The sequence below is a fragment of the Leucobacter holotrichiae genome (genome assembly GCF_055791005.1).
On sequence record NZ_JBVUAC010000003.1, the window covers coordinates 113,725 to 169,444 of the forward strand.

Here is a 55,720-nt window from a genome sequence, read left to right on the forward strand (position 1 = left end):
GGATCGTCGGCGTAGTTGCCGGTCGCGTCGATCATGGTCTGCGACCAGCGCTGCAGATCCTGCTGCGTGGCGTTGTGCAGGCCGATGAGCTCGCGCAGGCTCTCGGCGGCGAAGGGCGCCGAGAAATCCCAGATCAGATCTGCTCCCGGCCCCTTCGTGATGAGCTCTTCGAGGTAGCGCTCGGCGTTGCGCTGGAACTTCGCCTTCCAGATGCGCTGCACCGCGCCGGGCCGGAGCGCGGGCTGCCAGGCCTTCCGCTCGATGTAGTGCTCGGGATCGTCCCGGCGCAGCATCGAGTGGCCCATCGCCCGGATCTGCAGCGACCCCTGCTCATCGGCCGAGAAGATCTGCTGATCGAGCTCGGTCTCGTGCACCGCCTCGTAGGACGTGATCAGGTAACGGCCGACCTGCGGCACCCAGTGCACGCCGCCCTCGGCGCGGAGCCGCTCGTAGATCGGGAAGGGATCGCGGTAGAGGTCGGGAATGGTGACCCAGTCGGCGACCGGAGCCTCGTTGCTCGTCATTGCACACCTCGTTGTTCTGAACTGCAGTATGTCTTCGAGTATGCGCGCGGTGAATAACGAAACAAAAACGGAATTATCTGCATTGATTATTCGGATACGTGTGAGAATTGCCGCATGCCCGCGAACTCCTCCGCCCCGCTGCCGTCGTTCACCCTGCGGCAGCTCGCGTACTTCGTCGCGGCCGCCGACGAGGGCACCATCACGGGCGCGGCGGAGACGCTCCGGGTCTCACCCTCGGCCATGTCCGACGCCATCACGGAACTCGAATCGGCGATGCGCGAGCGGCTCTGCGTGCGTCGGCGCGCCCACGGCCTCACGCTCACCCCGGCCGGCCGCCGACTCGTGCAGCACGCCAGACGGATGCTGGCAGAGGCCGAGGAGCTGCATCGCTCCGTGGGAGGCGAGGGGCGGCTCTCGGGCCCCGTCGTGCTCGGCTGCTACCCCACCCTCGCCCCCACGATCCTTCCCCCGCTGCTGCAGGACTTCGCCGCGCTCCACCCCGGCATCGAGCTTTCGATCCGGGAGTCCACGCAGGACCGTCTGGCCCACGATCTCGCATCCGGTCGCATCGACGTGGCGGTCGTCTACGACATGCTCGTGCCGGTCGACACCGAACGCGCCAGACTGTACGAACTGCAGGCCCACGCACTGCTCGCCGCCGGTCACCCGCTGGCCGCGCGCGAGACGGTGCAACTGGAGGATCTGGCCGGCGACGACCTCATCCTGCTCGACGCGCCCCCATCCAGCGAGCACACCCTTTCGGTGTTCGCCGAGCGGGGCCTCCGCCCCCGCATCAGGCACCGCACCGCGAGCTACGAGGTGGTGCGCACACTCGTCGCACGCGGCCTGGGCTACGGCGTCCTCGTCTCCCGCGTGGCGAATCCGAACAGCTACGAGGGGTTGCCGCTGGTGGCGAAGACGATCGTGCCGCAGGTGCGACCCGTGGCGGTCGACATGGTCTGGGCGGTCGACAGACCGGTGCCCGCGCGAACCCGAGCGCTGATCGAGTTCGCTCGAGGGGTCGATTGGCCGTCGTGAGAAGAGCTCCAGCGAGCACCCTGTCGCCCGTCGGGGCCTCCGGGCAAGTAACATGCTCGGCAAGCGCGCTTCTCAGAGCCTGCCCTCGATCACGATAGACGAAGGAGTCGAATCGATATGAGTACGTCCGCAGAATCGAGTCTCACACCGACAGGAACGATCGCCACAGAGACCGACAGACGACGCGTCGTCTTCGCCACCGTGGTCGGCACGACCGTCGAGTGGTACGACTTCTTCATCTACGCGCAGGGAGCCGCCCTCGTCTTCGCGGCGCTCTTCTTCGAGCCGGCCGGGGCGGGGATGGCGCAGATCCTGTCGTTCTTCACCGTCGGCATCAGCTTCCTGTTCCGTCCGCTCGGGGCGTTCCTCGCCGGTCACTTCGGCGACAAGTACGGCCGGCGCGTCGTACTCATGTGGACTCTCATCCTGATGGGTGCGGCGACCACGCTGGTCGGCCTGCTGCCGACATACGCGACCATCGGAGCAGCCGCTCCCGTGCTGCTGATCCTGCTGCGCGTGCTGCAGGGCGTCTCGGCCGGCGGCGAGTGGGGCGGCGCCGTGCTGATGGCCGTGGAGCACGCGCCGAAGACCAAGCGCGGTCTCTACGGCTGCTCCCCGCAGATCGGCGTGCCTCTCGGCATGCTGCTCGCGTCGGGTGTCATGGCGCTCGTCGCACTTCCCGGGCAGGAGTTCTTCCTCTCCTGGGGCTGGCGCATCCCCTTCCTGTTCAGCTTCGTGCTGATCCTGATCGGCTTCTACATCCGGCGCCGCGTCGAGGAGAGCCCGGTCTTCACCGAGATCGCCGAGCGCGCGGAGGCGACGAAGAACCCGGTCGGCAAGCTCTTCCGCCGCTACACCCCGCTCGTCATCCTGGCCGCCCTCATCTTCGCCGGCAACAATGCGGTCGGCTACATGTCGACGGGCGGGTACATCCAGCGCTACGCGACCGACCCCGAGGGTCCGCTCGGCATGGAGCCCGCGCCGGTGCTACTGGCGGTCACCGGCTCCGCCGCCACCTGGCTGATCTTCACCTGGGTCGGCGGGTGGCTCTGCGACAAGATCGGCCGCCGCACCACCTACATCATCGGCTGGGTCGCGCTGCTGATCGGGATCGCGGCGCTGTTCCCGCTCGTGAACACCGGCAGCATCGGCATGCTGTTCCTGGGGCTGGCGCTCCTGACACTGGGCCTCGGTCTCACCTACGGTCCCCAGGCCGCCCTGTACTCGGAACTGTTCCCCGCCTCGGTCCGCTTCTCCGGCGTGTCGATCTCGTACGCGATCGGGGCGATCGTGGGCGGGGCGTTCGCGCCCATGATCGCCACCGCGCTCGTCCAGGCGACCGGTACCACGGTGTCGGTGCAGATCTACCTGTCGACGATCGTGGTGCTCGCGCTCATCTCGACGCTGCTGGTGAAGGATCGCATGGGCATCCCCCTCGGGCCCGACAACGAGGAGGAGCAGGCCAGGATGCCGATCTACGGCACCAAGGGCTGACCGAGCCCGCACCCGATGTCGAGATCGACGCTTTCAGCGAGATTGACTGTTTCAGGGGCCCTGAAACAGTCAATCTCGCTGAAATAGTCGGTCTCGGGGCAGGCTCCCGCGTCGGCGCTACTCGCCGCGCTCGAGCTCCTCGGAGCGGCGCACGTTCGCGGCGAGCGCCCGGTCGAACAGATCGCCCCAATCGGCCTCCTGCAGCACCGCGACCGCCTGCTCGGTCGTGCCCTTCGGGCTCGTCACATTGCGTCGCAGCTGCTCGGGCTCCTCGTCGCTGCGCACCATCAGCTCGGCGGCGCCGGCGATCGTCTGCTGCACCAGCAGCCGCGCCTGCTCCGCGTCGAACCCCATCCGCCGAGCAGCGGCGGTCATGTGCTCGGCGTAGAGGAAGACATAGGCCGGCCCCGATCCCGAGACCGCGGCGACGTCGTTGATCTGGTCCTCGCGCACCACGAGCACCGAGCCGACCGTCTCGAACAGGCGCCGCACCGTGTCGACCGCCTGATCGCTCGCCGACGAGCCTCCCGCGATTCCCGTCACGCCCCGCCCGATGTGCGACGGCGTGTTCGGCATCGCCCGCACCACCGAGACGCCCTCGGGCAGTTCCGCCTCGATCGCGCTGCTCGGCACCCCGGCCGCGACGCTGACCACGATCGCGCCCGGCTCGAGCGCGTCGGCGATCTCGCGCGCGGCGTCCGAGATCATCCACGGCTTCACCGCGAGGATCACGAGGCCCGCGCCGCGCACTGCGCGGCGGTTCGCCTCGGGATCGCTCTCTCCCGCGAAGGCGACCACGTCTTCGGCGTCGTCGAATGCCGCGGCGCTCGCCGCCGATCGGGTCGTCACCGCGATCGGCAGTTCGATGCTCACGTCGGGCGCTCGCAGGCCGGTGAGGATCGCGCCCCCCATCGAGCCGACTCCGATCATGGCGGTGCGGGGCAGGGTTTCGTTCGTCGTCTCGCGCATGGTTCAAGTCTACGAGCGAGGCTGCGCGGGGAGACGCCCGCCGGTGGGTGTCTCTCCGCGCGGCCCCGGTCGCTCAGACCGTGATGACCTTCGGCGCGGCGACGGCCTTGAGTCCGTGCGCTCCGAACTCGAGCCCGTACCCCGAGGCCTTCACCCCGCCGAACGGCACCATCGGGTTGAGGGTGCCGTGCTGGTTGATCCACACCGTACCCGCCTCGATCCGCTCCGCAACCCTGCGGGCCTCGTCGGGGTCGCCCCAAACCGAGGCGCCGAGGCCCTGCTCGGAGGCGTTGGCCCGAGCGATCGCATCCTCGAGATCGGTGTAGCGGATGATCGGGATCACCGGACCGAACTGCTCCTCGTCGACCAGCGCCGCACCGTCTTCGATGTCGGTCACGATCGTGGTGCGGTAGAACTGCGCCCCGAGTTCGGCGGCTGGTTCGCCTCCGGTCACGATCCGCGCACCCCGGGCACGCGCGTCGTCGACCAGGCGCCCCACGATCTCGAACTGCTGCGGCGTCGTCAGCGGGCCGAGCAGGTTCCCCTCTTCCGTGCCCGGCCCCATGGGCACCGCATCCGCGATCTCCGCGAGCGCGGCGACCACGTCGTCATGCACCGAGTCGTGCACGTACAGGCGCTTGAGGGCCGCGCAGGTCTGACCCGTGTTGATGAAGATGCCCCAGAACAGGCCCTCTGCGATCGCCCGCGCATCCGCGCCGGGCAGCACGATCCCCGGATCGTTGCCTCCGAGTTCGAGCGTCAGCCTCGCGAGGTTGTCGGCCGAACTGCGCACGATCTCACGGCCGGTCTCGGTCGAGCCGGTGAACATGACCTTGTCGATCCCGGGATGGCTCGCGATGCGCGCCCCGACCTCGCGGTTGCCCGACACGACGGTCAGCACTCCGGCCGGCAGATGACGGTTCATGAGCTCCACCACCGCGAGCACGCTCAGCGGCGTGTAGCTGCTCGGCTTCACCACCACGGCGTTTCCCATCCGCAGCGACGGCGCGATCTGCCAGATCCCGATCAGCGCCGGCCAGTTCCACGGGCCGATCGCGGCGACGACGCCGAGCGGCACGTAGTGCAGCTCCGACCGTGTCCCCTCAGCCTCGAACAGCACTTCGGGCTCGATCGCGGTGTCGGCCGCGTTGCGCACCCACACCGCGCACCCGCCCGCTTCGAACCGCGCGCCTGCGCCGTTCAGCGGTTTGCCCTGCTCTCGCGCGATGATCTGGGCGAGTTCCTCGGCGTGAGCCTCGATCTCGTCGGCGGCGACGCGCAGCAGCCGCGAGCGCTCGTCATGGCCCAGCGCGGCCCACCCCGTCTGCGCCTCCCGCGCGGTCTCCACCGCAGCGTCGAGATCGGCGACCGTGTGCACGGGCGCATACCCGATCGTCTCCCCCGAAGCGGCGTCGGGTATCGCGCGCCCGACCGTCTCCGCCACCGTGATCGCGTTCAGCAATGCGTTGTCCGTCATTCTCTGCTCCTCTTCTCGCTCTGTCGGCGCACCGGTCAGCGGTCCTCGAACGACGCCACGCAGGCCGCCGTCGCATCGTCATAGGCGACATCGTCGTAGGTCTCGAGGCCGTCGATGTACTCATCGAGCACGCCCTCGGCGTCGTCGAGACCCTGCTCCGTGGCGAGGTCGATCCACATCTCCTTGCCCGTGTCGCCCAGTGCGTCCTTCCATGCCTGCGTGTCCTGCTCCTCCCACGCGTTCAGGGACTTCACCGTCGGCGCATCCTTCATCTGCTGGCACTGACCCGCCGCGACCTCGTTGAAGGCCGCGATGCCCGCGCCTGTGTTGAGCTCGTCGGTCACCTGATCGAACTGCTCACGGAGGTCGTCCGGCAGGGAGGCGTAGGCATCGGCGTTGACCCACATGCCGAAGGTCGAGTACTGGCCGACGCCGGGATCGGTCCAGTCGGGCAACAGCTCCATGAGTCCGTAGTTCACGGGGAAGTCGATGGCGCCGCCGATCATCGATACGACACCCCGTTCGACCGCCTCGTAGGTCTCGGGAGCGGTGACCGCGACGATGTTCCCGCCCGCATCGCCGACGGCCTGCTGGATGATCGGGCCCGAGACTCTCACCTGGGCTCCCTGGAACTGGGAGACGTTCGTGATCGGTTCATGCCCGCCGAGCAGGAAGCGCCCCACCGGCCACGTGGCGACGTGGTGCAGGCCGTTGCGCTCCATGATCGCCTTCGCCGGATCGTAGTCCCGGTGCAGGTCGTAGATCGACTGCATCGCCGCCTGAGCGTTCTGGCTGAGGAACGGGATGCTCACCATGCTCGTGGACGGGAAGTACTGCGGCGTGTAGTCGGGCACGGTCACGCCGATCTGGGCCCGGCCGTCGCGTACGCAGTCGGCGACTTCGGGCGCTTTGCACAGCGCCTCGGTGGCGGTCCGCTCGAAGTTGATGCGACCCTCCGTGACCTCCTCGACGCGGTCGAGGAACCAGTTCTGCACCGCCGCGTTGGGGGTGTCGGCCTGAGCGCCCGTCACGAGCGTCCAGGTGACGGTCTCCCCGCCGCCATCGCCGCCGTCGCCGCCCGGCGACGCGTTGTTGATGCCCGAGCAGCCGGCGAGCACGAGGCCCGCGACCGCGATGAGGCCGATCGATCCGGCGGCTCGGACGAGCCTCCTGGGGTGCTGTCGAGTGGAGAACATCATCGTCCTTTCGTGGGTGTTCCGCCGCGTGGGGCGGGGTTGGCTTCATTGTTCAGCGGCCCGGCCGCGCTGTCGTTGGCGAACGGCGCAGCCGGGTGAGGCGTTCGCGCAAGCCTGATCAGCCGGCCCCCTGCGCGACGAGCGAGGGCAGGAACAGGGTGATCGCGGGCACGAAGAAGAGGATCGCCGAGACTACGAGATCCATCAGCATGAGCGGCAGCACGCCCTTGAACACGGTCTCCGTGCGCACCCCGGTGGCACCGGATACGACGAAGCAGGTCATGCCCACCGGCGGGGTCACCATCCCGATCGCCGTCAGCTTCACGATCATGAGCCCGAGCCAGATCCCGTCGAACCCCAGTTCCATCGCGATCGGGTAGATGATCGGGATGGTGATGATGAGCACTGAGATCTCATCGAGCGCTGTGCCGAGCGGCAGCAGGAGGAGCAGGAGCAGGCCGATCGTGAGGAGCGGCGGCACGTCGAGCCCCGCCACCCAGTTCGTGACCGTGTCAGGCACGTGGGCCGCGATCAGGAAGGTCGAGAACACGCTCGAGCCCACCAGGATCATGAAGACCATCGACGTCGTCTGAGCCGTGTCGAGCAGGGCGCCCTTCACCTTGTCCCACACGACGCTCCAGCCCTCGCGCCGGAATTCCCAGAGCAGGATCACGAGCGCCACGAATGCCGCGATGGCGGCTGATTCGGTCGAGGTGAATATCCCGGAGAACATGCCGCCGAGGATGATCAAGAAGATCACGCCCAGACGCACGAGGCCTCGCCACGGCAGATCTCTCAGCGTGCGCCCGTAGACCTGTCGCACGGCCTCGGTGTCGGGGGTCCCCGGGGGCAGCTGGGAGATGCTCGCGGCCGGCTCGGCGGCTCCGGGTCGCGCTCCGCGCTGCGCCGCCGCATCCGCGTGCGCGACCGCGACAGCCTCGGTGAGCGTCGCCTCGGGGCGCACGATCTGCCGGTGCCCCACCACCAGGATGTACACGATGTAGCCGAGCGCGGAGAGCACGCCGGGAATGATGCCGGCCGCGAGGATCTGCGCGACCGATTCGCCCGTCATGATCGCGTACAGCACCAGGAATGTGCTGGGCGGGATGACGACGCCGAGCGTGCCCGCGATCGCGACGATGCCCGTCGCGAGCGCAGCCGGGTAGCCGTAGGCTCGCATCTGCCCGACCGACAGCTTCGACATGGTCGCGGCCGTGCCGATACTCGAACCGGAAACCGCCGAGAACCCCGCGCACGCCATCACCGTGGCGACGCCGAGACCCCCGGGGAAACGGCTGACCATGTGGTTGGCGACCGCGAACACGTGCTCCGCGATCCGCGCCCGCATGGCGAACATGCCCATGAGGATGAACATGGGGATGATGGTCAGCGAGAAGCTCGCCGTCGCGCTGAACGGTACCGAGCCGAGCACATTGGTGGTGTAGTCGGTGCCCTGCAGGATCCCGAGGCCCAGCGCCCCCGTCAGCGCGAGCGAGAGCGCGACCGGCATGCGCAGCATGAGCAGCACGAGCAGCAGGGCGACCACCGCGAGCACGATCATCGTGACGAGCATGACTGGCCTCCCATCAGCGGGAGGGTGCGGGTGCGATCCCTACGCATCGAGCACCACCTCCGTCTCTTCTCCGTAAGCGGTGCGCCCCCGGATCACGCGCACCAGGTTGACGATCGCGACGACCGTCCAGAACAGCACGCCGACGGCGATGATCCAGCGCAGGGGCCAGATCGGCCACTGCACGAGGCCGAACCGGGTCTCGCTCATGCTCGTGGACTGCGCGGCGCGCAGGAACAGGGCGGCGGTCGTCCAAGCGAGAATGCCCGTGTTGAGCACCCAGACGAGCATCGAGACGACGCGAGCCGGCACCGGCTTCAAACGATCGGTGACGACGGTGACAGCGACGTGACCGCCCTGAATCGAGGTCCATGCCAGACCGAGGAACACGGAGGCGACCAGCGCGGTCTCCGCGATCTCCATCATCCCCGGCAAGCTCGCCCGCGTGATGCTGCGCACGAGCACATCGATCACGGTCGCGAGCATGAGCACGACGAGCGCGCTCGCCGCGACGACGCCCAGCGCGGCGCTGCACCGCTGCAACAGGCGGTCGAAAGCCGATCCGCCGGGTTCCGCAGAGGTTCCCATACCGAGCCCTACCGATCCCGCCAGAACTCGAAGGCGCGGGTGTGGTCAACGTCGCCGAGCGCCTCGAGCGCCTCACCCATGGCGCCCGTCACCGCGTCGCAGACGGGAGCCTCGCGACCGGCGGCCCGCTGCACGCGCTGGGCGATCCGCACATCCTTCGTGAACAGCGGCAGGGCGAACCCGCTGGCAAAGCGGCCATCGACGACGTGCTCGGGCAGCACGTGGGTGGTCACGAAGCTCTGACCCGTGGACGCGTTGAACACGTCGACCATCACCGAGGGATCGAGGCCGAAACGGCTTCCCGCTATCAACGCCTCTGAGGAGGCCGTGAACGCCGCAGCGGCGACGAAGTTGTTGAGCGCCTTCATCGCGTGCCCGGTGCCCAGCCTGCCCGTTCGGAAGATGCGGGAGCTCATGGTCTCGATCACCGGGATCGCACGCTCGGCTGCGGCGTCGTCGTCGGCCCCGAGCATGATCGAGAGCGTGCCGTCGACCGCGCGCTCCCGCGCACCGGAGACCGGCGCGTCGACCATCGCATACCCCGCCCTCTCCAGCGCCTCGCCGGTCTCGACCGTCTCCGTCGGATCCGAGGAGCTCATATCGACGAACACGGTTCCGGGCCGAGCGGGAATCCTCGGCGCTCCGTCGTCATCGAGGAGCGCCCGGCGCACGATCGCGCTCGTCGGCAGCATCATCACGATGACCTCGCGATCGGAGAGGTCGGAGACGCTCGACACCGCCGTCGCACCGATGCGGGCGGCGAGCTTCCGCGCCCGATCCTGATCCACGTCGAAGAGGGCGAGGTCGAACGCGCCCGATGCCGAGATGTTGCTCGACATCGGATCCCCCATCGTGCCCAGGCCGATGAAGCCGACCCGCGTGATCTGATTGTTCATATCGTCGTTCCTTTCAGCTCTCATGCCCGCCGCCCGTCAGGGGCGGGCCGCCTCGCCGTCGAACTCCGGCACGATCCCCCGCTCGGCGAGGATCTCCTCGACCGCGCGCAGACCCTCGACCGCCGCGGGGATGCCGCAGTAGAGGATCGAGTGGATGACCACCTCGCGCAGTTCGAGCGGGGTGACCCCGTTCTCGAGCGCGCCTCGGGCGTGCACTCTGAGCTCGTGGGATTTGCCTTGCGCGATGAGCATCGCGAATGTGACCCGGCTGCGCTCCGCATACGTCAGCCCCTCTCGCTGCCAGATATCGCCGAAGCAGTACCGGGTGACGAAATCCTGGAGCTTGTCGTTGAGGTCCGTGGTGTGCTCGACCTGCCCCTCGGCCCCCTCCGGGCCGAACATCGTGCGCCGCTGGTTCAGACCGACCTCGTACAGCTCGTCTTGGATCACAATCCGCTCCTTTGAAGATTCCTCCGCGACCGCGTCGCCGCGTGCATCTCACAGTGTGGCGGAGCGACGGCGCCCTGAAGTTGTCCAACGCCGCACGCAAACTGGCAGTTCGCGCAGCCGCCGCAGGGTTGCCCCCGTCACGTATGGATGACTCGCCCGGATGCGCCTACTCTTAAGGCGGACGAGGATGTTCATCTGACAGGGAGGCAAGCCGATGTCGGCGCACGATCCGCAATACTCGATGGAGTCTCACGACTCGGTGGGCTTCGATGATTGGGTACGACTCGTCGGCAATCGGTTCGTTCCCCTCGCGCTCTCGACGAAGTCGCCGGAGACCTTCTCGGGCACGATCCGCACCCGCACGATCGGCGGGATCTGCATCACCGATATCGCAGCCTCTCCGCACAGCGTTCACCGCCTCTCGAACGCGATCCGCCGGGATAAGAACGACCACCTCAAGCTGAGCATGCAGCTCGAGGGGACGGGGCTCGTCATGCAGGACGGGCGCAGCGCTCACCTGAGCCCGGGGGACGCGGCGATCTACGACACCTCCCGCCCCTACACGCTGGAGTACGACGGTCCGATGCGCTCGCTCGTCATGCTCTTCCCCCACTCCATGCTCGGGCTGTCGGCGAGCATGGTGCACACGGTGACCGCGGCGCGACTGGCGGGCGACAGCGGGATCGGCAGGGTGATCTGCCCGTTCATGCAGCACATGGCCGAGAACCTCGATCACCTCGAGGGGGTGAACGGCTCGCGCATCATGCACAGCGCCTTCGAGCTGATCACAGCGCTCCTCTCCGCCGAGATCCAATCGAGAGCATCCGAAGACGAGCACGGAGTGGCCTTCGAATCGGTGCGCAGGTACATCGACGCGCACCTCACCGATCCCGGCCTCACCATCGATGCGATCGCCAAGAGTCACTTCATCTCCACCCGCCAGCTGCAGTACCTGTTCCAGGAAGAGGGCCTCACCGTCTCCGGCTACATCCGATCCCGGCGTCTCGAACGCTGCCGGATCGATCTCGAGGACTCCGCCCTGCGGGAACGCACAGTGCTGCAGATCGCGCAGGCCGCGGGCTTCATCGACCTCAGTCACTTCAGCAAGCTCTTCAAGTCGACCTACGGTCGCACGCCGCGCGAGCACCGACTCGCGCATCTCCGCGCAGTCCCGCTTCTATGACCCGATCCGGACGCCTCCCCCGTAGAATGTGGGCAAGCGACGAAGGGATCGAGATGACCGCGAGTAGCGAGCACCGGGCACACATCGAAGAGGCGCTGCTGGACGGCGCGAGGATCTCCCGGGTGATCAGCCTCGACCTCGGAGAGGTCGACGGCGAACTCATGGTCGCGGCGAAGGTGGACCTCGATCCCGATCTCACGATGCGCGAGGTCTCGTTCGTGCTGCACCAGGCCAAGCGCCGGGTGCAGGCCGCGGTCGCCGAGGTCGCCGTGATCTACCTCGAGCCCGACGTCTACCTCGACCCGAACGCGGCGACGCCGTCGACCAGCTCCATCGTCACGCTGTCGTACGACTGACCCGTCGGGCACCGAGAGTTCACCGGCGCGTCACGCGCCGAGCCCCAGGAGGACATCCGCGCTCCCTAGCGTGGTGTCGGATCGGCACCGCCCCGGGCGGTGCCGCGAGCGCCGGCCCGGCGATCCGCACCCACGTCACGAAAGGGAATCCACGTGAATTCTCGCGCACTCCTGCGCTCCGCAGCTCTGGTCACCACCGCCCTCCTGCTGGGCGGCACCCTCGCGGCCTGCTCCTCGAACGGCGACGGCGACGACACCGCTTCTGGGAGCGTCGTCGATGCCTCGACCGCCACCAGCGCCGCCGATCTCGGCGGCTTCGACGCGCTCGTCGAGGCCGCTCAAGCCGAGGGCGAGCTCAACGTGATCGCGCTGCCCGAGGACTGGGCCAACTACGGCGCGATCATCGCCGGCTTCGAGGAGGAGTACGGCATCGCGGTCAACTCCGCGTCGCCCGACGCGTCGAGCGCCGAGGAAATCCAGGCCGCCGAGAATCTCAAGGGCCAGGACACCGCCCCCGACGTCTTCGACCTCGGCGCGGCCGTCGCGCTCGAGAACACCGACAAGTTCGCGCCTTACAAGGTCGAGACCTGGGATGACATCCCCGACGAGAACAAGCACCCCGAAGGGCTCTGGGTGAACAACTACTCGGGCGTCATGTCGATCGGCTACGACAGCGACAAGCTGCCCGAGCCCACCTCGCTCGACGATCTGCTGAGCGACGACTACCGCGGTGCGGTCGCGCTGAACGGCGACCCGACGCAGGCCGGTGCGGCGTTCGCCGCGGTGGGCTGGATCGCGGCGCTGAACGGCGGCGGCGTCGACGACTTCGGCCCCGGCATCGACTTCGTGGGTCAGCTGCGCGGAGCGGGCAACTTCCTCACCCTCGACCCCACGCCCGCGACCATCGCGTCGGGCGAGACCCCGGCCGTGTTCGACTGGTCGTTCAACAACGTCGCCGCCGCGGCCGACAAGCCGAGCTGGAAGACCACGGTCATCCCCGGCGCCGCGTACGTCAGCTTCTACAACGAGGCCATCAATGCCGACGCCCCGCACCCGGCGGCCGCCCGCCTCTGGCAGGAGTGGATCTTCTCGGACGAGGCGCAGGCCCTGTTCCTCGAGGGGAACGCCGTGCCCGTGCGCGTCGACGCCCTGAAGGCCTCGGGCGCCGCCGATGAGGGTGTCATCGAGGCAGCGACGTTCGGAACGGAGGGCGACGACTGGATCTCGCCCGACCAGGCGCAGACCGAGGCCGCGAACGAGGTGCTCGCCGAGCGCTGGGCCGCGACGATCAAGTGACGGCTCGCGGCGCCTCGCGCCTCCCGGTCGAGCCGGGTCGCGCGGGGCGCCGCTCCGCTTCCCTCATGAAGTCGCGCATCCTCCCGGCACTCGGGCTCGCCCCGTTTGCGGCCTACGTGCTGCTGTTCCTCGCCGTGCCCACGCTGCTCGCCATCGGCAGCGGGTTCTTCGACGACGAGGGGTTCACCCTCGACAACCTGGGCGCGCTGCTCGCCCCCGCCACGCTCGAGGCGTTCGGCGCCAGCGTCTGGGTGAGCGCCCTCACCGCCGCCATCGGCGCGGTGGTGGGAGCGGTGCTCTGCTGGGCCCTCGCGGCTCTGCCCGAGACGGGGCCGCTGCGCCGGGTCGTCGACTCGGCCAGCTCCGTGCTGGCGCAGTTCGGCGGTGTCATGCTCGCCTTCGCGTTCATCGCGACCATCGGCATCCAAGGCATCGTCACGGTGGTGCTGCGCGAGCGGGGCGGGGTCGACATCTATTCGGGCGGCGTCTGGCTCTACGAGCTGCCCGGCCTCATCCTGCCCTATCTCTACTTCCAGGTGCCCCTCATGGTCATCACCTTCCTGCCCGCCGTCAGCGCGCTGCGGCCGGGCTGGGCAGAGGCGGTCGCCACGCTGGGCGGGTCGAGCGGCGCGTACTGGCTGCGGGTCGGCCTGCCGATGCTCGCGCCCGCGTTCCTCGGCTCGCTGCTGCTGCTGTTCGCCAACGCGTTCTCGTCGTACGCGACCGCGGCGGCGCTCATCAGCCAGGGCTCGCAGATCGTGCCGCTGCAGATCCGCGCCGCCCTCATCGGCGAGACCGGCGGCAGCAGCGCGAGCACGGCGGGCGCCCTCGCGCTCGGCATGATCGTCGTGATGACCGCGGTGATGCTCGTCTACGGGCGGCTCATGGCGCGCGCCGCGAGGTGGCAGCGATGAGCGCGCGAGTGACCGGGCGCCCCTCGCCCGTCGCCGCCCGCATCGTCGTCGCGGTCGTCGGCGGCCTCTTCCTGATCCCGCTGGTCGCCATGCTCGAGTTCACACTGCGGCAGACCGCCGGCGGCTACGGCCTCGAGCACTGGGCGGCGCTGTTCGATCCCGAGAACGCGCGCAGGTACCGCACGCTGTTCCAGGGCATCGGCAACTCCTTCGCGCTCGCGGCCATCGCACTCGCGATCGTGCTCGTGCTGTTCTTCCCCACGATCGTGCTGGTGCACCTGCGCTTCCCGCGCCTCGAGCGCGGGCTCGACCTGCTCACCGTGCTGCCGATCGCGATCCCCGCGATCGTGCTCGTGGTGGGCTTCGCACCCGTCTACCGGGTGATCGGGCAGCTGTTCGGGTCGGGGGCCTGGACGCTCGGACTCGCCTACGGCGTGCTCGTGCTGCCGTTCGCGTACCGCGCCATCGTGGCCGATCTGCAGGGCATGGACGCCCGCACCCGCGCCGAGGCCGCCCGGTCGCTCGGCGCGGGCTGGGGCACCGTGCTCGTGCGGGTCATCGCGCCGGGCGTGCGGCGAGGCCTGCTCGCCGCCTCGCTGCTTACCATCGCGATCGTGCTCGGCGAGTTCACCGTCTCGTCGCTGCTCAACCGCACGACCCTGCAGGTCGCGCTGCTGCAGGTGTCGAAGTCCGACCCGTTCGCGGCCGTCATCGTCTCGCTGCTCTCGCTCATCGGCGCCTTCGCCGTGCTGCTCGCGGTGAGCAGCACCGGATCGGCGAAGCGGCGAGGCGCGCGACGCGTCGGCGGCCCCGTCGCGGGCGCGCTCGCCGCACCCGGCGCCCCGGCCGCGCCCGCCCCCGTTTCCGCCACCGCCAAGGAGTCCTGACGTGTCCACCGATCCCTCGACCACCGGTTCCTCGGTCCGCCTGGAGCGGGTCGCCAAGTCCTACGGCTCCACCACGGTGCTGCACGGCGTCGACCTCGAGCTCGCCCCCGGAGAGCTGATCTGCCTGCTCGGCCCCTCGGGCTGCGGCAAGACGACCGCGCTGCGCTGCATCGCCGGGCTCGAGCCCGTCTCGGGCGGCCGCGTGCTCATCGGCGGCGACGACGTCACGGGGGTGCCAGTGAACCGCCGCGACATCGGCATGGTCTTCCAGCAGTACTCGCTCTTCCCCCACCTCACGGTGGCGCGCAACGTCGAGTTCGGCCTCGAGATGCGGCGCGTGCCGAGGGCCGAGCGGGCGGCGCGCAGCGCCGACATGCTCGACATCGTGGGCCTCTCGCACCTCGCCGAGCGCTTTCCGCACGAGCTGTCGGGCGGCCAGCAGCAGCGCGTGGCGCTCGCCCGCGCCCTCGTCACCCGGCCGCGAGCCCTGCTGCTCGACGAGCCGCTCTCGGCGCTCGACGCCAAGGTGCGCGTACGGCTGCGCGAGCAGATCCGGCTCATCCAGACCGAGCTCGGCATCACGACCGTGTTCGTCACCCACGATCAGGAGGAGGCGCTCGCCGTCTCGGACCGGGTCGCCGTGATGGAGGGCGGCCGGATCGCGCAGCTCGGCACGCCCGAAGAGCTCTACCGCCGCCCCGCGTCGCCCTTCGTGGCCGACTTCGTGGGGCTCTCGAACCGGGTCGACGGCCGACTCGAGGGCGATCGGGTAATCGTGCGCGGCGCCGAACTCCCCGTCGTGGCGCCGCCCGCGACCGGCGGCGCCGAGGTTCGGGTCTACGTGCGCCCGGAGCACGTGCGGCTCGGGGCCGGCTCCCAGCGGGGCGCGGGGCAGCTCGACGCAGTGGTGGTGTCGAGCGGATTCCTCGGGCCGATCCGACGCACCATCGTGCAGTTCGCAGACGGCGACACGCTCGCGGTGCAGCACAGCGCCGAGGCGGCCTACGGGGCGGGCGACCGCGTGCGGGTGTCGTTCGCCGCGGAGCCCGTGACGGTGGCGCCGCGGAGCTGATCGACGCGCCGCGCGCCCGCGGTGAGGGATCCGGCTCCGGTGCGGCCTCGGAACGCCGCGGTCGCACCGGAGTCGGAGCCCTCACCGACGCTGCTCGAAGAACTCTCGCAGCAGCGCGGTGCTCTGCTCGGCGCGCACCCCGGACACCACCTCGGGCACCGGGTGCGGCAGGCGGCCGTCGCGCAGCAGGTCGTAGACGCTGCCCGCGGCCCCGGCCTTCTCGTCCCACGCGCCGAACACGACCCGCGGCAGGCGCGCGGCGAGGATCGCCCCCGCGCACATCGCGCACGGCTCCAGGGTGACCACGAGCGTGCAGTCGTCGAGCACCCGGTCGCCGAGGGCCCGCGCCGCCTCGCGGATGGCGATGACCTCGGCGTGGCCCGTCGGATCCGGATCGCCCTCGCGCGCGTTGCGGCCCGTGCCGAGCAGCGAGCCCTGCGGCCCCAGCAGCACCGCGCCCACGGGGATCTCCCCCTCACCAGCGGCGCGGCGCGCCTCCGCGAGCGCGAGGTCCATCGCGGCGAGGTCGCCTGGCGATGGAGGGAAGGGGGGCACGGCAATAGGATAGGCGCATGCGAGTCTTCGTTGCGGATCATCCGCTGATCACCCACAAGCTGACGGTGCTGCGCGACGAGAACACGCCGCAGCCCACGTTCCGGCTGCTCATCGAGGAGCTCATGACGCTGCTCGCCTACGAGGCCACCCGCGAGGTGCGCGTCGAGCCGCACGGGATCGTCACGCCCGTCTCCCCCACCACCGGGGTGCGCCTCAGCGAGCCGCTGCCGCTCATCGTGCCGATCCTGCGGGCCGGTCTCGGCATGCTCGAGGGCATGGTGAAGCTCGTGCCCACCGCCGAGGTGGGTTTCCTCGGCATGGTGCGCGACGAGCAGACGCTCGAGCCCACCACCTACGCCGAGCGTCTGCCCGACTCGCTCGCGGGTCGCCAGTGCTTCGTGCTCGACCCCATGCTCGCGACCGGCGGGTCGCTCGCCGCGGCCATCGAGTTCCTGTTCGCGCGAGGCGCTGACGACGTCACCGCGATCTGCGTGCTCGGCACACCCGAGGGCGTCGAGGTGATCCGCAAGGCGGCCGGCGATCGCAAGGTGACGCTCGTGCTGGGCGCACTCGACGACGGGCTCACCGACGAGGCGTTCATCACGCCCGGCCTGGGCGACGCGGGCGACCGCCTGTACGGCACCGTCGACCGCTGACGCGGCCGATCCGCCGCTTGACACGGCCCGCAATGCTTTGCTTAACTGTGCGTTATGCATGAGACCATTCGCACCCAGTCCGCCTTCGAGGTGAACTTTGGGCAGACCGGCATGATGATGGCCGGTCACGGTGTCATGCGCTGTCGAATGTGCATGTGAACGACTTCTGAACCTCGTTCGCCCCGTCGAGTCTGCAGACTCGGCACCCGCGTGAATCGCTGAGCGCCGCCGATCCCGGATCCGCAGCTCGATTCGCACCCCGCGAGCACCGTGCCCTTCTCGCCCGGCTCGCAGCATCGCACCCGCGGCTCTGCCCGCACCCGCCGCAGTACCCGCCGAACTCAGGCACGCGGCACGACAGCTTCGAAGGACATCACCATGAACGCCACCACCGCACAGGCCCCCCGCTCCGCCCAGACCCTCCGCTCGGTCCGCCCCGACCTCGCCGCCGATCTGCCCGCGCAGGCGGCCCCCGAGCGCAACGTGCCCGAGGGCACCGAGGTGCGAGGCTTCGCCCTCTACGTCGGACTCGCCGACGACAAGATCGCCGACGGCGACCCCCGACTCGGCGAGATCGTCACCCGCATCAAGCAGCTCGTCGCCCAGCTGTCACCCGCTGCCGAGACATACGCTGCTGTGGCGCTCGCCCCCGAGGGCACCGGCGGCCGCGACGTCGACGTGGTGCGCCTCGCCCTCGGCGATCCCGCCGCGCACGCGCGCCAGAAGCAGCACGAGGCCGAAACCGAGGATCGCGTCGCCGGCGGCGTCGTGCTCGATCTCTCCCGCAAGCGCGTGCTGCTCGACAATGTTGCGGCGGCGCTCACGTTCCGGGAGTTCGAGCTGCTGCAGTACCTCGTACTGCGCGAGGGCCGCACCATCAGCCGCGAGGAGCTCATCACCGGCCTGTGGGGCGATGCGCCCGCCGACGAGGTGCCGAGCGAGCGCACCATCGACGTGCACGTGCGGCGCCTGCGCGTGAAACTCGCCCAGTACCAGGACATCGTGCGCACCGTGCGCGGCACGGGCTACCGCTTCGACCGGCACGCCGACGTCTCGATCCTGCACACCGCGGCCCCGAGCCCCGATGTATTCTGAGAGTCACCTGCGCACCGAGCAGATCGACGACGAGCGGATCGGTAAACCGAGACGTCCGTAGCTTCCGGCGGGTCCCGGCCTGCGGTAACGTCGTTTTCACACGAAGTTTCGAAGGAGACACCGATATGTCAACGCTTCCTCCCGAAGGCCAGGGCGAACGGCCGACCGGCGGCCAGCCCACCAGCATCCCGCCGACCGGCGCTCCGAACGAGCCGCCCGCAGCCCCCACGGCTCCTGAGAATCCTGATCCCCAGACTCCGCCCGCGCAGCCTCAGTACGACGCCCCGCAGCCCCCGCCTCAGTACGCTCCTCCGGTGGCCCCCGATTACCAGGCGCCTCCGCAGCAGCCGGGTTACCAGCCTCCGGCGGGCGGCCAGGTGCCTCCGGGGGGCTATCAGCAGGCCGGGTACCAGCAGCCCGTCGCCGATCCCGTGAGCAACATCACGCTGAACTACTGGCTGTCGGTGTTCTTCGTCTGGGTGCCCGCGCTGATCTTCTACCTCATCGAGAAGGACAAGGGCAATCCGCAGTCGTACGCCTTCCACCGCGACAACCTCAACTTCTCGCTGGTGCGGACGGGCCTCTACGTGATCATCGTCATCGCCGGTTTCATTCCCTACCTGAACCTGATCCTGGTGCCGCTCATCTGGATCGCCCAGATCGTCACCTTCATCTTCCACATCATCGCTGCGGCGAAGGCCCCCGAGGCGTACCGCCGCGGCGAGCAGCCCGGATTCATCTTCAACATCCCGTTCGTCAAGTAAGCGGTGACGCCCCGGAGGGCGGTTCGTCGGATTCGCCGGCTTCGGCCTTGCGAGCCCGACGGGCCGCCCTCCACATGTTCCAGCGCTCCCAGAATCGGGCGAGCACCTTCCGCAGCCACCCGAGCAGGCGGCGCGCCCAGTGGTACTCGGTGCCCAGGATCGTGAGCCCGATGAAGACGATGAGCCAGCCCGGACCGGGTAGGGGAACGAGGATCAGCCCGACGATCACCACGAGCACGCCCAGCACGGTGACGACGACCTTGTAGGTCGTGTTCAGCCAGGGGCGTCGACGGATCGCGGCGCGCCAGCGCTCCATGAAGCGTCCGAAGCGCTTGCTCAGTCGATGGACGCGCTCCGCATCGCCGGCGTAGGGGTCGGACATACGGAGAGAATACGGGTTCGGGCTGGCATTCGGCTTGAGAGGTCGCGTCTCGCACCTCCGAATCCGCCGCGAGTCGCCCCGAGTGACCCCGTCCACCAGCGGCGCGGCGGTACTGTCGGAGCATGAACTGCCCCAGTGACGGAACCACCCTGCTCATGAGCGAGCGCCAGGGCATCGAGATCGACTACTGCCCGCAGTGCCGGGGAGTCTGGCTCGACCGCGGTGAGCTCGACAAGATCCTCGAACGCGCACATGCCGAGGCTGACGCGATCCCATCATCGCAGGCACCGCCCTCGGTTGCCCCTCCCACGGAGGCGCCGCAGCAGCCGTCCTATCCGCAGCCTTCGCAGCCCCCGGCCTACCCGCAGGCCGCGCCCAGGTACGACGAGCCGCGGTACGAGGATCGCCGCCATGACGGCCCGCGCGATCCCTACTACGGCGACCGCGGCTACGACAACCGCGGCTACAACCGCCGCCGCGATCCCCGAGCGCGCAAGAAGAGGCCCTTCGACTTCCTCGACGATCTCTTCGACTGAGCGCGGGCTCGCGCCGCCGCCCAGGGAGGAGATCGCGTTTCGGGCGGGTGGGTTCCAGGGCGGATCCACCGCCTGAAACGCGATCTCCTCCCTGGGCGGCGGGCCCAGATGGGACTGCAAGGCCGGAGCAGGCAGGCAGGCAGGGCTAGCAGAGCAAGCAGGACTAGCAGGGCTAGCAGAGCAAGACTGCTACTCCCCGGCGAGCGCCCCCTGCGCGAGGCGGCGCACCACGCCGGTCAGGTGGTCGACGCCCGCCACGAGGTCCTCGTCGCGGGTGAACTCCTTGAGGTTGTGCGAGATGCCGTCGACGCTCGGCACGAAGAGCATCACGGTGGGCACCGTGTCCTTCATATTGGTGGAGTCGTGGCCGGCCACCGTCATCACCCGGTCGCTGGTGAGGCCCAGTTCCTCGGCGACCTCGCGGGCCAGCTCCAGGCCGTGCTCGGGGTAGGGGTTCTGATCCCAGCTGTGCTCGGCCACGATCTCGATCTCCACGCGATCCTCGCGCTTCACCCGCTCCACGGTCTCCATGACCCTCGCGTAGGCGGCGCTCAGCACCTCGCTGCTCGGCGAGCGCAGGTCGAACAGCAGCTGCACCTCGCTCGCCACCACGACGGGCGAGTTCGGGTAGACGTTGATCTCGCCGCAGGCCGTGTGCAGCGCTCCCGGTTCGAACTCGTCGACGAGCTCGCGCGCAGCGACGATGAGTCGCGCGGCGCCGAGCAGGGCGTCTCGACGGTCGGACATGAGCGTCGATCCGCTGTGCGCCTGCTCGCCCGTGATCTTGAACTCGAACTTGCGCGCTCCCCAGGTGGCGTTCACGAGGCCGATGGTCACGCCGTCCTCCTCCATGCTGCGCCCCTGCTGCACGTGGATCTCGGCGTACGACGCCACATCGGGCCCCTCGAATCCGCCGCGCTCGCCGATCGCGTCGAGCGCGTCCTTGACGGTAGTTCCACGAGGGTCAGGCGTCGCGAGCGCGTCCATGAGCGGCATCTTGCCCGTGAACACCGAGCTGCCCATCATGGAGGGCTTGAAGCGGGATCCCTCCTCGTTGAACCAGTTCACCACTGCGAGGTTGAAGCGCGCCTTCGAGGGGTGGGCCCGCAGCTCCTCGGCGACGCGGAAGCACGCGTGCGCCGCAGCCATGACGCCGTAGGCCCCGTCGAAGCGCCCGGCGGTCGGCTGCGAATCCATGTGCGAGCCGGTGAGCACGTAGGGCGCGCCGGGCACGAGCTCGAGCAGCCCGAACTGGTTGCCGATCGCGTCGCGCTGCACCGTGAAGCCGTGCGATTCGAGCAGCCTCGCGAACCACTTCCGCTGCTGCCCGTCGGCCTCGCTCGCGGCCTGCCGCTCGACGCCGTTCGTGCCCTCGACCGCGCCGAAGCGCGAGTGCACGGCCCAGTCGGCGAGAAACGCCTCCGCCTGCGGGGAGTTCTGCTCGGTCATGTTTCGTCCTCTCGGTGCGGGATGGGGATCAGGATCGCGAGTCGTAGCTGAGCTCGCCGCCGAGCACGGTGGCGACCACCTCGAGCTCGGCGATGCTCGGTGCGGTGAGCGGCGAGGCCGAGAACACGGTGAAGTCGGCGAGCTTGCCGCGCTCGAGCGTACCCTTGTCGGCTATCTGGCCGGTGGCGCGGGCGGCCCACTCGGTGTGGGTGCGCAGTGCCTCCTCGGGCGTCAGCGCCTCGGAGGCTCCGAGCACCGCACCGCCGTCGGTGCGGCGGTCGACGGCCGACTGCATGCCGCGGCGCAGGTTGTTGTCGGCGACGGGCAGGTCGGAGGATCCGGCGAGCAGAACCCCGGCGTCGACCACCGAGCGGCCGCGGTAGAGCCAGTCAGCGCGCTCGGGGCCGACGCGATCCGCCATCTGGTCGCCGATGGGGCCGATGAAGCCGGCCTGGGGCGTCACCGCGATCCGGAGCCTCCCGGCGCGCTCGAGCTGGTCGGAGCGCGCGATGCCGAAGTGCTCGATGCGGCACGGTGCGGCGAGGCGGCCGTAGCGATCCTGCGCCTCCTCGATGAGGTCGAGGGCGAGATCGATCGCCGCGTCTCCGATGGCGTGCATCGCGAGCGGCCAGCCGGCGCGGTAGGCGCCGAGCGCGCGCTCGCGGTAGGTCTCGGGTTCGTCGAGCAGGTAGCCGCGGCTGTGGTCGTGGCCGCAGAAATCCTCGGTGACGGCGGCCGTGGCGCCGAGCAGGGAGCCGTCGAGGAATACCTTGACGTGCCCGAATCGCACGGCGTCGTCGCCGAAGCCGTAGCGGATGCCCAGGTCGAGCCCGCGGCCGCGACCCTCGCCGTGGAAGTCGGCGGCGTGCCCCTCGAGGGGGCGCAGCGCGTCGATGGCGGGCATGAGCTGCGCTCGGGCGTGCAGGCGCCCCCGCTCGGCCGCGGCCTGGTAAGCGGCGACCTCGACGGGGCTGTGGCCGATCCATCCCCCGCCCACACCCGCCTCGGTGAAGCTCGTGATCCCCTCTGCGGCGTAGCGCGAGGTGGCCGCCTCGAGCGCCTCGACGAGCCGCTCGGTCGAGTAGGGCAGCAGCAGCGCCTGCACGAGCCCCTGTGCCGCCTCCTCGACGAGTCCGTTCGGCGTGCCGTCGGCGTCGCGCACCACGACCCCGCCGACGGGATTCTCGAAGCCGGGATCCATGGCGCCGACGAGCCGCAGCGTGGCGGTGTTGGTGATCGAGGCATGACCCGAGGTGTGGCGCAGGTAGAGCGGGCGCTCGCCCGTGATCTCGTCGAGTCTGGCGATGTCGGGGAAGGCGCCGCCGTGGTGCGCCTGGTTGAAGCCGGTGCCGTGCACCCAGGCGTCGGGATCACCGGCCGCGTCGAGGCGGACGACCTCGGCCTCGACCAGCGCGTAGAGCTCATCGAGGCCGCGGGCACGGCTGAGGTCGATCGAGGCGAGACCGAGCCCCCACCAGGCGGTGTGGCAGTGGGCGTCGATGAGACCGGGCGTGACGACGGCGTCACCGAAGTCGAGCGTGCGATCCACCTCGAGCCCGGCGATCTGCTCGTCGAAGCCGACGATGCGGCCGCCGATCACGCCGACGGTGCGCGCGGTGGGGCGTGCCGGATCCATCGTGAGGATCTCACCCGCGGTGAGGATCAGGTCGAGCTTCATGGTGCTGCTCCTTCTCGGTCGTGGTCGCGGATCGCTCAGGCGGCGATCTCGTCGGGGGCGGGCGGCATGACCTCGCTGCTGATGAGCACGTGGATCAGCGCCGGGCCGTCCACGGCGAGCGCCCGGTCGAGGGCGGGGGCGAACTCCTCGGTGGTCTCGACCCGCTCGCCGTGTCCGCCGAACGATTCCATCCACGCCTTGAAGTCGGGGTTCGCCATGCGGGTACCGGAAGGGCGGCCGGGGTAGTGCTTCTGCTGGTGCTGCACGATCGTGCCGTAGATGCCGTTGTCGACGACGATCACGAGCGGCTTCGACCCGTGCGCGAAGGCTGTGGCGACCTCCTGGCCGTTCATGAGGAAGTCGCCGTCGCCGCACACCGCGACCGCGCGCCGGTCGGGGAACGCGAGCGAGGCGGCGACGGCCGCCGGTACCGCGAGACCCATCGCGCCATTGCGGGCACCCACGAGGCTCGCCGGCGCAAGGTGCCGCACAAAGCGATGCGCCCAGATCGTAGCGTTGCCCGCACCGAAGGTGAGGATCGCCTCGCCCCGCAGGCGGTCGTCGAGTGCGGCGAACGCGACGCCGAGGTCGACACCGGCATCGGCGAGGGCTCCGGGCACCGAGGCGTCGGATCGATGCGTCGCGAAACGAGTCTGGGCGGCTGCGCGCTCCCCGCGCCAGGAGTCGTCGCGATCCCCGCGCGCCAGATCGGGATCGACGGCGGCGAGCGCGCTCACGAACGCCCGCGGTGTTGCGACGATCTGCTGATCGATCCGGCCCGCGTGAGCCTTGCCCTCGGCATCGGCGGTGACGAGCACGGTCTCGGCCTCGAATCCGAGCGTGTAGCCGTCGCTGAGCACGTCGGTTCGGGCGCAGCCGACGAACACGAGCAGGTCGGCCCGCGCGTACCCCGCGGCCACCGCGTCGGCCCGCCCATACCCGAGCCAGCCGGCCCACGCGCCGCTGTCGTGCGGCACCGCGTCGTACGCGCGCCAATCGGCGAACACGGGCACTCCCGCCGCCTCGGCGAAGGCCGCGAGCTCCGCCCCGCAGCCTGAATGCCAGCCGTCGCCGCCGACCACGATCGCGGGGCGCTCAGCACGCGCGATCCGCTCCACCAGCGCGGAGATCTCGTCCGAGTTCAGCGCGAGCACGGGCGCAGCGGTGGGGCCCGTCACGCAAGCATCGGTGACCTCGACCAGGAGATCCTCGGGCAGCCCGACGACGACGGGACCCGGCCGACCGGCGGCGGCGATCCGCATCGCCTCATCGGTCAGCTCGCCGGCACGGGCCGGGTCGTCGATCGTGATGACCCGCTTCGCGGTCGATCCGAACCATCCCGCGAGGTCGAACTCCTGGAACGACTCGCGCTCACGATCCGCCACGGGGATGAGCCCCACGAACAGCACGAGGGCCGTCGCATCCTGCCACGCAGTGTGGATCGAGATCATGGCGTTCGCCGCTCCGGGCCCGCGGGTGACCATCGCGATTCCCGGTCGGCCCGTGAGCCGACCCTCTGCGAGCGCCATGAAACCGGCGCCGCCCTCGTGCCGGCATACGACGGTCTCGATGGAGGAGTCGTGCAGCCCGTCGAGCACGTCGAGGTAGCTCTCGCCGGGCACGGCGTAGACGCGCTCCACGCCGTGCGCCTCGAGCGTGCGGACGATCAGGTGGCCGGCGGACTGTGACATGGGTCGATCCTTTCGGATGGATGCGGGGAGAAGGAGTGGAGGGACCGCGCCGGGAGCTTCGCGGCGCGACCCTCTAGTGCTTGAAACCGGGCAGGTTCACGCTCAGGCGCGGCGCGAGGGCACCGGCGACGGCGGTGAACAACGACAGGAAGGCGAGCATCGCGGCAGCGGGCCACCAGTGATCGCCGGCCGAGGCGACGAAGCCGGTCGCGAGCAGCGGGATGAAGCCCGAGAGCATGCCCGCGGCGTTCTGCGCGAGCCCCACGCCGGTGTAACGGGTCTTCGCGGGGAAGAGGCCCGTGAGCACCGTGCCCGAGGCGGCGTAGGGCAGCGAGAGCGCGGAGACGGCGAGCGTCATCGCGAGCACCACGAGCACGGCGTTGCCCGACGAGAGCATGAGGAAGGCGGGCACCGCGACGACGGCGGAGAGGATGCCGCCCCACAGGATCACGCGGCTCGCACCGTACTTCGCCCCCAGGATGCCGCCCCAGAGCAGTACGAAGATCTCGACCGCTGCCGCGACCATGCTGCCGAGCAGCATGAGGGAGGAGTCATAGCCCAATACGTTCACGCCGTACCAGACGCAGAAGGCGGTCACGAGGTAGAAGCCGCCCACGCCGAGCAGGGCCGCGGCCATACCCACGATGATCTGCTTCCAGCTGTCGCGGAAGGTGGTGAGCACCGGGCTCTTGACGACCTCCCCCGACTCCTCGAGCTGACGGAACACCGGAGACTCCTCCAGCTTCGACCGGATGTAGACCGCCACGAGCAGCAGCGGCAGCGCGATGAGGAACGGGATGCGCCAGCCCCAAGCGTCGAAGTTCTGCTGCGAGAAGAGTAGCGTCATGATGAAGAAGCCGCCCGACGACAGGATCGTGCCGATGGGCGAGCCGATCTGCGGGATCGCCGCGTAGCGGGCGCGGAGGTGCAGCGGCGCGTTCTCGACCACGATGGTCATGGCCCCCGACCACTCGCCGCCGACGAAGAGGCCCTGCAGCACACGCAGCAGCACAAGCAGCACCGGCGCGGCGATGCCGATCGCGGCGTAGGTCGGCAGCATGCCGATCAGGCCGGTCACGAGGCCGATGCCGACGATCGTGATCATGAGCACCTTGCGGCGACCGATGCGGTCGCCCATGCGACCGAAGATGATGCCGCCGATGGGGCGGGCCGCGAGGCCGACGCCGAAAGTGGCGAAGGATGCGAGCGCGGCCGCCGTCGCATTCTCGCTCGTGAAGTACTGGACGTTGAAGACCAGCGCCGCCGCGGCGCTGAAGAGGAAGAAGTCGTACCACTCGAGCGCGGTGCCGATCAGCGCACCGAGGGCGACCTTGTTCGCGTCTTTGACGCTCAGTTCTTGGGTGGCGTCGTATTCGATCGCCGCTGTGTTCGTTGTCTGGCTCATGCTCTCTCTCCGTCGAGGATGCGGATGTGGGTGCGGGGTGTGCCATCGCGGCTGCAGTGACACCGTTTCCCAGAATCCCAGGTATTTCGCCCTGTTGTCGGCACGTATCGCCACTGAAATCACGTTACGAATTATGCATATGCACATACCATACGTGTATGGCCCCGATCCATCCACTGAGCGACACCCCAGACCCCGGCGACCGAACGCGCTGGCTCGAACTGCTCGACCGGCTCGACCCGAAGGCGCTCACAGACACCTTCCTCTCGCTGGTCGCGGCCGTCCCGGGCTACGATCCAGCGCCGATCCCGGGCGCCGAGCTGCGACGCACCGCTCTCCTCTCCTTCCTCACCCTCATCGAGGGTCTGCGAGCGGGCGGCTTCGACGGCCCGATCGGCATCGCCACCGACGTCGGAGTCTCACGCGCACGGGCCGGGGTCCCCCTCCCCTCGCTCATGACCGCGATCCGGCACGACTTCACCGTGCTGTGGGAAGCGCTGACCCGCGTGGCCGAGACGGACGACGCCGAACTCATCGTGCGCCACACCGGCATCGTGCTGCGCACCGTGGACGAGTACGTAGGCCAGACCCAGCGGGCCTACGTCGCCGAGCGCGAGCGCATGCGCGAGGAGCAGGCCTCGGTGCGGCAGGGGCTCATCGCCTCGCTCTTCCAGGAGCCGCAGCCCGCGGAACGGCACATCCGCACCGTCGCGACGGAACTCGGCCTCCCCTACGGCGCCCCGCTCGTCGTCCTCGCCGCGGCCACCGACGACATCGCGCCGATGCGGGTGGCGGTCTCAGAGCTGGAGCGCGCCGGCACACGGGTGCACACCCATCACCTGGGCGACGCGCTCATCGCGTTCACCCGCCAGGTCGAGCTCCCCGGCTCGCGCATAGAGACGCTGGTGGAGCGCCTGCTCGAACTGCGCATCGGCGTGGTGGTGGCGGTCTCGGGGATCGCCGAACTGCGCCGGTCGGCCGCCACGGCCAGGGAGCTGGCCCACCTCTTCGAGCCGGGCGAGGAGGGGGCGATGACCTGGGGGCGCGGCTGGGCCAGACTCGCAGCGCGGAGCCTGCACGCCGCCGGCCGCCCCGTGCTCGCCGACGTGCAGAGCGCGCTCGCGCAGAGCGGAGCGGCGGAGCGCACGCGTCTCGAGGAGGCCGCCCGCAGCTACCTGCGCACGGGCAGCATCGGCGCCTCCGCGGCCGAGCTGTTCTGCCACCGCAACACCCTCGCGAATCGGCTGCGTCGCTTCGCGGAGCTGACGGGCGTGGATCCCACGATCCCTGAGCAGGCCGCGCGCCTCGTCGTCGGGTGGGCGTGAGGACAGTCCGTGCGGAGCTGCGCGCAGTTGCGCCTGACACGGCCCGCCCTCAGGGAGGAGATCGTGTTTCAGGCGGGTGGTTCTCCGGGGCCTGCACCCGCCTGAAACGTGATCTCCTCCCTGGGGGCGGGAGCAGGAGTGAGGGCGGGAGCAGGAGTGAGGGCGGGCGCAGGAATAGGCGCGGGAGCAGGAGTAGGGGCGGGCGCAGGAATGAGGAAGAAGCGCAGCGCTAGCGGATCCTGTCCGCCACGATGCTCCGCAGCGCCGCCATCGACAGCTCGATCGACTCGACGTCGATGCGCTCGTCGTTGCCGTGCACGCCCTCCCGGTAGCGCTCGTAGCTCCAGTCGGGGGCGAGCAGCCCGAAGCCGTAGGCGGGGATCCCGAGCTCGCGCAGCACCCGGGCATCCGATCCCCCCGCCGCCATGATCGGCACCGTCGGGGCGTCGGCGACCTCGGCGATCGCGCGCTTGATGGCCGCGAAGAGCGGGGTGTCGGATCGCGATCCCGTCGCCGCCCATCCCCGCAGGTGCCGGATCTCAACCTCATCCACGAGCGGACCCAGCACGGCGGCGAGCAGCTCGTCGACCTCTTCATCGGTGGTGCCCGGCAGGGTGCGGATGTCGAGGTCGATCGAGGCCGACCCGGGAATGACGTTGTGCACGGCCCCGGCGCGCACCACCGTCGGGGAGATCGTGATCCGCGAGACCGCGTGCGCGTACCCCGCGATGCCCCCGAGGTGCGGCAGCGCGGAATCGAGGCGCACCGGATCGCGCAGCCGCTCGGCGAGAACCGGATCCTCGATACGGGCGTCGACGAACGCGTTCCACAGCTCCCCGAGCTGCGCGGCGGGCATCACGTCCTGCAGCCGCTGCAGCACCTCCCCCATGCGGTAGGCGGCGCTCGTCGCACCATAGGGGATCGAGGCGTGCCCGGGTTTGCCCTGCACCACGAGGCGCCGACCGGCCGAGCCCTTCTCGGCCACCTCGATCGCGACGTGCTGCCCCATGCGCATACCGCCCGACTCGGAGATCGCCTCGGTGACGCGCACCGCCTCGGGGTGCTCGCGCACGAGCCAGTGCATGCCCAGCTCGCTGCCGGCCTCCTCGTCGGCGACGGCCATCAGCACCAGATCGCCGCGCGGAGGCACCGGGGCGAGCGCGACCTCGCGCAGCACGCACGCGAAGGCCGCGGTGAGGTAGAGCATGTCGACGGCGCCGCGCCCCCACACCTCGCCGTCGATGAGCTCGCCGCCGAACGGATTGCGGGTCCAGCCGTCGGGGTCCACCGGCACCACGTCGAGGTGGCCGAGCAGACCGAGCGCGGGAGCCTCGGGATCGGTGCCGTGCACGCGGGCCACGAGCGAGGCGCGACCGGGCGCGGACTCGAAGACGTGGGTCTCGACGCGGCCCAGGGCGATCGCCTCGGCGAGGAAGCGCTGCAGCACCCGTACGCTGCGGATCTCCTGGCCGGAGGAGGGCGTGCCGTCGTTGACGCACCCCTCCCGGATCAGCTCGCGCAGCAGCTCGATGGCCTCTTCGGCCCCGCCGTCGACCCGCTCCTCCGACACCGTCGCACCTCCGCTCGCGTCGAGGGTCCGGCCTCGACCCCTCCTAGCCTATCCCCGGGGTGCTGCGGGTTGATGCGGATCAGGAGTCCGGCCCGCCGCGAGCTCGACGGCGTCGAGGATCGCGGCGATGCCGGCACGGAAGACGGTCATGCCGTCCATCGCGAGCAGCGCATCGCGGTGCCGGTTCACGAGCGGGTACTCGGAGAGGTTGATGGATCCGAATGTGCTGATCCAGGGCTCTGATCCGTCGCGCGCCGCCTCGGGATTGCGCAGCACGTCGTGCGCGAGCGCGGCGCTCTGAGAGAGCGTGAAGCCCGAGACCGCCGCGTAGGCCTGCAGCAGAGCCTCGTCGCGCAGGCCGCTCTCCGCGAGCATCTCGAGCATGAACTCGACCGCGGAGGTGTCGCCCGGGCCGACGGGGTCGATCACCGCGCCCTCGGCGCCGATGGAGGGGTACTCGAGCGCGAGCTCGGCGGTGCGCATGAGGTGCGCCTCGAGCCGCTCGCGCCAGGTGCCCGAACTCTCCCGCCCGGTGTCGGTCGCCCAGCCGGTGATGCGGTCGAGCGCGGCGCGCGTGAGCTCGTCCTTGTTGCGGAAATGGCGGTACATCGCCGTCGCGTCGACGCCCAGTGCCTCTCCGAGGCGCTTGAAGGTGATCCTCGTGTGCGGCTCATCTCGCGCGAGCTGCAGCATCGCATCGACGATCGTGCGCTGATCGAGCCGCACGCGTCGCGCGCCGGCCTGCTCCGTCGCGGCCTCCACCATCTGAACTCCCGTCGTTCCGACTTCCTCACCCCAGTGTAGGCGTCGGCGACACTCCGTTCACACTTTGTCAATTAGATTGTCAATATAGTTGACATACCCATTGCGCACTGCCTAGTGTTGCACCACGGATCGATGGCGATACCCAGGAGGCACCGGTGACCGACACCCCGCACGCAGACATCGTTTTTGAGAACGGCTGGCTCTACACCGGCACGGAGGCCGCGCCCCGACGCGGAGGCCTCGCCGTCGCCGCCGGCCGGATCCTCAGCACCGACGCGGAGACGGTCGCCCAGCTCGCCGAGACCGCGGCCGAGCGCGTCGATCTCGACGGCCGCCTGCTCATCCCAGGTTTCCAAGACGCTCACGTGCACCCCGTCATGGCCGGCATGGAACTGCTGAGCTGCGACCTCTCGGCCTGCGAGACCGCCGAGGAGACGCTCGCCGCGATCACGGCCTACGCCGAGGCGCACCCCGAACTCGACTGGATCCTCGGCGCGGGCTGGTCGATGGACGCCTTCCCCGGCGGCACGCCCACCCGCCGGGCGCTCGACGCCGTCGTGCCCGATCGCCCCGTCTTCCTCGAGAACCGCGACCACCACGGCGCCTGGTTCAACACCCGCGCTGCCGAACTCGCCGGCATCCACGCCGGCACCGCCGATCCCGCAGACGGCCGCCTCGAGCGCGAGCCGGACGGCACCCCCGCGGGCACCGCGCACGAGGGCGCGATGGGCCTGTTCGACGCGGTGCGCCCGCGGGCCACGCAGGATCAGGCGTACGCGGGCCTCCTCGCCGCGCAGGATCACCTCGTCTCGTTCGGCATCACGGCCTGGCAGGACGCCGCCGTCGGGAAGTTCATGGGCAGCCCGGACACGGTGCAGACCTATCTGCGCGCCGCCCGGGAGGGCACTCTCAGAGTGCGCGTGCGCGGAGCGCAGTGGTGGAACCGCGAGGACGGCGACGCGCAGCTCGCACCGATCCTGGCCCACCGCGACTCCGTCGCCGCCGAGTGCGATGCGGATCGCCTCTCGCTCGCCTCGGTGAAGGTGATGGTCGACGGCGTGGCCGAGAACTTCACCGCGGCCATGCACGACTGCTACCACGACCACCACGGCAACGCCACGGAGAACCACGGCATCTCCTTCTTCGATCCCGCCGACATGGCACGCTTCGTCGCGGCCCTCGACCGCGAGGGCGTGCAGGTGCACTTCCACGCGCTCGGCGACCGCGCGGTCACGGACGCGCTCGACGCGCTCGAGCACGCGCTCACCGAGAACGGCGCCTCCGACAACCGTCACCACCTCGCCCACCTGCAGGTGGTGCGCGCGGAAGACGTGCCCCGCTTCGCGCAGCTGGGCGCGACGGCCAACATCCAGGCGCTGTGGGCATGCCACGAGGATCAGCTCGACGAGCTCACGCTCCCCTTCATGCGGGAGGACGCCGAGCAGGATCACTACCCCTTCGGAGCCCTCGCTGCTGCGGGTGCGTCGCTCGCCGCGGGCAGCGACTGGTCGGTGTCGAGCCCCGATCCGATCCAGGCCATCCACGTCGCTGTGAACCGGGTCGCCCCGGGCGAGCAGCGACCGCCGCTCGGGCCCGAGCACCAGAAGCTCACGCTCCCCCAGGCGCTCGACGCCTACACGCAAGGCACGGCGCGCATCAACCACCTCGACCATGCGACCGGGCGGCTGGTACCCGGCTACTACGCCGACCTCGCGATCCTCGATCGCAACCTCTTCGATCTGGAGCCCGAGGCGATCCACACCGCGGTCGTCGACGAGACGTGGATCGGCGGCGAGCGCGTCTACGCTCGCGCGGAGGGCGCGGCGTGAGCGCGCGACGGATCGCGGCTTCCGGCGCCGCGATCCTGCTCGTCGGCGCGCTCACGGGCTCCCTCACCGGTTGCGGACAGAGCGCGGTCGGCCGCGACGCCGGCACCTTCGAGTTGACCGCGCACACGCCGACACCCGCGGGAGATATCGACTCGTTCACCTGGGCGCTCTCGACCGAGCCGTACTCGCTCGACCCCGCCTACGCCTTCGACTACGCCGATAACACGGTGCTCTCGAACATGTGCGAGTCGCTGCTGCGCTGGAACTCCGACCTGTCGCAGTCACCCGGACTCGCCACGGCCGTCGACCACCCCGACCCGTTGAGCTGGGTGTACACGATCCGCGAGGGAGTGAAGTTCCACGACGGCACGACGATGACCCCGAACGACGTCGTGGTGTCGCTGAGCCGGCACCTCGATCCCGAGGTGGCCTCGTTCTGGTATGACACCTTCAAGAACGTCGATACGATCGAGCAGACCGGCGAGCACGAGGTGACGGTGCGCACGGTCGTGCCCGACTCGCAGTTCAATCAGCTCATGTCGGCGGCACCCGGCGTGATCCAGTCTGCCGCTGCGACCGAGGCCGCCGGCTCCGACTACGGCAATCAGTCCGCCGGCGTCAACTGCACCGGCCCCTTCAGCTTCGGCGAGTGGCGCGCCGGCGAGTCGATCACGCTCGAGCGCTTCGACGACTACTGGGATCCCGAGCTGCGGGCCAGGGCCGAGCAGATGACCTTCGTGATCCTGAACGATCCGAACGCCCGGGTGAACGCCCTGCAGACGGGTGAGATCGACGGGGCCTGGACGATCCCGAGCAACGCCATCGACGTGCTGCGCGCGAGCGACACCGGCTCCGTCTACTTCGGCACCAACGCGACCGTGCAGAGTCTCGTGGTCTCGAACATGGAGGGGCCGCTGGGCGACCCGCGCGTGCGACGGGCGCTCACGATGGCGCTGGACCGCGAGGCGCTCGTGCGGGCAGCGGTGCAGGGATACGGAAGCCCGACCGACGCCCTGACCTCGGAGTCGGTGTGGGTCAACGGGGATCCCGAGGCCACCAGAGAGGCCTTCGAGGGTCTGCCCGACCACGACTACGACCTCGAGGAGGCGAAGCGGCTCGTCGAGGAGGCCGGTGCCGAGGGGACGAAGATCACCTACGTGACCGCGCCGCTCGACTCGTCGTTCGACGTGATCTCGCAGGCGGTGGCGTCGGCGGGCCGCGAGATCGGTCTCGACATCGAGATCGAGACCCGCACGCCGAACGCCTATACGCTGCTCTTCTCGGACCCCTCGGCGATCGAGGGCGTCGACCTGTTCGCCACCACCTGGTACCTGTCGAGCACCGATCCGCTCGAACAGTACGCGGTGCTGCGCACCGGCGAGTTCTCCAACTACGGGCAGTGGTCGAACCCCGAGTTCGACGACGTGGTGAACCGCGCTCTGCAGACCGACGACGCGGGCGAGCGGTCCTTCCTGTCGGCCGAGGCGCAGCGGATCGCGAGCGAGGAGCTGCCCTGGATCCCGCTCATCGACCTGCCCGCGACGCTGTGGATGGGCGAGCGGATCACGGGCGTCGATCCCTCCATCTACTACATGTACTACCCCTGGGCCGCGACGATCGGGAGGGCCGAGTGATGAGCGACACCGCAATGGGACCCGGTGCAGAGACGCAGACGCGCGCCGTGCGCCTGCGCGAGAGCGGGAGTTCCGGGAGCGAAGGCGGATCGCGCCGCGGCGCCCGCACCGCGCGTTTCATCGCGGGGCGCCTCGCGGGGCTCGTGGCGACCCTGTTCGCCGCCTCGCTCGTGGTGTTCTTCTCGCGCTTCGTGGTGCCGGGGGATCCGGCGCGCTTCCTGCTGCGCGGCCGCAGTCCGAGCCCCGAGGCGATCGCCGAGGTGACCAGGCAGTACGGCCTCGACCGGTCGCCGATCGAGCAGTACCTGAGCTGGATCGGCGGCGTGCTGCGCGGCGACTTCGGCCGCTCCCTGCAGTACCGCGACGACGTCTCGAACGTGCTCATGCAGCGCCTGCCCGTCACCCTCGAGCTCGTGGCGATGGCCGCGGTGCTCATCACCGTGCTCGGTCTCGCGGCCGGCATCTTCGCGAGCCTGCGCCGCGGAAGGTTCGCGGATCGCGCGATCCTCATCACCTCGACCGCCCTCGGCGCGATCCCGTCGTTCGTCATCGCGATCCTGCTCATCGCGGTGTTCTCGGTGCAGCTCGGCTGGTTCCCGTCGTTCGGCAGCGGTGACGAGGGGATCGACCGCTTCGTGCACCTTGTACTGCCGGCGCTCGCACTCGGGCTCGCCTTCGTCGCACTCGTGGCGCGCGTCACACGATCGTCGATGAACGAGCAGTTCGTGCGCGAGCACGTGGAGGTCGCGACCAGCCGAGGGCTTACGAAGTCGTCGGTGGTGCTGCGGCACGTGCTGCGCAACTCCATCAGCCCGATCCTGCTGGTGAGCGGCGTGCTCGTCGCCGGACTGCTCGTGTCGAGCGCGATCGTCGAGCAGACCTTCGGGCTGGCGGGCATCGGCTCGCTGCTCGTGCAGTCGGTCGACCGCCTCGACTTCCCCGTCGTGCAGGCGATCGTGCTGGTCGTGGTGGTCGCCTTCGTCACCGTCAACACCGTTGTCGACCTCATCCAACCGCTGATCGATCCGCGCGTCGCCGCGGGAACGGAGACCCGATGAGCACCGCAGCCAGCCCCTCGCGCGCCGCGACGCCCGCTCCCCCCGAGGGCACCCGCGCCCTCACCGTACCCGTGAAGCCGAAGCGCCGCGGTCTCTTCACCGTCACCGGCCGGATCGCCGTCGTGTTCGTCGCGGCCGTCGTGCTCGCGGCCGCGTTCGCCCCCTTGATCGCGCCCTACGACCCCGACCACGTCGACCTGCAGAACGTGCTCGCCGGCCCCACGTGGGCGCACTGGCTCGGCACCGACGCGCTCGGCCGCGACCTGCTCACGCGTCTCATGTTCGGGGCGCGCACCTCGCTCATCGGCCCGCTCATCGTGGTGCTCGGGTCGACCGCGCTCGGCCTCGTGCTGGGACTCGTCGCGGCGTGGCGCGGCGGCTGGCTCGACGCGGTGCTGTCGCGGGTGTTCGACTTCCTGTTCTCGTTCCCGGCGATGCTGCTCGCCATGCTCGGCGTCGCGCTCTTCGGCAAGGGACTGTTCGCGCCCGTGCTCGCCATGACGATCGCGTACATCCCCTACGTCGCGCGGCTCACCCGCGGACTCATCATCGCCGAGCGCTCGCGCCCCTACGTGCAGGCCTACCGGGTGCTCGGCTTCCGCAGTTCGTGGATCGCGTTCAGCCGGGTGCTGCCGAACGTCGTGCCCACCGTCGGCGCGCAGTCGACGCTCAACTTCGGCTACGTGCTCGCCGACCTCGCCGCGCTGTCGTTCATCGGCCTCGGCGTGCAGGCGCCCACCGCCGACTGGGGCTCGATGATCAACGAGAGCCGCGGCGCGCTCATGAGCGGCGCGCTGCTGCCCACCTTCGTGCCGGCGGCTGTGGTGGTGCTCGTGGTGGTCGCCATCAATGTGATCGGCGAAGAACTGTCCGACCGGATCGGAGGCAACTTCTCATGACCGAACTGCTGCAGATCGACGACCTCACCCTGCGCGTCCCCAGCCGCGGGCCGCTGCTCCACGGCGTCTCGCTCTCGGTCGCGGTCGGCGAATCAGTCGCGCTCGTGGGCGAATCGGGATCGGGCAAATCGCTCACCACCCGCGCCGCCCTCGGCCTGTTCCCCGAGCACGCATCGCTCACGGGCTCGGTGCGGGTCGCGGGCGTCGACACCGTCACCGCGACCCCCGTCGAGCTGCGTGCGATCCGCCGCACCCGCGCGTCGATGATCTTCCAGGATCCGCGATCCGGCATCAACCCCGTCCGCACCCTCGGCGACTTCCTCACCGAGACGCTCGTGCGCTGGCACGGCCTCAGCCGCGCCGATGCCGCCGCACGCGCCGTCGCCCAGCTCGAACAGGTCGGGCTGCCGCGCGCCGAGGCGCTGCTCGAGCAGTACCCGCACCAGCTCTCCGGGGGAATGCTGCAGCGCGTCATGATCGCGGCGGCCCTGCTCGACGAGCCCGAGCTGCTGCTCTGCGACGAGCCGACGACCGCGCTCGACGTCACCACGCAGGCCGGCATCGTCGAGCTGCTGCGCGAGCAGCAGCAGGCCCGCGGCATGGGCATGCTGTTCATCACGCACGACCTGGGGCTCGCGGCGTCGCTCTGCGAGCGGGTGGTGGTGCTGCGGGGCGGGCTCGTCGTGGAGGAGGGCGCCACCGCTGATGTGTTCCGCGCCCCGCGCGAGGAGTACACGCGCGAACTGCTGGCGGCGACGCCGCGGATCGAGCTGGGCCGATTCGGCGACACTTCGGGCGCGGCGGCAGCGCAGACGGGAGCCGATCGGATCGAGTTCTCGACCTCCGCGTTGCCCATCACCGCCGATTCCGCGCTCACCCTGTCGGCATCGCCGCCTTCGCCTGCGATCCGCGCCGAGGGCGTCTCGAAGCACTACCGCGTACCGGGTCGTGAAGACGTGCACGCCCTGTCCGAGGTCGGCTTCGAACTGGCGCAGGGCGGCTCACTCGGCATCGTGGGCGAATCGGGATCGGGCAAGTCGACGTTGGCCCGCATCATCGTCGGCCTCGAGGAGCCGAGCGCGGGAGTGCTCTCGGTCGACGGCGTCGAGCGGCAGCAGCGGCCGCTGAACGCCTCGGAGCGGCGGGCACTCGCCGCGCACACGCAGATGGTGTTCCAGGATCCCTATCTCTCGCTCGACCCCCGGATCCCCGTCGGACGCGCGGTCGCCGACGTCGTGCGGCTGCACCGCGGTGCCTCGCGAGCCGAAGCCGAGCGCGAGGCCGGTGCGCTGCTCGAACGCGTCGGGATCCGGCCCGAGCACCTGGCCTCGCGCCCGCGGGCGCTGTCGGGCGGGCAGCGGCAGCGCGTGGCCCTGGCGAAGGCGCTCGCCGCGCAGCCGAGCATGCTCGTGCTCGACGAGGCGACGAGCGCCCTCGACGTGTCGGTGCAGGCGCAGGTGCTCGAGCTGGTCGAGGAGGTACGCGAGCAGTTCGGCCTCACGATCGTGTTCGTGAGCCACGACCTCGCCGTGGTGTCGCGGATCTGCGAGGAGACCCTCGTCATGCAGCGCGGTCGCGTCGTGGAGCACGGGCGCACCGCGCAGATTCTCGGCGCGCCCCGTGAGGAGTACACGCGCCGTCTGCTCGCGTCCCGCCCCGAGCCGCTCTGGCAGCGAGCCGCGTAGGGAACGTCCCGCGCGAACCCGAGCCCTTCCCTCGGGCACGGGCCGTTCAGCCCCGATAGTCCGCTCAGATTCGAAGAAAGGGCTCGGGTTCAGCGCTCAATCGAAGGGATTGAACACCCGCACCGGCAGCCCCTCCATATGCTTCACGTTTCTCGTGACGAACGTCATACCGTTGACGATCGCGGTGGCCGCGAGAAGCGCGTCGATGTCCGGCCTGGGCGCTCCAGCGGTGATCTCGCCCCAACACTCGGTGATTTCGTCATCGACCTCGATGATCCGCCATCCGAAGCCCTGCTTCACCCGGATGTACCACTCTTCGAGCTCGCGGCCCCGCTCCGGATCGCGGGCCTCGAGCCGGCGGATCCCGCGCGTGATCTCACCCAGGGTGAGCGTCGAGATGTGCAGATCGCTCTCCGCTACGCCCGACCACCACTGTTCGAAGCCCGGGTTGCGCTTGGGCCTGCGCGCCTCTGAGAGCACATTGGTATCGACCAGCAGTTTGGGCATCAGCTCTCAAGCCCCGTCGCTCGCTCCAACCAGGTCGGACGCTCCGAGAACTCGAAGTCATCGGGAAACGGGGCCGCCTCCAGCAGCTCCTTCAAGCCCCCATGCGCTTCGAGGGATCTCTGATAACCCGCGTACTCGATCACAACGGCGACCTCTCTCCCGTGCTTGGTGATGACCTGCGGCTCGCCGGCCTCAGCGGCGCGCACCACCTCGCTGAAGCGCTGCTTCGCATCCTGCAGTTGCCAGGTCGTCGTCATGCATCAAGGCTACGCAATCCCGGGCATGCTATCCAGACTGGACATAATGCCCGGGATTGCTCGGGAGGACGGCGATCAGCCGGGCGGATCCGCCGTCGGCGAGGAGGGTCTAGTCGGCGTTCTTCCACCCGAGGAACTCCCCGGTGTAGGGGCACATGTAGGCAACCGTGTCGGTGACCCGCACCGTGAAGTCGGTGCCGCCGGGAACCTCGAACTGCTCGCCTTCGCCGTAGGTCTTCCACTCGCCCTGTCCCGCGGGCTGCTGCACATCCCAGCTGCCGTTGATGAGGCGCATCCATTCCTTGCACGGTGCCTCGAAGGTCCACTCGCCGGGCTCCATGACGCCGACGGTGAAGTTCCCCTTCTTGTTCATGAACTCCAGGCTGCGCACCTGGCCCTCGTAATACTCGTTCTGGCCGATCATGCGGTCGCTCCTTCCAGCGGTCGAACTTCGCTGCCCGCAACGCACGGGCCCCGCCCTCAGCGTAGGGAAACGGGCACCTGCCCAATATCGCCCTGGAGTACATTTCGGTCACGCGAGTTTCGCCCCCGATTCCACTCCGCAGCTTCGGCGCCGAGTAGAGTCGCAGCATAAATCCCGACACCCCCTCCTCCGCGGCTCTGCAGCGCGCACTCGAGATCCAGATGGAACTCACCGCGGTCGTGACACGCGGCGGAGGAGCGGATCGACTGCTCGCGGGGTGGCAGCAGCGCACCGGAGAGGCGGTCGCCGTCTTCAACCGGCTCGGGCGCCCTCTCGGCCGCAGCGCGTCGTTCTCGCCCGAGGTGCGGCGCCTGCAGTCGGGCCGTCATGGTGCCGGGGAGCGAGAGGAAACGACCGGCATCCTCGAGCTCACCGCGTTCGCGGGCAACAGCACGGTGCGCGGCTATCTCGCCCGCGTCCCCGCCGAAGACGAGAGCGCCGAACTCGCCTCGCCGGCTCTGCGCTCGCTGCTGGCGCTCGAGTACGAGCGCCACTGGCTCCTCGACGAGCCCGCCCGGCGTCGACGGGCCGCTCAGCTGAAGCGGGTGCTCGAACTCGGCGACGCCGGCGGCGTCCGCGCCTACCTCCGCGGCATCGGCTCCGGCACCGACGAACTGCGCGGGCTCGTCATCGAGGCGCGCGACGAGACCCATGCCGAGGTGCTCGTCGACGACCTCGCGGTGATCCTCGCCACCGCACTCATCCGCCACCGCGGGCGCATCGTGGAGTGCCTCGTCCCCATCGACCCCCGCCAGCCGCTCGTCGATTACGGCCTCGAGGTCCCGATCGGCATCGGCACACCGGTGCCGCCCGAGCACGTCTCCTGCAGCATGCGTCAGGCCGTCTCCGCGCTGGAGACCAGTCGTCGCCTCGGTACGCCGATCGAGTACCTCGATGGCGCAGCGCACGAGTTCCTGATCCGCGTCGCCTCCCCCTCCTACCTCGAGGCGTTCGCATCAGCCGCCCTCGACCCGATCACCCGTTCGCGCGGGGGTGAGGACCTGCTGCGCACACTCCACCTGTGGTTCGTCGAGCGGCGCTCGATCGAGGCGACGGCGGAGCGGATGGGCATCCATCGGCACACCGTGCGCAACCGGATTCAGCGCATCGCGCAGCTCATCGGCCATGATCTCGACAGCATCGACACCCAGACGGAGCTCTGGCTGGCCTTGAAGGCCAGTGGGCACGGGGACCACTCGTCCGGATTGGCCTGAACGTACAACCTCGGATGCTCGCACCTGACGCCACGGCGATTCTCCCGGAGTCGCGCGGATGCCATCATGTGCTAGGTCACCCCGACCTCGCGGCAGCACAGCCACCGCGATCCGGTACTCGATGAGGAGCCTCCGCATGTCCACCACCGCCTCCCCCGCAGACGCAGAGAACCGGTCAGTCCTGCGCCGCGTGCTCATCGCCAGCGGCCTCGGGACCCTGCTGGAGTACTTCGACTACGCCAGCTACAGCTACCTGGCGACGACGATCGCGGTCGTGTTCTTCCCCTCCGAAGACCGCACGGTCGCACTGCTGAGCACCTTCGCGGTGTTCGCGCTCTCCTTCCTCGTGCGCCCGATCGGCGCCTTCGTCTGGGGAAGCCTCGGCGACCGGATCGGGCGCAAGAGCATCCTCGCCACCACGATCATCATCATGTCGGGAGCCACCTTCCTAATCGGCTGCCTCCCGGGATATGCGGTGATCGGCGTGGCTGCGCCTCTGCTGCTGCTCCTGCTGCGCATGACCCAGAGCTTCTCAGCCTCCGGCGAGTACGCGGGCGCAGGCACCTTCGTCGCCGAGTACGCGCCGCCGAGGCTGCGCGGCCTGCTCACCAGCGTGGTGCCGATGGCCGCGGCGGCCGGCTTCCTGCTGGCCTCGCTCATGGCCACGGTTCTCTACGCCTCTTCTCTCCCGAGTTCATGCAGGAGTGGGGCTGGAGGATCCCGTTCTTCATCGCCGGTCCGCTCGGCCTGATCGGTCTCTGGCTGCGGTCGCGGCTCGAGGACACCCCGCAGTTCCGTCGCGTGCAGGAGATCGAACGCCGCGAGCAGGAGATCGCGCGGCAGCAGCGCGACGCCGTCGGCCGCGCCGGTCACTGGTCCGAGGTGCGCGCGAGCCTGCCCGCGATGCTGAAGGTGCTGCTCGTGATGTCACTCAACGCCGGCGGTTACTACCTGCTGCTCAGCTACACGCCGACCTTCCTCATCGAGGAGGCGGGCATGAGCGAGGCGAGTTCGACCCTCGTCGTCACGATCGGCCTCGTCGCACAGCTGATCCTCATCCCCGTCATGGCGCGCTTCTCCGATCGATTCGGACGCAAGCGCACTCTCATGATCGCGAGCATCGCGTTCATCGTGCTCAGCTACCCGATCATGACACTGTTCTCGCTCGGCGGCGTGCTGCTCGCGACGATCGTGCTGATCGTCTCGCTCGTGTTCTTCTCGATGAACGACGCCGTGTTCCCGTCCTTCTTCACCGAGATGTTCGGCACGCGCTCGCGCTACCTGGGCTTCGCGCTGCCCTTCAACGTGGGCGCCATGCTCTTCGGCGGCGTGGCGCCCCTCATCGGCACCTGGCTGATCGCGACCACGGGCAACCCCAGCGCACCCGCGTTCTTCCTGATCTTCATCGGAGCCCTGTCGCTGGTGGGCCTCCTCCTCACGCCGGAGACCGCGCGCACCGACCTCGTCGACGTGCAGGGCGAGGTGGGCACCGCTCCGATTCAGACCGTGTAGCGACGCGGGCTGGGGACGTGATGGAATGAGCGCATGACGCGCATTTCAGCCACAGCCGAGGAACGCACGACCCCGCGCCCGGGGCTGCTCCTCGAGGGAGCATGCTCTTTGCGGGTTCTCGTGCTGGGATTCCGGATCGCGGCGCTCGTGATCATCACGACCGGCATCGTGAGGATCACAGGGATCCTCACGCCCGACCCGAGCTGGAACGCCCTGCTCTTCTACACCGTACTCAGCAACGTGCTCTGCCTGGGGTGGGTGGTCCTGCTCGTGGTGCGCACGCTGCGGGATCTGCGCCGCTCGGGCACTCGCGGCCTCTCGACGCCGTCGGCGCGGTGGAGCGGCGCCGTGATGATGGCGATCACCGTGACGATGCTGGTGTACCTCGTGGTGCTCGTGCCCTCGGCGTTCGTGCAGGGCGGCGACTACCGGCCGTTTTCGCTCACCGACAACCTGATCCACATCGTCACCCCCTGCCTGCTCATCGCGGACTGGCTGCTGTTCGTGCCGAAGGGCCGACTGCGGTGGACCGACCCGCTGCTGTGGGCGCTGATCCCCTACGCCTACCTCGCGTTCGCGCTGGTCTACGGCGGTCTCGGCGGGGAGTTCCTGCCGGGCCGAACCTACCCCTATCCGTTCCTCGACGTCGCGACGCACGGCGTCGGCGGCGTCGTGATCCGTGTGCTCGTGCTCTCCGTCGTACTCGTGGGGGTCGGCTACGTGTACGTCGCGATCGACCGGCTGCTGGGGCGGATGGCGGCGCGCTGATCCTCGATCCCCACGATTACCCCTTGGGAATCGGCGGGCCGAGCCAGAGCAGCACCGAGAACACCACGGTGACACCGGCGAGGAGGATCACGACCGACCACCGGGGGTGACGCAGCACCCACGCCTGCACCTGCTCGACGAAGCCGTGGGGCTCATCCCCGCCGGGCGCCAAGCGCCAGCTGCGCCCCAGCCGGCCCCGCCGATCCATGACCAGCTCGAACGGCAGCGTCGCGAACGGCACGACCGCGGTGACGAGCCCCAGCACGCCCGCACCGAACGGCCAGCGGTCGTTCACCCAGACGAAAACGGTGATGACGCAGTACGCGAGGAACACGAAGCCGTGCACTCCGCCCGCCGGCGTGACCATCGCGTCGGTGACTCCCGTGCCGCGCAGGATGAGCGCGGTGATCAGCCCCGCCCAGGTGACGAGTTCGGCGAACGCGAAGGTGCGGAAGAGCAGGCGGGGCGACATGGTTCAACCGTATCCGGTGCGACCTGACGATTCGCGGTTCGCCTCGGGGGCGGCCTCAGGGGTAGGTCAGTGCGCGGACATTCGGCGAATCTCAGCGGCGTAGTCGTCGAGCACGCCGATAATGCCGCGATGCTGCCAGATTCGTCCACGAGTTCGGCCCGTGGTCTCGGCGAGCACACCGCGCTCGGTGAGGGTACCCAGCGCGCGAAGCGCAGCCATTTCACCGATACCGAGCTCGCTCATCAAGTACCTCGTATTCACTGCAGGCTGCCCCACGAGCACCGGGAGCACCTTCCACGCCGCAGCATCCGAGCGAAGACCCCTCAACTTTGCCCGAGAGTCATCGAGCTGCGCAACGAGATCGTCGACGAGCCTGGTGCCCGTCGTGGCGGCAATCCGGCTTGCCTTCGCAAACTCCCGAACGATCGGTGCGGCATCGCCGCTGCGAAACGAACCCAGCGCCGCAAAATAGCGGTCGACTTCAACGAGGAGCCCTGCCGACACCGGCACTGCGGTCGAGCCGACCAGTCCCTTATTGCGAAGGATCGACTGTGCAAGGGCCCGTCCCGTGCGGCCATTCCCATCGGGAAACGGATGGATCGTCTCGAACTGCGCATGCGCAACGGCGACCTGAACGAGCACCGGGACATCCTCTCGTCTCGCGAAGCGCACAAGATCCGCGATCGCCTCTGGAATACGCTCATGATGAGGCGCGACGAAGTCGGCGACCCTCGGGCCTGCTTCACCTGGCCCAATCCATACCTGCTCCTCGCGGAAGCGCCCGGCGTCAGCCGGATCGAAACCGCGCTGGTGAAGCATCAGCGCTCTGTGCATCGCGAGGATAGAGCCCTCGCTGATGTCACCCGCGAGCCGGAGCGCCGCTTCCATAGCGCGTACGTTGCCGATGACGGTGAGCGCGTTGGCCTTGTCGCCCTCGTCGATCTCAGCGAGGGCGAGCTGCTTCGCCGACGTCGTCAGTCGCTCGATCTGAGAGCTAGATGCCGATTCCGTGCGGAGCAGGATCGCCGTCATCGGTCCGAGCGCGGGGTTATCGGAACCAAGCCGGCGCTGCGCATGACGGTCGAACTCGACTAGCCGCCGCGTCGCATCCTCAATGTCGGCCAAGTCCTCTGAGACGACACGAGGCGACCAGTCTGCGATCGCTGCCGCCACAGCTGCCCGGTACGGTCCGGTTTGGCGCTCCACCTCCGCACGCGAGTGCATTTCAGGCGCGCGTGGCCTCCAATCGAAAGTCTCAAACGAAACCGGATCGATCGGAATTCGAGAGCGAACAGGAGGCGTGGGCACATCTTCATGTTACCAACACTTATTCAATTAAGTGTTAGTAATTGATCCGGCTCCTCGCAGATGCGGCCTACATTGGGTGTGTCACGATCCCCGTGACCCTCGCGCCTACCGGACGTAACCTGATCCTGCACCTCAGCAATCTGCACTCCGAAGCGGGACTCATGCCCGACGCGGTCAACCGGCTGCTACTGTTGCCCTTTCCGGCCTGATGAAGTCCGCCCGCCGACACGATCTGAAGAACCCCCGACCCACCGAGAAAGGTCCGCCGACGTTAGCGCACCGATTGATCCGCTGACGGCTCCCTAAACGAGAGCTTCGGAAGCCCGTTGTTGGGGTAGCTGTCCCGGGGGAATGCAAAGATATTCTCGTCGCTGAATCCGTGCGCCCAATCAAAAAGCAGTACACCTAGAAGCGTCGGCTTGAATGACACTCTCCACTCGTCGCCTTCGTCATCGGTAACTGCTACAGCGTGTATAAGCCCCTCTGCTTCGAGCGTGATAATCGCAGGCATGTAATCAGATTCCGGTGAGCCCTCAGGTTGGAGCAGGCGGAGATTAGCTCTGAGTTCTTCGACGCTGATCGATATGAACTTGAAGTGCCCTTCGGGTGCCTGAGCGCCGAGCCAAGCTGCGGCGGAGTATAGAACGTGAAAGCACCTAAGCTGGGCGGCACTGAGTCCGTCCATGACGGTGAGATAGTAGACGGGGCGGTCATCGCTACCGTCTGCGTTTCTGGAACCCGTAATCATGCCAGCCACATAGGTCTGCATGAGGTCATCATCGTACAGCGAGGCATCGTTGAGCACCTTTATCGCCGTTCTGAGGTGAGGTACCCACACCGCTTCACTTTCGGGAACCTTGGTCAAGGTATTCCACAGGTTGATAGCTTGTTTCTCGCCGACTTGAGCGAGCCATTCTCCGGCCTTGTCAAGTGAAGGACCGAATAGCTTCTTGCCGACGTAGAGAGCCGTTGCGCCGCCGGCCACCCATGGTCCTTGCGCTCCGATCAATTCGCCGATGCTCTCGATTTCGCTCATATGATCCGACATCCCCACCCCGGGGATTTCCCTGTCCTCTCATGCGTTTACAGGTTGGCTGAGTATTTGAAAGGCGCGAGTGCGGGTGCGAACTCAAAAGTGGTGTAGCGAATGCCCGCGCGAGCACCGCAAGGACGATGGACGTGTACGCCGACCTGTTTTGACAACACCTTGACGACGTAGCCGCGAATCTCAGCGCTCGCGCTGCTGCACTGGCCGGACGAAAGTGTGGGCAAAATGTGGGCACGAACAAAAAATGCCCGACTCCCACGACTCTAGAGCGGAGCGCAGGGGCCGGGCATAATTCGTTATTCCTACAGGGGTTTCAGAAGTCCCAGTCCTCGTCTTCGGTGGCGACGGCCTTGCCGATCACGTAGCTCGATCCCGAGCCCGAGAAGAAGTCGTGGTTCTCGTCGGCGTTGGGCGACAGCGACGACAGGATCGCCGGGTTGACGTCGGTCATCTCCTTGGGGAACATCGGCTCGTAGCCGAGGTTCATGAGCGCCTTGTTCGCGTTGTAGTGCAGGAACTTCTTGACGTCCTCGGTCAGCCCGACGGGGTCGTAGAGGTCGGCGGTGTACTTGACCTCGTTCTCGTAGAGGTCGTAGAGCAGCGAGAACGTGTAGTCCTTGAGCTCCTGGCGGCGCTCCTCGGTCTCGTTCTCGAGACCCTTCTGGAACTTGTAGCCGATGTAGTAACCGTGCACGGCCTCGTCGCGGATGATGAGGCGGATCAGGTCTGCCGTGTTGGTCAGCTTCGCGTGCGAGGACCAGTACATCGGCAGGTAGAAGCCCGAGTAGAACAGGAACGACTCGAGCAGCGTCGAGGCCACCTTGCGCTTCAGGGGATCGTCGCCCTCGTAGTAATCGACGATGATCTGAGCCTTCTTCTGCAGGTTCGGGTTCTCGACCGACCAGCGGAAGGCGTCGTCGATCTCCTTCGTCGAGCACAGCGTCGAGAAGATCGACGAGTAGCTCTTCGCGTGCACCGACTCCATGAAGGCGATGTTGGTGTAGACCGCTTCTTCGTGCGGGGTGATCGCATCGGGGATCAGCGAGACCGCGCCCACGGTGCCCTGGATGGTGTCGAGCAGCGTGAGGCCGGTGAACACGCGCATGGTGAGCAGCTTCTCGGCGTCGGTGAGCGTCGCCCATGACTGCACGTCGTTCGACAGCGGTACTTTCTCGGGCAGCCAGAAGTTGTTCACGAGACGGTTCCAGACCTCGAGGTCCTTGTCGTCCTCGATCCGGTTCCAGTTGATCGCCTGCACCACGTGGCCCAGCTTGAAGTTCATCGGGTTCTTTCCTACTCCGGTGGATTCAGTAAAAATCGGCTCTGATCAGAGTGTCACAGCATGCAGCTGACGCACTCGGACATGTCGGTGCCCTCGAGCGCGAGCTGACGCAGGCGGATGTAGTAGATCGTCTTGATGCCCTTGCGCCATGCGTAGATCTGCGCCTTGTTGATGTCGCGAGTCGTCGCGGTGTCCTTGAAGAACAGCGTCAGCGACAGCCCCTGGTCGACGTGCTGGGTCGCAGCGGCGTACGTGTCGATGATCTTCTCGGGGCCGATCTCGTAGGCGTCCTCGTAGTACTCGAGGTTGTCGTTCGTGAGGAACGGCGCCGGGTAGTACACCCGCCCCAGCTTGCCCTCCTTGCGGATCTCGATCTTCGAGGCGATCGGGTGGATCGACGAGGTCGAATTGTTGATGTACGAGATCGAGCCGGTGGGCGGCACGGCCTGGAGGTTCTGGTTGTACAGACCGTGCTCCATGACCTTCGCCTTGAGCTCGCGCCAGTCCTGCTGCGTGGGGATCGCGATGTTCGCGTTCGCGAACAGCTCGCGCACCCGCTCGGTCTCGGGCTCCCACACCTGCTCGGTGTACTTGTCGAAGAACTCGCCCGAGGCGTACTTCGAGTCGGCGAAGCCGTCGAAGCTCGTGCCGCGCTCGCGCGCGATCGTGTTCGACGCCTGCAGGGCGTGGAAGAGGATCGTGTAGAAGTAGATGTTCGTGAAGTCGATGCCCTCTTCACTGCCGTAGTGCACGCGCTCGCGCGCCAGGTAGCCGTGCAGGTTCATCTGGCCGAGGCCGATGGCGTGGGACTTCTCGTTGCCGTCCTCGACCGAGCGCACCGACGAGATGTGGCTCATATCGCTCACCGCGGTGAGCGCGCGGATCGACAGTTCGACGCTCTTGCCGAAGTGCTCGCCGTCCATCATCATGGCGATGTTCATCGAGCCCAGGTTGCAGCTGATGTCCTTGCCGATCGCGTCGTAGCTGAGATCTTCGTTGTAGGTGGTCGGGGTGTTGACCTGCAGGATCTCGGAGCAGAGGTTCGACATATTGATGCGGCCCTTGATCGGGTTCGCCCGGTTCACCGTGTCCTCGAACACGATGTAGGGGTACCCCGACTCGAACTGCAGCTCGGCGATGGTCTGGAAGAAGTGACGGGCGCTGATCTTGGTCTTCTTGATGCGGGCATCGTCGACCATCTCGTAGTACTTCTCGGAGAGCGCGATGTCACCGAAGGGCACGCCGTAGATGCGCTCGACGTCGTAGGGCGAGAACAGGTACATGTCCTCGTTCTTCTTGGCGAGCTCGAAGGTGATGTCGGGCACGACCACACCCAGCGAGAGCGTCTTGATGCGGATCTTCTCGTCGGCGTTCTCGCGCTTGGTGTCGAGGAACTTCATGATGTCGGGGTGGTGGGCCGACAGGTAGACGGCGCCGGCGCCCTGGCGCGCGCCGAGCTGATTCGCGTAGCTGAAGCTGTCTTCGAGCAGCTTCATCACGGGGATGATGCCCGAAGACTGGTTCTCGATCTTCTTGATCGGAGCACCGGCCTCGCGGATGTTCGACAGGGAGAGCGCGACGCCGCCGCCGCGCTTCGAGAGCTGCAGCGAGGAGTTGATGCCGCGGGAGATCGACTCCATGTTGTCTTCGATGCGCAGCAGGAAGCACGACACCAGCTCGCCGCGCTGCGCCTTGCCCAGGTTCAGGAAGGTGGGCGTCGCCGGCTGGAAACGACCGGAGATGATCTCGCGCACGTACCCTCGGGCGAGCTCCTCGTCGCCCTGGGCGAGGCCGAGCGCGACCATCACCACACGGTCCTCGAAGCGCTCGAGGTAGCGCTTGCCGTCGAACGTCTTGAGGGCGTAGGAGGTGAAGAACTTGAAAGCGCCGAGGAACGTCGGGAAGCGGAACTTCATGGCGAACGCCTCGTCGCGCAGCTTCTCGATGAAGTCGAACGAGTACTGCTCGATGAGCTCACGCTCGTAGTAGTCGTTGTCGAGCAGGTAGCGCATGCGCTCTTCGAAGTTGTGGAAGAACACCATGTTCTGGTTGACGTGCTGCAGGAAGTACTGGCGCGCGGCCTCGCGATCCTTGTCGAACTGGATCTTGCCGTCGGCGTCGTACAGGTTGAGCATCGCGTTCAGCGAGTGGTAATCCATGTCGCTGATCTTCGACGACTCGTGGCCGGCCTCGATCACGGCGCTCGCTGCGTCAGCGGTTGTTACTGCAGAGCCCAAAACTGTTCCAATCCTTCTTGGACGGCTGTGACGTCGTCCGGGGTTCCAAAGAGTTCGAATCGATAGAGGAAGGGCACCTGGCACTTCCGGGCGATGATGTCGCCCGCGATCCCGTAGGCCTCACCGAAGTTGGTGTTGCCGGCCGCCATCACACCGCGCAGCAGCTTGCGATTGCGCTCGTCGTTCAGAAAGCGGATCACCTGCTTGGGCACGGCCCGTGTCTCGGGCCCGCCGCCGTAAGTGGGAACGAGCAGCACATACGGCTCGGAGACCACGAGCGGCTCCTCGCGCGGGTACAGGGGAATGCGCAGAGCCGGGCGATCGAGCTTCTGGACGAAACGATGCGTGTTGCCCGAGACGCTGGAGAAGTACACCAGGTCGGTCATGTTCTCCACCTCCGAGCGATCCCCCGGGCCCCTCGGCCCCTCGCTGCTGAACCGCTGCGGCGGGCCGAGCCCTCGGGCTCCACCCGCCGCAGCGGTTCGAAATGATGACAGTGTGTCGGGCGCACGATGAACGCATCACCAGGCCCGATCCCGAGTCGCTTACGCGAGGCGCCCGGCGAGCTCCGAGATCTTGTCGGGGCGGAAGCCCGACCAGTGCTCGTCGTCGGTCACCACCACGGGAGCCTGGAGGTAGCCGAGCTCCTTCACCGTTTCCAGCGCCGCCTCGTCCTGCGAGAGGTCGAGCACGTCGTACTCGATCCCCTTGCTGTCGAGCGCCCGATAGGTCGCCGTGCACTGTACGCACGACGGCTTGGTGTACACCGTGATGGCCATTTCACGCCCCTCTTCCAAAAGTCACGCGCCCCGTCCGGGGCACTACATATAGTGAACCACACCTGCACCGACCACAAGATGCAGTAGTTACAACGCTGTAGTTTTCCACTTTATTTCCACCGCCGCCGGGCGCCGCTTGGGGAGAACTTTCGGCGGAGTTCCGCGTCTCTCACGGGGTTATCCACAGGCCGATCGGCCCGAAAAATTTTTCCCCCACACCCGCTCCCCGGCGTGTCGCCAGCACCACCCCGTCAGCACCTCCAAGGCAGCACGAAACACCCTCGATACTCACCCGGCGGGCCCCGGTTCAGAGTGCGATCGGCCACAGCAGCTCCCTCCCGTCGGGCTGGAACCAGCGCAGCACGAGCATCGCGTCGGACGCCTCCGAGGCCCGCGTTCCGCCTCGCCCGCGCACCACCACCCGCAGTCGCTCCTCCGGATACACCGTGCGCGGCAGCGACAGCCCCAGCATGCCGTCGCCCGCGAGCGCGAATCGCACCGAGTGCAGCGGCCCCTCACCGCAGTGCTCGACCTCGATCACCCCCGCAGCCGACCTGCCCACCACGCGCCAGGGCACCGGCACGGGGCCACCGCCCTCGTGCCGGGCCGGCTGCGCCTCCTCCGCACGCCGGCTTGGCAGGAGACGCCCGCGAGGGGGCGATTGCAGCCGGGTGGTGAGACGGAAGGGGTTCATGCCCTCACGCTAAACCGCACCACTGACATTGTGAGTGGCCTGACCGAGGGCCGAGTCCACCCGTCCAGCACCACGCACCGACGCGCAACCGGCCCGTCTACACGTGGTGATACGGCCGTCCGGCCGAGATCTCCTGCGCCCGGTACAGCTGCTCGGCGAGGATCAGACGCACGAGCTGGTGCGGGAATACCAGCTTCGACAGGCTCCACACGAAGTCGGCGCGCTCGCGCACGCGATCCGCCACCCCGTACGCGCCCCCGATGACCACCGTCACCGCCCGACCCGCATCGAATGCTCCCTGCAGCTTCGAGGCGAGCACCGGCGACTCCACATTGCGCCCGCGCTCGTCGAGCAGCACCAGGTAGGCGTCGCGATCCACCTTCGCGAGAATGCGCTCAGATTCCTCCGCGCGAGCGGCATCCCCCTCGCGGGAGGAGTGCGGCAGCAGCTGCCATCTCGCGTCGAACGGCTTGCGCAGACGCTTCTCGTAGCGGTCGATACCCTCGGCGACCCACGACTCGTGGCGTTTTCCGACGGCGAGGATCCTGATCGTCACCCCGCCCGCCTCGTCTCGAGATACTCCGCGATGCGCCCGATCGCCTCGGTCAGCACCGGCACCGACGGCAGCGTCACGAATCGCAGATGATCCGTCGTGGGCAGGTTGAAGCCTCGCCCGTTCGTCACGAGCACCCGAGTCGCGCGCAGCAGATCGATCACGAACGCCTGGTCGTCGTCGATCCGGTAGACCTCGGGATCGAGCCTCGGAAACAGGTACATCGCTCCCCCGGGCCGCTCGCAGGTCACCCCGGGGATCTCCGCGAGCAGCCGATGCGCCGTATCGCGCTGCTCCCGCAATCGCCCGCCGGGGGCGCACAGCTCCGTGATGCCCGACCAGTTCGACTCGGCCGCGAGCGCCACCGGGATCGCGTACTGCGCGGGCACGCTCGCGCACATCCGCATGTTGGCGAGCAGGGTGAGACCCTCGAGGAAGTCCCGCGCGAGCGAGCGATCCCCCGACACGGCCATCCACCCCGAGCGGTAACCGGCCACCCGCTGCGCCTTCGACAGCCCGCTGAACGTGAGGCAGAGCGTCTCTCGGACGTGCAGCGCCGCATGCTCGTGCACCGCGCCGTCGTAGAGGATGCGCTCGTAGATCTCGTCGGCCATGAGCACGAGGCCGTGGCGCTCGGCGAGTTGCGCGAACCCCCGCACTAGCCCCACCGAATAGACGGCGCCGGTCGGGTTGTTGGGATTGATGAGCACGATGCCTTTGGTGCGCGGCGTGATGAGCCGCTCGATCGCCTCGAGATCGGGCATCCACCCGTTCGACTCGTCACAGGGGTAGTGCACGGCGAGGCCGCCCGAGAGGGTGACCTGGGCTGTCCAGAGCGGGTAATCCGGCGCGGGGACGAGGATCTCGTCGCCGTCGTCGACCAGCGCCTGCAGCACCAGGGAGATCATCTCGCTCACGCCGTTGCCGATGAACACGTCATCCGGCCCGACGCCGGCGACGCCCTCCTCGGTGTAGTAGCGGGCGACGGCCTCGCGGGCGGCCGGGATGCCCCGCGAGTCGCTGTACCCCTGGGCGGAGGGCAGGATCCGGCGCAGCTCGTCGACGATCTCGGCGGGAGCCTCGAAACCGAACGGGGCGGGATTGCCGATGTTGAGCTTGAGGATCCGATGCCCCTCTCGCTCGAGGCGTTCCGCCTCCTGCAGGATCGGGCCGCGCACGTCGTAACGCACACCAGTGAGCTTGCTGGACTGGGTGATGAGGCGCACCCGGCCATTATCCCACCCGAACAGTGTGCGATTTCACAGGTCCCCTAGCTCGCAAAACAGCAGAAAGCGACACGCCGTGCGCCGAGGTCCGCAGATTCTGCGATTCGCAAGCGAGCGCCCCCTCGGCGCACGTCGCAACGAAGATTGTACGTTAATTCGCATTAACGTACTATTGCCGCATGAGTGATGATCTGGGAGCACTCCGAGAGGAACTCAGGAAGCTGACGGACCGAGTGGTCGCTCTCGAGAGCCACCCACATCCACCGGAGAATGCCGAAGCAGCCGGCGAAGACACGTTCTGGGCGTTGAACGGGTTGAAGTCGCGCATCGACGCCGAACCGACGATGTCCGATGGCGCGGTGATGATCGTCGGGTCGCTGACCCTCCCTACGGGCACTCCCGTGTCCTGGCAGCAGGGCGCGGACACCGCGGACCTGCTCGACACGGAATGGACGGATCGGGCCGGCGTCTTCTCGGCACTGGGCCACCCCGTGCGACTCGAGCTCCTGCGGCATATCCTTTCGGGGGTGCAGGCGACCTCGGACCTCGCAGCGATCGATTCCCTCGGCACGACCGGGCAGCTGCACCACCACCTGCGGCAACTCGTCGCGGCCGGCTGGGTTCGGCAACGCGGTCGCGGCAGCTACGAGGTTCCGGCTGCGCGCGTCGTACCGTTGCTCACCTCTCTGCTTGGGGCCGAACGATGAAGCGATTCGCTCTCACCGCGTACCGGCTGCGCGGTCCGATCTACTATTCGGCAGTCGCGCTGCTGGTCGCGGTGGGGATCTCCAGCTTCCTCACCCTCGGAGATGAGGCTCGGCAGTTCAGAGCCGTTCTCGCGATCGCGGCCACCGGTGCGCTGGCCCTGAGCGCCGTACTCGTGTTCGCGGGGCCTCGCCTCCTCACCGAGCACTCGACAGCGGTGGTCTCGTCTCCCGTGCACGGGCGATGGTTGGGCCTGAACAGCCCGGTTTCAAAGGTGCCGAGCCACGGCGTCCGCATGTACGGACAGGCCTACGCCATCGACCTCGTATTCGAACCCGAGCATGCGACTCGGCCGGCTTTCGGCGGCAAGGCGATGAGAGCGGCCGACCAGTACCCCGCGTTCGACGCACCGGTGTTCGCCATGATCGACGGAACCGTCGTGCGGGCATCCGACCGGCTCCGTGATCATCGGGCGCGATCGGGATGGTTCACCATCGTCTATATGATGCTCGAGGGGGTGGTCCGGGAGATCGGCGGACCGGCGTTCATCCTCGGCAATCACGTCACCATTCGCGGCTCAGACGGGGTCTATGCGACGGTCGCACACCTGCGGCAGGGGTCAGTGACGGTGCGGGCGGGCGAGCCGGTACGGGCGGGGCAGCAGGTCGGACGATGCGGCAACTCCGGCAACAGCAGCGAACCCCACGTCCATGCCCAGCTCATGGATCGGGCTTCCCCCTGGACAGGGCAGGGTCTCCCGTTCGTTTTCTCCGCCGTCTCTCTCGACGACGACCTCCGGCTCGCCGACGCCTTACCCTCTAACGGACAGCACATGACCGCAAGCGTTTCAGAAGGAGGCGAGGGCCCCCTCGCGCCGGCCGCTCCGTTCATCCTCGAGACGGCGTCGCCGCAGGATGTGCCGCAGATCGTCGCACTCGTGCGGGCCGCTTACACGCCCTACATCTCGCGCATCGGGCGGGAACCCGCCCCGATGACCGCGGACTACACCACCGCGGTCGACGAGGGCAGAGTGCTGGTGGCCCGGATCGACGGAGGGATCGCGGGGGTGCTCGTGACGGAGGCTCACTCCGACCACCTGCTCATCGAGAACGTCGCCGTCGCCCCGCAGGCTCAGGGGCTCGGGATCGGAGCCGCACTCCTGGATCGCGCCGACGACGAGGCCCGCTCCCTGAAGCTCCCGGAGACCCAGCTCTACACGAACGCGAAGATGACGGAGAATCTCGAGTACTACCCGCGGCGCGGCTACCGCGAGACCGGCAGACGCAGGGAGAACGGATTCGACCGGGTCTACTTCGTGCGCCCCGTGTAGGGTCGGCGCCCCGGTGCTCGCCTCAGCTCTGCTGCGCGTAGAGCTCCGCGTAGGGCCCGCCGCGCGCGAGCAGTTCACGGTGCGTGCCCTGCTCGAGAATGCGGCCGCCACCCACCACATAGATGCGATCGGCGTCGACGACGGTCGAGAGGCGGTGCGCGATAGCGATGGTGGTGCGGCCGCTGCGCGCGCCCTCCAGAGCACGCTGCACGATGCGCTCGTTCACGGTGTCGAGCGCACTCGTGGCCTCGTCGAGCACGAGCACGCGCGGGTTCTTGAGCAGCACGCGGGCGATCGCGATCCGCTGCTTCTCACCGCCCGACAATCGATAGCCCCGCTCCCCCACCACCGTCTCGTAGCCGTCGGAGAAGGTCGTGATGGTGTCGTGGATGTTGGCGAGCCTCGCCGCGGCCTCCAGCTCCTGCTGCGAGGCGTCGGGCTTCGCGTAGCGGAGGTTCGCCGCGATCGATGCGTGGAACAGATACGGCTCCTGCGTCACCACGCCGATGCGGTCGACCAGCGCTTCGTGGCGCAGCTCTCTCACGTCGTCTCCGGCGTAGCGCACGGTGCCGGAGGTCGCGTCGTAGAGGCGCGGGATCAATGAGCCGATCGTCGTCTTGCCCGATCCCGATGCCCCGACGAACGCCACGAATTCACCGGGCCGAACCTCGAACGACACCCGGTCGAGCGTCGGGCGTTCCTGTCCGCCCGCGTCGGGGTAGCGGAACGAGACACTCTCGAACTCCACCCGGCCCGCCATACCGGGCGCCTCGGAGGGCTCCCGCGCGTCGGGAGCATCGGTGATCGCCGGCTCGAGATCGAGGTACTCGAAGATGCGGGCGAAGAGCGCACGCGAGGTCTGCAGATCGAGAGCGATGCGCAGCAGCGCCATGAGCGGGAAGAGCAGCCGCGACTGCACTGTGGTGAACGCGACGATGGTGCCCGCGGTAATACCGGGGTCGAAGCCCTCTCCCTGGCCCCTCGCGATGATCCACCCGGAGACCAGGTACACGATCGCGGGCACCGCCGAGAGGAACACCTGCACGAGCGCGAAGAACACCTGCCCGCTCATCGTCTGCCGCACCTGCAGACCGATCTGCCTGCTGTTCTCGGCGGCGTAGCGCTCGGTCTCGGCTCGCTGCCGCGAGTAGGTCTTGGCGAGCAGCACGCCCGACACCGAGAGCGCTTCCTGGGTGATCGCCGTCATCTCGGACAGGGATTCCTGGGTGCGGCCCGCGATCCGTGCCCGCACCTGCCCCACCCGACGCTGCGCAATGACCAGGACCGGCATCAGCACGACCGCGATGAGGGTGAGCTGCCAGCTGAGCAGCAGCATGGCAACCGCGGCCGCGACTACGGTGACCGTGTTGCCGATGATGTTGCCCACCGTGTTGGTGAGCACGTTCGCCACGCCGCCGACGTCGTTCTGCAGGCGGGACTGGATCACGCCGGTCTTGGTACGGGTGAAGAAGCCGAGCTCCATCGATTGCAGGTGCGCGAACAGCCGCACCCGCAGGTCACCCATCACCCGATTGCCGACCCGCGCCGTGAAGAGGGTCTGCACGATGCCGAGGCCCGACGACAGCACGAACGCCGCCACCATACCCGCGACGAGCCACGAGAGCACCCCCAGGTTCGGCTCACCGTTCGGCGGGAACAGTCCCTCGTCGAAGACGCGCTGCGTGAGGAGGGGCGGCAGGATCCCGAGCGCGGCCGAGATCAGCACGAGCGAGACGATCACCGACAGCTGCCAGCGATACGGCCTGAAGAGTGCCGCGATGCGCGGGCCGAGGTTCGGGATCGCGGGGGCGGCCTCGTTGAGTTCGCGCTGGCGCGCGGCGTCGCCTGACGAGACGCGCGATCCGCGCGCTACCGGTCCACCGCTCATGCTCATGGTTCGGAGATTACCCGGACCCGCCGACATTCATGCGACGCGTCCGCTCACGGCGCAGTCTCCGGATGCCCGGCCGGCATGCGGGCGGTTCGCACTCGAGCCGGTCCGTACGCCCATCAAGAACTTTGCGCACTAGATGTTCTCACCCTGTGCGAGCAAGCTCTGGTGCACGACGCATGAGACGAGCACGCTGGATCGGTGCCAACTATCCACTCGGAAGCCGCTCTCAAGATCGGTCGCCGCATCCGCGAGATCCGCCAGCGTCTCGGCATCTCGCTCGAGGATCTCGGCGAGCTCTCCGAGATCAGCTGGACCAGCATCGGCAAGATCGAACGCGGCGTCTCCAGCCCCACGGCCGAGACCCTCGTGCGCCTCGCCACCGCCCTCGAAGTCGACCCGGGCACCTTCCTCTCCGGCATCACCGCGGACGACTACGGCCGCCGCTCGCACCAGCTCTCGGCCCGCGACCTCATCCGCGCCAGAACCGAGCAGGGGGCGCGCCGCCGCAAGGCCTGACGCCGGCGCACGCCCTGAGCCTGGCGCAAGGCCTGACGCCAGCGCTGC

55 protein-coding genes (1 of these 55 cut by a window edge) are annotated in these 55,720 nt (G+C 68.5%); 25 read left to right on the plus strand and 30 right to left on the minus strand.

The features are described from left to right. On the minus strand, positions 1 to 524 hold the 5' portion of the coding sequence (locus AC0KXF_RS05865) for a cytochrome P450 (RefSeq protein WP_473108285.1). The gene continues 2,452 nt to the left of window position 1, outside the view; the window shows 524 of its 2,976 coding nt (coding positions 1–524); it begins with the start codon at positions 522 to 524; its stop codon lies beyond the left edge, outside the window. A 114-nt stretch (positions 525 to 638) separates the two neighbouring features. Between AC0KXF_RS05865 and AC0KXF_RS05870 the strand changes: the two genes are divergently transcribed. Both AC0KXF_RS05870 and AC0KXF_RS05875 read left to right on the plus strand, forming a co-directional pair. Then, positions 639 to 1,562, plus strand: coding sequence for a LysR substrate-binding domain-containing protein (locus AC0KXF_RS05870; protein WP_473108286.1), 924 nt, complete (start codon positions 639 to 641; stop codon positions 1,560 to 1,562). 117 nt (positions 1,563 to 1,679) lie between these two features. Then, positions 1,680 to 3,056: an MFS transporter gene (locus AC0KXF_RS05875; protein ID WP_473108287.1), complete on the plus strand. Its 1,377-nt coding sequence runs from the start codon at positions 1,680 to 1,682 to the stop codon at positions 3,054 to 3,056. Between the two features lie 117 nt (positions 3,057 to 3,173). On the opposite strand, the gene proC is transcribed toward AC0KXF_RS05875, so the two are convergent. From proC to AC0KXF_RS05910, 7 genes are all read right to left on the minus strand, one after another. Then, positions 3,174 to 4,025, minus strand: a complete 852-nt coding sequence (gene proC / locus AC0KXF_RS05880; protein ID WP_255572558.1) for a pyrroline-5-carboxylate reductase — start codon at positions 4,023 to 4,025, stop codon at positions 3,174 to 3,176. Positions 4,026 to 4,098: 73 nt separating this feature from the next. After that, complete coding sequence (locus AC0KXF_RS05885; protein WP_473108288.1) at positions 4,099 to 5,502, minus strand: aldehyde dehydrogenase family protein; 1,404 nt, start codon at positions 5,500 to 5,502, stop codon at positions 4,099 to 4,101. Between the two features lie 35 nt (positions 5,503 to 5,537). Further along, positions 5,538 to 6,698: a TRAP transporter substrate-binding protein DctP gene (gene dctP / locus AC0KXF_RS05890; RefSeq protein ID WP_473108289.1), complete on the minus strand. Its 1,161-nt coding sequence runs from the start codon at positions 6,696 to 6,698 to the stop codon at positions 5,538 to 5,540. 118 nt (positions 6,699 to 6,816) lie between these two features. After that, complete coding sequence (locus tag AC0KXF_RS05895; protein ID WP_473108290.1) at positions 6,817 to 8,271, minus strand: TRAP transporter large permease; 1,455 nt, start codon at positions 8,269 to 8,271, stop codon at positions 6,817 to 6,819. Between the two features lie 39 nt (positions 8,272 to 8,310). Beyond that, a complete protein-coding gene (locus AC0KXF_RS05900; protein WP_223042524.1) occupies positions 8,311 to 8,856 on the minus strand; it encodes a TRAP transporter small permease in 546 nt (181 codons plus the stop codon). A gap of 8 nt (positions 8,857 to 8,864) precedes the next feature. After that, entirely contained in the window at positions 8,865 to 9,752 is an 888-nt protein-coding gene (locus AC0KXF_RS05905; protein ID WP_223042525.1) for an NAD(P)-dependent oxidoreductase, read from the minus strand. 36 nt (positions 9,753 to 9,788) lie between these two features. Continuing rightward, positions 9,789 to 10,202, minus strand: coding sequence for a carboxymuconolactone decarboxylase family protein (locus AC0KXF_RS05910; protein ID WP_223042526.1), 414 nt, complete (start codon positions 10,200 to 10,202; stop codon positions 9,789 to 9,791). A 214-nt stretch (positions 10,203 to 10,416) separates the two neighbouring features. On the opposite strand from AC0KXF_RS05910, the gene AC0KXF_RS05915 reads away from it, so the two are divergent. The 6 genes from AC0KXF_RS05915 (at position 10,417) to AC0KXF_RS05940 (ending at position 15,910) form a co-directional block, all read left to right on the plus strand. Beyond that, entirely contained in the window at positions 10,417 to 11,385 is a 969-nt protein-coding gene (locus tag AC0KXF_RS05915) for an AraC-like ligand-binding domain-containing protein (protein WP_223042527.1), read from the plus strand. A 53-nt stretch (positions 11,386 to 11,438) separates the two neighbouring features. After that, entirely contained in the window at positions 11,439 to 11,741 is a 303-nt protein-coding gene (locus AC0KXF_RS05920) for a hypothetical protein (protein WP_128387588.1), read from the plus strand. A gap of 153 nt (positions 11,742 to 11,894) precedes the next feature. Next, on the plus strand, positions 11,895 to 13,037 hold the full coding sequence (locus tag AC0KXF_RS05925; protein WP_473108291.1) for an ABC transporter substrate-binding protein: 1,143 nt from the start codon (positions 11,895 to 11,897) through the stop codon (positions 13,035 to 13,037). A 65-nt stretch (positions 13,038 to 13,102) separates the two neighbouring features. Continuing rightward, a complete protein-coding gene (locus AC0KXF_RS05930; RefSeq protein WP_473108292.1) occupies positions 13,103 to 13,951 on the plus strand; it encodes an ABC transporter permease in 849 nt (282 codons plus the stop codon). Next, positions 13,948 to 14,838 carry an ABC transporter permease gene (locus AC0KXF_RS05935; RefSeq protein ID WP_255572559.1) on the plus strand — a complete coding sequence of 297 codons (891 nt, stop codon included), beginning with the start codon at positions 13,948 to 13,950 and terminating at the stop codon, positions 14,836 to 14,838. The genes AC0KXF_RS05930 and AC0KXF_RS05935 overlap by 4 nt, the downstream gene beginning before the upstream one ends. Position 14,839: 1 nt before the next feature. Then, positions 14,840 to 15,910, plus strand: a complete 1,071-nt coding sequence (locus tag AC0KXF_RS05940; RefSeq protein WP_223042530.1) for an ABC transporter ATP-binding protein — start codon at positions 14,840 to 14,842, stop codon at positions 15,908 to 15,910. A gap of 81 nt (positions 15,911 to 15,991) precedes the next feature. Here AC0KXF_RS05940 and AC0KXF_RS05945 read toward each other — a convergent pair whose 3' ends face one another. Next, positions 15,992 to 16,426 carry a nucleoside deaminase gene (locus tag AC0KXF_RS05945; RefSeq protein WP_223045240.1) on the minus strand — a complete coding sequence of 145 codons (435 nt, stop codon included), beginning with the start codon at positions 16,424 to 16,426 and terminating at the stop codon, positions 15,992 to 15,994. 56 nt (positions 16,427 to 16,482) lie between these two features. Between AC0KXF_RS05945 and upp the strand changes: the two genes are divergently transcribed. From upp to AC0KXF_RS05960, 3 genes are all read left to right on the plus strand, one after another. Beyond that, positions 16,483 to 17,121 (plus strand): uracil phosphoribosyltransferase, encoded by a 639-nt coding sequence (upp, locus tag AC0KXF_RS05950; protein ID WP_473108293.1) that lies wholly within the window; start codon positions 16,483 to 16,485, stop codon positions 17,119 to 17,121. 378 nt (positions 17,122 to 17,499) lie between these two features. After that, positions 17,500 to 18,216 (plus strand): winged helix-turn-helix domain-containing protein, encoded by a 717-nt coding sequence (locus tag AC0KXF_RS05955; RefSeq protein WP_223042532.1) that lies wholly within the window; start codon positions 17,500 to 17,502, stop codon positions 18,214 to 18,216. Between the two features lie 125 nt (positions 18,217 to 18,341). Next, the gene (locus AC0KXF_RS05960) at positions 18,342 to 18,980 is read left to right on the plus strand and encodes a magnetosome magnetite crystal formation protein family (protein WP_473108294.1); all 639 of its coding nucleotides are present in this window, start codon (positions 18,342 to 18,344) and stop codon (positions 18,978 to 18,980) included. Here AC0KXF_RS05960 and AC0KXF_RS05965 read toward each other — a convergent pair. Continuing rightward, a complete protein-coding gene (locus AC0KXF_RS05965; protein WP_255572560.1) occupies positions 18,973 to 19,362 on the minus strand; it encodes a TIGR02611 family protein in 390 nt (129 codons plus the stop codon). The two genes, AC0KXF_RS05960 and AC0KXF_RS05965, sit on opposite strands and share 8 nt — an antisense overlap. 122 nt (positions 19,363 to 19,484) lie before the next feature. On the opposite strand from AC0KXF_RS05965, the gene AC0KXF_RS05970 reads away from it, so the two are divergent. Continuing rightward, a complete protein-coding gene (locus tag AC0KXF_RS05970; RefSeq protein WP_473108295.1) occupies positions 19,485 to 19,898 on the plus strand; it encodes a TFIIB-type zinc ribbon-containing protein in 414 nt (137 codons plus the stop codon). A 189-nt stretch (positions 19,899 to 20,087) separates the two neighbouring features. Here the strand turns inward: AC0KXF_RS05970 and AC0KXF_RS05975 are convergent, their stop codons facing one another. The 4 genes from AC0KXF_RS05975 to AC0KXF_RS05990 form a co-directional block, all read right to left on the minus strand. After that, positions 20,088 to 21,347, minus strand: coding sequence for a M20 family metallo-hydrolase (locus AC0KXF_RS05975; RefSeq protein WP_473108296.1), 1,260 nt, complete (start codon positions 21,345 to 21,347; stop codon positions 20,088 to 20,090). Positions 21,348 to 21,375: 28 nt separating this feature from the next. After that, complete coding sequence (locus AC0KXF_RS05980; RefSeq protein ID WP_473108297.1) at positions 21,376 to 23,025, minus strand: amidohydrolase; 1,650 nt, start codon at positions 23,023 to 23,025, stop codon at positions 21,376 to 21,378. Positions 23,026 to 23,060: 35 nt separating this feature from the next. Then, entirely contained in the window at positions 23,061 to 24,716 is a 1,656-nt protein-coding gene (locus tag AC0KXF_RS05985; RefSeq protein ID WP_473108298.1) for a thiamine pyrophosphate-dependent enzyme, read from the minus strand. Between the two features lie 73 nt (positions 24,717 to 24,789). Further along, positions 24,790 to 26,121 (minus strand): MFS transporter, encoded by a 1,332-nt coding sequence (locus AC0KXF_RS05990; protein WP_473108299.1) that lies wholly within the window; start codon positions 26,119 to 26,121, stop codon positions 24,790 to 24,792. Positions 26,122 to 26,279: 158 nt separating this feature from the next. Between AC0KXF_RS05990 and AC0KXF_RS05995 the strand changes: the two genes are divergently transcribed. Beyond that, the gene (locus AC0KXF_RS05995) at positions 26,280 to 27,446 is read left to right on the plus strand and encodes a PucR family transcriptional regulator (protein ID WP_473108300.1); all 1,167 of its coding nucleotides are present in this window, start codon (positions 26,280 to 26,282) and stop codon (positions 27,444 to 27,446) included. A gap of 229 nt (positions 27,447 to 27,675) precedes the next feature. Here AC0KXF_RS05995 and AC0KXF_RS06000 read toward each other — a convergent pair whose 3' ends face one another. Next, positions 27,676 to 29,016, minus strand: coding sequence for a M20/M25/M40 family metallo-hydrolase (locus tag AC0KXF_RS06000; protein WP_473108301.1), 1,341 nt, complete (start codon positions 29,014 to 29,016; stop codon positions 27,676 to 27,678). A 48-nt stretch (positions 29,017 to 29,064) separates the two neighbouring features. Further along, positions 29,065 to 29,781: a TetR/AcrR family transcriptional regulator gene (locus AC0KXF_RS06005; protein ID WP_473108302.1), complete on the minus strand. Its 717-nt coding sequence runs from the start codon at positions 29,779 to 29,781 to the stop codon at positions 29,065 to 29,067. 155 nt (positions 29,782 to 29,936) lie between these two features. Here AC0KXF_RS06005 and AC0KXF_RS06010 point away from each other — a divergent pair, with 155 nt between their 5' ends. The 5 genes from AC0KXF_RS06010 to AC0KXF_RS06030 are packed head-to-tail and all read left to right on the plus strand — an operon-like array spanning position 29,937 to position 36,886. Then, the gene (locus AC0KXF_RS06010) at positions 29,937 to 31,610 is read left to right on the plus strand and encodes an amidohydrolase (protein ID WP_473108303.1); all 1,674 of its coding nucleotides are present in this window, start codon (positions 29,937 to 29,939) and stop codon (positions 31,608 to 31,610) included. Next, positions 31,607 to 33,244: an ABC transporter substrate-binding protein gene (locus AC0KXF_RS06015; protein ID WP_473108304.1), complete on the plus strand. Its 1,638-nt coding sequence runs from the start codon at positions 31,607 to 31,609 to the stop codon at positions 33,242 to 33,244. Before AC0KXF_RS06010 ends, AC0KXF_RS06015 begins: the two co-directional genes overlap by 4 nt. Beyond that, positions 33,244 to 34,302, plus strand: a complete 1,059-nt coding sequence (locus AC0KXF_RS06020; RefSeq protein WP_473108305.1) for an ABC transporter permease — start codon at positions 33,244 to 33,246, stop codon at positions 34,300 to 34,302. Before AC0KXF_RS06015 ends, AC0KXF_RS06020 begins: the two co-directional genes overlap by 1 nt. Further along, positions 34,299 to 35,201 carry an ABC transporter permease gene (locus tag AC0KXF_RS06025; protein WP_223042544.1) on the plus strand — a complete coding sequence of 301 codons (903 nt, stop codon included), beginning with the start codon at positions 34,299 to 34,301 and terminating at the stop codon, positions 35,199 to 35,201. The genes AC0KXF_RS06020 and AC0KXF_RS06025 overlap by 4 nt, the downstream gene beginning before the upstream one ends. Further along, entirely contained in the window at positions 35,198 to 36,886 is a 1,689-nt protein-coding gene (locus tag AC0KXF_RS06030; protein ID WP_473108306.1) for an ABC transporter ATP-binding protein, read from the plus strand. Before AC0KXF_RS06025 ends, AC0KXF_RS06030 begins: the two co-directional genes overlap by 4 nt. A 96-nt stretch (positions 36,887 to 36,982) precedes the next feature. On the opposite strand, the gene AC0KXF_RS06035 is transcribed toward AC0KXF_RS06030, so the two are convergent. The 3 genes from AC0KXF_RS06035 to ppnP all read right to left on the minus strand — a co-directional run bounded on the left by AC0KXF_RS06035 (position 36,983) and on the right by ppnP (position 38,074). After that, a complete protein-coding gene (locus AC0KXF_RS06035; RefSeq protein ID WP_473108307.1) occupies positions 36,983 to 37,393 on the minus strand; it encodes a PIN domain-containing protein in 411 nt (136 codons plus the stop codon). Further along, positions 37,393 to 37,650, minus strand: a complete 258-nt coding sequence (locus AC0KXF_RS06040) for a type II toxin-antitoxin system Phd/YefM family antitoxin (protein ID WP_473108308.1) — start codon at positions 37,648 to 37,650, stop codon at positions 37,393 to 37,395. Before AC0KXF_RS06040 ends, AC0KXF_RS06035 begins: the two co-directional genes overlap by 1 nt. Positions 37,651 to 37,759: 109 nt before the next feature. Further along, complete coding sequence (ppnP, locus tag AC0KXF_RS06045; RefSeq protein ID WP_473108309.1) at positions 37,760 to 38,074, minus strand: pyrimidine/purine nucleoside phosphorylase; 315 nt, start codon at positions 38,072 to 38,074, stop codon at positions 37,760 to 37,762. A 221-nt stretch (positions 38,075 to 38,295) separates the two neighbouring features. Here ppnP and AC0KXF_RS06050 point away from each other — a divergent pair, with 221 nt between their 5' ends. The 4 genes from AC0KXF_RS06050 (at position 38,296) to AC0KXF_RS06065 (ending at position 41,628) form a co-directional block, all read left to right on the plus strand. Next, entirely contained in the window at positions 38,296 to 39,348 is a 1,053-nt protein-coding gene (locus AC0KXF_RS06050; protein WP_473108310.1) for a PucR family transcriptional regulator, read from the plus strand. A gap of 136 nt (positions 39,349 to 39,484) precedes the next feature. Continuing rightward, positions 39,485 to 40,099 (plus strand): MFS transporter, encoded by a 615-nt coding sequence (locus AC0KXF_RS06055; protein WP_473108311.1) that lies wholly within the window; start codon positions 39,485 to 39,487, stop codon positions 40,097 to 40,099. Then, on the plus strand, positions 40,045 to 40,860 hold the full coding sequence (locus AC0KXF_RS06060; RefSeq protein ID WP_473108312.1) for an MFS transporter: 816 nt from the start codon (positions 40,045 to 40,047) through the stop codon (positions 40,858 to 40,860). The genes AC0KXF_RS06055 and AC0KXF_RS06060 overlap by 55 nt, the downstream gene beginning before the upstream one ends. A 33-nt stretch (positions 40,861 to 40,893) precedes the next feature. After that, a complete protein-coding gene (locus AC0KXF_RS06065) occupies positions 40,894 to 41,628 on the plus strand; it encodes a Pr6Pr family membrane protein (RefSeq protein ID WP_473108313.1) in 735 nt (244 codons plus the stop codon). 16 nt (positions 41,629 to 41,644) lie between these two features. Here AC0KXF_RS06065 and AC0KXF_RS06070 read toward each other — a convergent pair whose 3' ends face one another. The 10 genes from AC0KXF_RS06070 to AC0KXF_RS06115 form a co-directional block, all read right to left on the minus strand. Then, positions 41,645 to 42,100: a DUF3817 domain-containing protein gene (locus AC0KXF_RS06070; RefSeq protein WP_473108314.1), complete on the minus strand. Its 456-nt coding sequence runs from the start codon at positions 42,098 to 42,100 to the stop codon at positions 41,645 to 41,647. A gap of 66 nt (positions 42,101 to 42,166) precedes the next feature. Next, positions 42,167 to 43,225 (minus strand): Fic family protein, encoded by a 1,059-nt coding sequence (locus tag AC0KXF_RS06075; RefSeq protein WP_473108315.1) that lies wholly within the window; start codon positions 43,223 to 43,225, stop codon positions 42,167 to 42,169. A 454-nt stretch (positions 43,226 to 43,679) separates the two neighbouring features. Then, positions 43,680 to 44,444, minus strand: coding sequence for a hypothetical protein (locus tag AC0KXF_RS06080; RefSeq protein ID WP_473108316.1), 765 nt, complete (start codon positions 44,442 to 44,444; stop codon positions 43,680 to 43,682). 325 nt (positions 44,445 to 44,769) lie between these two features. Beyond that, positions 44,770 to 45,738 (minus strand): class 1b ribonucleoside-diphosphate reductase subunit beta, encoded by a 969-nt coding sequence (nrdF, locus tag AC0KXF_RS06085; RefSeq protein WP_223042558.1) that lies wholly within the window; start codon positions 45,736 to 45,738, stop codon positions 44,770 to 44,772. Between the two features lie 53 nt (positions 45,739 to 45,791). Beyond that, on the minus strand, positions 45,792 to 47,897 hold the full coding sequence (gene nrdE / locus AC0KXF_RS06090) for a class 1b ribonucleoside-diphosphate reductase subunit alpha (RefSeq protein ID WP_473108416.1): 2,106 nt from the start codon (positions 47,895 to 47,897) through the stop codon (positions 45,792 to 45,794). A 62-nt stretch (positions 47,898 to 47,959) separates the two neighbouring features. Then, on the minus strand, positions 47,960 to 48,361 hold the full coding sequence (nrdI, locus tag AC0KXF_RS06095; protein ID WP_223042559.1) for a class Ib ribonucleoside-diphosphate reductase assembly flavoprotein NrdI: 402 nt from the start codon (positions 48,359 to 48,361) through the stop codon (positions 47,960 to 47,962). 159 nt (positions 48,362 to 48,520) lie between these two features. Beyond that, the gene (gene nrdH / locus AC0KXF_RS06100; RefSeq protein ID WP_024356182.1) at positions 48,521 to 48,754 is read right to left on the minus strand and encodes a glutaredoxin-like protein NrdH; all 234 of its coding nucleotides are present in this window, start codon (positions 48,752 to 48,754) and stop codon (positions 48,521 to 48,523) included. A 307-nt stretch (positions 48,755 to 49,061) separates the two neighbouring features. Then, positions 49,062 to 49,448, minus strand: coding sequence for a hypothetical protein (locus AC0KXF_RS06105; RefSeq protein WP_473108317.1), 387 nt, complete (start codon positions 49,446 to 49,448; stop codon positions 49,062 to 49,064). A 97-nt stretch (positions 49,449 to 49,545) separates the two neighbouring features. Next, positions 49,546 to 50,004, minus strand: coding sequence for a 23S rRNA (pseudouridine(1915)-N(3))-methyltransferase RlmH (gene rlmH / locus AC0KXF_RS06110; protein ID WP_223042561.1), 459 nt, complete (start codon positions 50,002 to 50,004; stop codon positions 49,546 to 49,548). Beyond that, positions 50,001 to 51,227 (minus strand): pyridoxal phosphate-dependent aminotransferase, encoded by a 1,227-nt coding sequence (locus AC0KXF_RS06115; protein WP_473108318.1) that lies wholly within the window; start codon positions 51,225 to 51,227, stop codon positions 50,001 to 50,003. Before AC0KXF_RS06115 ends, rlmH begins: the two co-directional genes overlap by 4 nt. A 179-nt stretch (positions 51,228 to 51,406) precedes the next feature. Between AC0KXF_RS06115 and AC0KXF_RS06120 the strand changes: the two genes are divergently transcribed. Both AC0KXF_RS06120 and AC0KXF_RS06125 read left to right on the plus strand, forming a co-directional pair. Then, positions 51,407 to 51,934 carry an ArsR/SmtB family transcription factor gene (locus AC0KXF_RS06120; protein ID WP_473108319.1) on the plus strand — a complete coding sequence of 176 codons (528 nt, stop codon included), beginning with the start codon at positions 51,407 to 51,409 and terminating at the stop codon, positions 51,932 to 51,934. Then, positions 51,931 to 53,262, plus strand: coding sequence for a GNAT family N-acetyltransferase (locus AC0KXF_RS06125; protein WP_473108320.1), 1,332 nt, complete (start codon positions 51,931 to 51,933; stop codon positions 53,260 to 53,262). The genes AC0KXF_RS06120 and AC0KXF_RS06125 overlap by 4 nt, the downstream gene beginning before the upstream one ends. Before the next feature lie 22 nt (positions 53,263 to 53,284). On the opposite strand, the gene AC0KXF_RS06130 is transcribed toward AC0KXF_RS06125, so the two are convergent. Further along, positions 53,285 to 55,156 carry an ABC transporter ATP-binding protein gene (locus tag AC0KXF_RS06130; protein ID WP_473108321.1) on the minus strand — a complete coding sequence of 624 codons (1,872 nt, stop codon included), beginning with the start codon at positions 55,154 to 55,156 and terminating at the stop codon, positions 53,285 to 53,287. Between the two features lie 198 nt (positions 55,157 to 55,354). Between AC0KXF_RS06130 and AC0KXF_RS06135 the strand changes: the two genes are divergently transcribed. Then, positions 55,355 to 55,672 (plus strand): helix-turn-helix domain-containing protein, encoded by a 318-nt coding sequence (locus AC0KXF_RS06135; protein WP_223042564.1) that lies wholly within the window; start codon positions 55,355 to 55,357, stop codon positions 55,670 to 55,672. Positions 55,673 to 55,720: the final 48 nt, after the last annotated feature.

Bases quoted from the DNA above. Each gene is read 5' to 3' on its own strand.
- AC0KXF_RS05870 (WP_473108286.1), top strand. From the start codon at position 639: ATGCCCGCGAACTCCTCCGCCCCGCTGCCGTCGTTCACCCTGCGGCAG.
- AC0KXF_RS05875 (WP_473108287.1), top strand. From the start codon at position 1,680: ATGAGTACGTCCGCAGAATCGAGTCTCACACCGACAGGAACGATCGCC.
- proC (WP_255572558.1), bottom strand. From the start codon at position 4,025: ATGCGCGAGACGACGAACGAAACCCTGCCCCGCACCGCCATGATCGGA.
- AC0KXF_RS05885 (WP_473108288.1), bottom strand. From the start codon at position 5,502: ATGACGGACAACGCATTGCTGAACGCGATCACGGTGGCGGAGACGGTC.
- dctP (WP_473108289.1), bottom strand. From the start codon at position 6,698: ATGTTCTCCACTCGACAGCACCCCAGGAGGCTCGTCCGAGCCGCCGGA.
- AC0KXF_RS05895 (WP_473108290.1), bottom strand. From the start codon at position 8,271: ATGCTCGTCACGATGATCGTGCTCGCGGTGGTCGCCCTGCTGCTCGTG.
- AC0KXF_RS05900 (WP_223042524.1), bottom strand. From the start codon at position 8,856: ATGGGAACCTCTGCGGAACCCGGCGGATCGGCTTTCGACCGCCTGTTG.
- AC0KXF_RS05905 (WP_223042525.1), bottom strand. From the start codon at position 9,752: ATGAACAATCAGATCACGCGGGTCGGCTTCATCGGCCTGGGCACGATG.
- AC0KXF_RS05915 (WP_223042527.1), top strand. From the start codon at position 10,417: ATGTCGGCGCACGATCCGCAATACTCGATGGAGTCTCACGACTCGGTG.
- AC0KXF_RS05920 (WP_128387588.1), top strand. From the start codon at position 11,439: ATGACCGCGAGTAGCGAGCACCGGGCACACATCGAAGAGGCGCTGCTG.
- AC0KXF_RS05930 (WP_473108292.1), top strand. From the start codon at position 13,103: ATGAAGTCGCGCATCCTCCCGGCACTCGGGCTCGCCCCGTTTGCGGCC.
- AC0KXF_RS05935 (WP_255572559.1), top strand. From the start codon at position 13,948: ATGAGCGCGCGAGTGACCGGGCGCCCCTCGCCCGTCGCCGCCCGCATC.
- AC0KXF_RS05945 (WP_223045240.1), bottom strand. From the start codon at position 16,426: ATGGACCTCGCGCTCGCGGAGGCGCGCCGCGCCGCTGGTGAGGGGGAG.
- upp (WP_473108293.1), top strand. From the start codon at position 16,483: ATGCGAGTCTTCGTTGCGGATCATCCGCTGATCACCCACAAGCTGACG.
- AC0KXF_RS05955 (WP_223042532.1), top strand. From the start codon at position 17,500: ATGAACGCCACCACCGCACAGGCCCCCCGCTCCGCCCAGACCCTCCGC.
- AC0KXF_RS05960 (WP_473108294.1), top strand. From the start codon at position 18,342: ATGTCAACGCTTCCTCCCGAAGGCCAGGGCGAACGGCCGACCGGCGGC.
- AC0KXF_RS05965 (WP_255572560.1), bottom strand. From the start codon at position 19,362: ATGTCCGACCCCTACGCCGGCGATGCGGAGCGCGTCCATCGACTGAGC.
- AC0KXF_RS05970 (WP_473108295.1), top strand. From the start codon at position 19,485: ATGAACTGCCCCAGTGACGGAACCACCCTGCTCATGAGCGAGCGCCAG.
- AC0KXF_RS05975 (WP_473108296.1), bottom strand. From the start codon at position 21,347: ATGACCGAGCAGAACTCCCCGCAGGCGGAGGCGTTTCTCGCCGACTGG.
- AC0KXF_RS05980 (WP_473108297.1), bottom strand. From the start codon at position 23,025: ATGAAGCTCGACCTGATCCTCACCGCGGGTGAGATCCTCACGATGGAT.
- AC0KXF_RS05985 (WP_473108298.1), bottom strand. From the start codon at position 24,716: ATGTCACAGTCCGCCGGCCACCTGATCGTCCGCACGCTCGAGGCGCAC.
- AC0KXF_RS05990 (WP_473108299.1), bottom strand. From the start codon at position 26,121: ATGAGCCAGACAACGAACACAGCGGCGATCGAATACGACGCCACCCAA.
- AC0KXF_RS05995 (WP_473108300.1), top strand. From the start codon at position 26,280: ATGGCCCCGATCCATCCACTGAGCGACACCCCAGACCCCGGCGACCGA.
- AC0KXF_RS06005 (WP_473108302.1), bottom strand. From the start codon at position 29,781: ATGGTGGAGGCCGCGACGGAGCAGGCCGGCGCGCGACGCGTGCGGCTC.
- AC0KXF_RS06020 (WP_473108305.1), top strand. From the start codon at position 33,244: ATGAGCGACACCGCAATGGGACCCGGTGCAGAGACGCAGACGCGCGCC.
- AC0KXF_RS06025 (WP_223042544.1), top strand. From the start codon at position 34,299: ATGAGCACCGCAGCCAGCCCCTCGCGCGCCGCGACGCCCGCTCCCCCC.
- AC0KXF_RS06030 (WP_473108306.1), top strand. From the start codon at position 35,198: ATGACCGAACTGCTGCAGATCGACGACCTCACCCTGCGCGTCCCCAGC.
- AC0KXF_RS06035 (WP_473108307.1), bottom strand. From the start codon at position 37,393: ATGCCCAAACTGCTGGTCGATACCAATGTGCTCTCAGAGGCGCGCAGG.
- AC0KXF_RS06040 (WP_473108308.1), bottom strand. From the start codon at position 37,650: ATGACGACGACCTGGCAACTGCAGGATGCGAAGCAGCGCTTCAGCGAG.
- ppnP (WP_473108309.1), bottom strand. From the start codon at position 38,074: ATGATCGGCCAGAACGAGTATTACGAGGGCCAGGTGCGCAGCCTGGAG.
- AC0KXF_RS06050 (WP_473108310.1), top strand. From the start codon at position 38,296: ATGGAACTCACCGCGGTCGTGACACGCGGCGGAGGAGCGGATCGACTG.
- AC0KXF_RS06055 (WP_473108311.1), top strand. From the start codon at position 39,485: ATGTCCACCACCGCCTCCCCCGCAGACGCAGAGAACCGGTCAGTCCTG.
- AC0KXF_RS06060 (WP_473108312.1), top strand. From the start codon at position 40,045: ATGCAGGAGTGGGGCTGGAGGATCCCGTTCTTCATCGCCGGTCCGCTC.
- AC0KXF_RS06065 (WP_473108313.1), top strand. From the start codon at position 40,894: ATGACGCGCATTTCAGCCACAGCCGAGGAACGCACGACCCCGCGCCCG.
- AC0KXF_RS06070 (WP_473108314.1), bottom strand. From the start codon at position 42,100: ATGTCGCCCCGCCTGCTCTTCCGCACCTTCGCGTTCGCCGAACTCGTC.
- AC0KXF_RS06080 (WP_473108316.1), bottom strand. From the start codon at position 44,444: ATGAGCGAAATCGAGAGCATCGGCGAATTGATCGGAGCGCAAGGACCA.
- nrdF (WP_223042558.1), bottom strand. From the start codon at position 45,738: ATGAACTTCAAGCTGGGCCACGTGGTGCAGGCGATCAACTGGAACCGG.
- nrdE (WP_473108416.1), bottom strand. From the start codon at position 47,897: ATGGATTACCACTCGCTGAACGCGATGCTCAACCTGTACGACGCCGAC.
- nrdI (WP_223042559.1), bottom strand. From the start codon at position 48,361: ATGACCGACCTGGTGTACTTCTCCAGCGTCTCGGGCAACACGCATCGT.
- nrdH (WP_024356182.1), bottom strand. From the start codon at position 48,754: ATGGCCATCACGGTGTACACCAAGCCGTCGTGCGTACAGTGCACGGCG.
- AC0KXF_RS06105 (WP_473108317.1), bottom strand. From the start codon at position 49,448: ATGAACCCCTTCCGTCTCACCACCCGGCTGCAATCGCCCCCTCGCGGG.
- AC0KXF_RS06120 (WP_473108319.1), top strand. From the start codon at position 51,407: ATGAGTGATGATCTGGGAGCACTCCGAGAGGAACTCAGGAAGCTGACG.
- AC0KXF_RS06125 (WP_473108320.1), top strand. From the start codon at position 51,931: ATGAAGCGATTCGCTCTCACCGCGTACCGGCTGCGCGGTCCGATCTAC.
- AC0KXF_RS06130 (WP_473108321.1), bottom strand. From the start codon at position 55,156: ATGAGCATGAGCGGTGGACCGGTAGCGCGCGGATCGCGCGTCTCGTCA.